Annotated in this window: 51 protein-coding genes, 1 tRNA gene and 1 pseudogene (2 of these 53 running past the window's edge); 15 read left to right on the top strand and 38 right to left on the bottom strand. The window is 65.8% G+C overall.

Annotated elements, in window-relative coordinates; genetic code table 11:
* Nucleotides 1-363: the 3' portion of a MarR family winged helix-turn-helix transcriptional regulator gene (locus tag ACYVF5_RS15390; RefSeq protein ID WP_460947985.1), read on the top strand. It extends 126 nt beyond the left edge of the window; the window shows 363 of its 489 coding nt (coding positions 127-489); the start codon falls outside the window, past its left edge; it ends in the stop codon at nucleotides 361-363.
* A 687-nt stretch (nucleotides 364-1,050) separates the two neighbouring features.
* Here the strand turns inward: ACYVF5_RS15390 and ACYVF5_RS15385 are convergent.
* Nucleotides 1,051-1,605, bottom strand: a complete 555-nt coding sequence (locus tag ACYVF5_RS15385) for a TetR/AcrR family transcriptional regulator (protein ID WP_460947983.1) — start codon at nucleotides 1,603-1,605, stop codon at nucleotides 1,051-1,053.
* A gap of 99 nt (nucleotides 1,606-1,704) precedes the next feature.
* Here ACYVF5_RS15385 and ACYVF5_RS15380 point away from each other — a divergent pair, with 99 nt between their 5' ends.
* Nucleotides 1,705-2,658 carry a quinone oxidoreductase family protein gene (locus tag ACYVF5_RS15380; protein WP_460947981.1) on the top strand — a complete coding sequence of 318 codons (954 nt, stop codon included), beginning with the start codon at nucleotides 1,705-1,707 and terminating at the stop codon, nucleotides 2,656-2,658.
* A gap of 283 nt (nucleotides 2,659-2,941) precedes the next feature.
* On the opposite strand, the gene ACYVF5_RS15375 is transcribed toward ACYVF5_RS15380, so the two are convergent.
* The 4 genes from ACYVF5_RS15375 to ACYVF5_RS15360 form a co-directional block, all read right to left on the bottom strand.
* Nucleotides 2,942-3,262: an MmyB family transcriptional regulator gene (locus tag ACYVF5_RS15375; RefSeq protein ID WP_460947979.1), complete on the bottom strand. Its 321-nt coding sequence runs from the start codon at nucleotides 3,260-3,262 to the stop codon at nucleotides 2,942-2,944.
* 105 nt (nucleotides 3,263-3,367) lie between these two features.
* Nucleotides 3,368-3,970 (bottom strand): TetR/AcrR family transcriptional regulator C-terminal domain-containing protein, encoded by a 603-nt coding sequence (locus ACYVF5_RS15370; protein WP_460947977.1) that lies wholly within the window; start codon nucleotides 3,968-3,970, stop codon nucleotides 3,368-3,370.
* A gap of 106 nt (nucleotides 3,971-4,076) precedes the next feature.
* Nucleotides 4,077-5,807: an ABC transporter ATP-binding protein gene (locus ACYVF5_RS15365; protein WP_460947975.1), complete on the bottom strand. Its 1,731-nt coding sequence runs from the start codon at nucleotides 5,805-5,807 to the stop codon at nucleotides 4,077-4,079.
* Nucleotides 5,804-7,627: an ABC transporter ATP-binding protein gene (locus ACYVF5_RS15360; protein ID WP_460947973.1), complete on the bottom strand. Its 1,824-nt coding sequence runs from the start codon at nucleotides 7,625-7,627 to the stop codon at nucleotides 5,804-5,806. The genes ACYVF5_RS15365 and ACYVF5_RS15360 overlap by 4 nt, the downstream gene beginning before the upstream one ends.
* 384 nt (nucleotides 7,628-8,011) lie before the next feature.
* On the opposite strand from ACYVF5_RS15360, the pseudogene ACYVF5_RS15355 reads away from it, so the two are divergent.
* A pseudogene (locus ACYVF5_RS15355) lies at nucleotides 8,012-8,110 on the top strand (TraM recognition domain-containing protein); the annotation flags it as partial.
* 206 nt (nucleotides 8,111-8,316) lie between these two features.
* Here ACYVF5_RS15355 and ACYVF5_RS15350 read toward each other — a convergent pair.
* From ACYVF5_RS15350 to ACYVF5_RS15330, 5 genes are all read right to left on the bottom strand, one after another.
* A tRNA-OTHER gene (locus ACYVF5_RS15350) sits at nucleotides 8,317-8,389 on the bottom strand.
* 329 nt (nucleotides 8,390-8,718) lie between these two features.
* Nucleotides 8,719-9,114, bottom strand: coding sequence for a hypothetical protein (locus tag ACYVF5_RS15345; protein ID WP_460947971.1), 396 nt, complete (start codon nucleotides 9,112-9,114; stop codon nucleotides 8,719-8,721).
* Between the two features lie 208 nt (nucleotides 9,115-9,322).
* Nucleotides 9,323-9,538 carry a hypothetical protein gene (locus ACYVF5_RS15340; RefSeq protein ID WP_460947969.1) on the bottom strand — a complete coding sequence of 72 codons (216 nt, stop codon included), beginning with the start codon at nucleotides 9,536-9,538 and terminating at the stop codon, nucleotides 9,323-9,325.
* 37 nt (nucleotides 9,539-9,575) lie between these two features.
* Complete coding sequence (locus tag ACYVF5_RS15335) at nucleotides 9,576-10,829, bottom strand: MFS transporter (protein WP_460947967.1); 1,254 nt, start codon at nucleotides 10,827-10,829, stop codon at nucleotides 9,576-9,578.
* A gap of 120 nt (nucleotides 10,830-10,949) precedes the next feature.
* Complete coding sequence (locus ACYVF5_RS15330) at nucleotides 10,950-11,777, bottom strand: siderophore-interacting protein (RefSeq protein ID WP_460947965.1); 828 nt, start codon at nucleotides 11,775-11,777, stop codon at nucleotides 10,950-10,952.
* A gap of 117 nt (nucleotides 11,778-11,894) precedes the next feature.
* Here ACYVF5_RS15330 and ACYVF5_RS15325 point away from each other — a divergent pair, with 117 nt between their 5' ends.
* Nucleotides 11,895-12,539 carry a TetR/AcrR family transcriptional regulator gene (locus ACYVF5_RS15325; protein ID WP_460947963.1) on the top strand — a complete coding sequence of 215 codons (645 nt, stop codon included), beginning with the start codon at nucleotides 11,895-11,897 and terminating at the stop codon, nucleotides 12,537-12,539.
* Between the two features lie 298 nt (nucleotides 12,540-12,837).
* Here the strand turns inward: ACYVF5_RS15325 and ACYVF5_RS15320 are convergent, their stop codons facing one another.
* A complete protein-coding gene (locus ACYVF5_RS15320; protein ID WP_460947961.1) occupies nucleotides 12,838-13,374 on the bottom strand; it encodes a helix-turn-helix domain-containing protein in 537 nt (178 codons plus the stop codon).
* A 39-nt stretch (nucleotides 13,375-13,413) separates the two neighbouring features.
* Between ACYVF5_RS15320 and ACYVF5_RS15315 the strand changes: the two genes are divergently transcribed.
* On the top strand, nucleotides 13,414-14,751 hold the full coding sequence (locus ACYVF5_RS15315; protein ID WP_460947959.1) for an alpha/beta hydrolase family protein: 1,338 nt from the start codon (nucleotides 13,414-13,416) through the stop codon (nucleotides 14,749-14,751).
* 147 nt (nucleotides 14,752-14,898) lie between these two features.
* Here the strand turns inward: ACYVF5_RS15315 and ACYVF5_RS15310 are convergent, their stop codons facing one another.
* A complete protein-coding gene (locus ACYVF5_RS15310) occupies nucleotides 14,899-18,456 on the bottom strand; it encodes a TM0106 family RecB-like putative nuclease (RefSeq protein WP_460947957.1) in 3,558 nt (1,185 codons plus the stop codon).
* Nucleotides 18,457-18,755: 299 nt separating this feature from the next.
* Nucleotides 18,756-19,223, bottom strand: coding sequence for a hypothetical protein (locus ACYVF5_RS15305; protein ID WP_460947955.1), 468 nt, complete (start codon nucleotides 19,221-19,223; stop codon nucleotides 18,756-18,758).
* A 117-nt stretch (nucleotides 19,224-19,340) separates the two neighbouring features.
* On the opposite strand from ACYVF5_RS15305, the gene ACYVF5_RS15300 reads away from it, so the two are divergent.
* On the top strand, nucleotides 19,341-20,027 hold the full coding sequence (locus ACYVF5_RS15300; protein WP_460947953.1) for a YrzE family protein: 687 nt from the start codon (nucleotides 19,341-19,343) through the stop codon (nucleotides 20,025-20,027).
* 67 nt (nucleotides 20,028-20,094) lie between these two features.
* Nucleotides 20,095-20,889, top strand: coding sequence for a PRC-barrel domain-containing protein (locus tag ACYVF5_RS15295; protein WP_460947951.1), 795 nt, complete (start codon nucleotides 20,095-20,097; stop codon nucleotides 20,887-20,889).
* A gap of 8 nt (nucleotides 20,890-20,897) precedes the next feature.
* Here ACYVF5_RS15295 and ACYVF5_RS15290 read toward each other — a convergent pair whose 3' ends face one another.
* The 3 genes from ACYVF5_RS15290 to ACYVF5_RS15280 form a co-directional block, all read right to left on the bottom strand.
* Nucleotides 20,898-21,596, bottom strand: coding sequence for a potassium channel family protein (locus tag ACYVF5_RS15290; RefSeq protein WP_460947949.1), 699 nt, complete (start codon nucleotides 21,594-21,596; stop codon nucleotides 20,898-20,900).
* Nucleotides 21,589-22,944, bottom strand: a complete 1,356-nt coding sequence (locus ACYVF5_RS15285) for a TrkH family potassium uptake protein (protein WP_460947947.1) — start codon at nucleotides 22,942-22,944, stop codon at nucleotides 21,589-21,591. The genes ACYVF5_RS15290 and ACYVF5_RS15285 overlap by 8 nt, the downstream gene beginning before the upstream one ends.
* Nucleotides 22,945-23,006: 62 nt before the next feature.
* Nucleotides 23,007-24,413, bottom strand: a complete 1,407-nt coding sequence (locus ACYVF5_RS15280; RefSeq protein WP_460947946.1) for a TrkH family potassium uptake protein — start codon at nucleotides 24,411-24,413, stop codon at nucleotides 23,007-23,009.
* Between the two features lie 188 nt (nucleotides 24,414-24,601).
* Here ACYVF5_RS15280 and ACYVF5_RS15275 point away from each other — a divergent pair, with 188 nt between their 5' ends.
* Entirely contained in the window at nucleotides 24,602-24,967 is a 366-nt protein-coding gene (locus ACYVF5_RS15275; protein WP_460947944.1) for a glyoxalase superfamily protein, read from the top strand.
* A gap of 115 nt (nucleotides 24,968-25,082) precedes the next feature.
* Here ACYVF5_RS15275 and ACYVF5_RS15270 read toward each other — a convergent pair whose 3' ends face one another.
* From ACYVF5_RS15270 to ACYVF5_RS15245, 6 genes are all read right to left on the bottom strand, one after another.
* Complete coding sequence (locus ACYVF5_RS15270) at nucleotides 25,083-26,111, bottom strand: zinc-dependent alcohol dehydrogenase (RefSeq protein WP_460947942.1); 1,029 nt, start codon at nucleotides 26,109-26,111, stop codon at nucleotides 25,083-25,085.
* Complete coding sequence (locus ACYVF5_RS15265; RefSeq protein WP_460947940.1) at nucleotides 26,111-26,869, bottom strand: SDR family NAD(P)-dependent oxidoreductase; 759 nt, start codon at nucleotides 26,867-26,869, stop codon at nucleotides 26,111-26,113. Before ACYVF5_RS15265 ends, ACYVF5_RS15270 begins: the two co-directional genes overlap by 1 nt.
* Nucleotides 26,870-26,946: 77 nt before the next feature.
* Nucleotides 26,947-27,987 (bottom strand): NAD(P)-dependent alcohol dehydrogenase, encoded by a 1,041-nt coding sequence (locus ACYVF5_RS15260; RefSeq protein ID WP_460947938.1) that lies wholly within the window; start codon nucleotides 27,985-27,987, stop codon nucleotides 26,947-26,949.
* Nucleotides 27,984-28,718, bottom strand: coding sequence for a beta/alpha barrel domain-containing protein (locus ACYVF5_RS15255; protein WP_460947936.1), 735 nt, complete (start codon nucleotides 28,716-28,718; stop codon nucleotides 27,984-27,986). Before ACYVF5_RS15255 ends, ACYVF5_RS15260 begins: the two co-directional genes overlap by 4 nt.
* Entirely contained in the window at nucleotides 28,715-30,199 is a 1,485-nt protein-coding gene (gene xylB / locus ACYVF5_RS15250; RefSeq protein ID WP_460947934.1) for a xylulokinase, read from the bottom strand. Before xylB ends, ACYVF5_RS15255 begins: the two co-directional genes overlap by 4 nt.
* Nucleotides 30,196-30,834: an SIS domain-containing protein gene (locus ACYVF5_RS15245; protein ID WP_460947932.1), complete on the bottom strand. Its 639-nt coding sequence runs from the start codon at nucleotides 30,832-30,834 to the stop codon at nucleotides 30,196-30,198. Before ACYVF5_RS15245 ends, xylB begins: the two co-directional genes overlap by 4 nt.
* Before the next feature lie 94 nt (nucleotides 30,835-30,928).
* Here ACYVF5_RS15245 and ACYVF5_RS15240 point away from each other — a divergent pair, with 94 nt between their 5' ends.
* The gene (locus tag ACYVF5_RS15240) at nucleotides 30,929-31,873 is read left to right on the top strand and encodes a sugar-binding transcriptional regulator (protein WP_460947930.1); all 945 of its coding nucleotides are present in this window, start codon (nucleotides 30,929-30,931) and stop codon (nucleotides 31,871-31,873) included.
* A 209-nt stretch (nucleotides 31,874-32,082) separates the two neighbouring features.
* Here the strand turns inward: ACYVF5_RS15240 and ACYVF5_RS15235 are convergent, their stop codons facing one another.
* The 3 genes from ACYVF5_RS15235 to ACYVF5_RS15225 form a co-directional block, all read right to left on the bottom strand.
* Entirely contained in the window at nucleotides 32,083-33,159 is a 1,077-nt protein-coding gene (locus tag ACYVF5_RS15235; protein WP_460947928.1) for a substrate-binding domain-containing protein, read from the bottom strand.
* Between the two features lie 87 nt (nucleotides 33,160-33,246).
* On the bottom strand, nucleotides 33,247-34,230 hold the full coding sequence (locus ACYVF5_RS15230; protein WP_460947926.1) for an ABC transporter permease: 984 nt from the start codon (nucleotides 34,228-34,230) through the stop codon (nucleotides 33,247-33,249).
* Nucleotides 34,227-35,867: a sugar ABC transporter ATP-binding protein gene (locus ACYVF5_RS15225; protein ID WP_460947924.1), complete on the bottom strand. Its 1,641-nt coding sequence runs from the start codon at nucleotides 35,865-35,867 to the stop codon at nucleotides 34,227-34,229. The genes ACYVF5_RS15230 and ACYVF5_RS15225 overlap by 4 nt, the downstream gene beginning before the upstream one ends.
* Nucleotides 35,868-36,062: 195 nt before the next feature.
* Here ACYVF5_RS15225 and ACYVF5_RS15220 point away from each other — a divergent pair, with 195 nt between their 5' ends.
* Together ACYVF5_RS15220 and ACYVF5_RS15215 are read left to right on the top strand one after the other, a co-directional pair.
* On the top strand, nucleotides 36,063-37,061 hold the full coding sequence (locus ACYVF5_RS15220) for a sugar-binding transcriptional regulator (protein WP_460947922.1): 999 nt from the start codon (nucleotides 36,063-36,065) through the stop codon (nucleotides 37,059-37,061).
* Nucleotides 37,062-37,063: 2 nt separating this feature from the next.
* Complete coding sequence (locus tag ACYVF5_RS15215; RefSeq protein WP_460947920.1) at nucleotides 37,064-37,831, top strand: SDR family oxidoreductase; 768 nt, start codon at nucleotides 37,064-37,066, stop codon at nucleotides 37,829-37,831.
* Nucleotides 37,832-37,933: 102 nt separating this feature from the next.
* Here ACYVF5_RS15215 and ACYVF5_RS15210 read toward each other — a convergent pair whose 3' ends face one another.
* The 9 genes from ACYVF5_RS15210 to ACYVF5_RS15170 form a co-directional block, all read right to left on the bottom strand.
* Complete coding sequence (locus ACYVF5_RS15210) at nucleotides 37,934-38,722, bottom strand: DsbA family protein (protein WP_460947918.1); 789 nt, start codon at nucleotides 38,720-38,722, stop codon at nucleotides 37,934-37,936.
* A 231-nt stretch (nucleotides 38,723-38,953) separates the two neighbouring features.
* Nucleotides 38,954-40,162 carry a DNA alkylation repair protein gene (locus tag ACYVF5_RS15205; RefSeq protein ID WP_460947916.1) on the bottom strand — a complete coding sequence of 403 codons (1,209 nt, stop codon included), beginning with the start codon at nucleotides 40,160-40,162 and terminating at the stop codon, nucleotides 38,954-38,956.
* Between the two features lie 235 nt (nucleotides 40,163-40,397).
* Entirely contained in the window at nucleotides 40,398-40,538 is a 141-nt protein-coding gene (locus ACYVF5_RS15200; protein WP_460947914.1) for a hypothetical protein, read from the bottom strand.
* A 407-nt stretch (nucleotides 40,539-40,945) separates the two neighbouring features.
* Nucleotides 40,946-41,569, bottom strand: coding sequence for a 3-hexulose-6-phosphate synthase (gene hxlA, locus ACYVF5_RS15195; protein ID WP_460947912.1), 624 nt, complete (start codon nucleotides 41,567-41,569; stop codon nucleotides 40,946-40,948).
* 23 nt (nucleotides 41,570-41,592) lie between these two features.
* Nucleotides 41,593-42,165 carry a 6-phospho-3-hexuloisomerase gene (gene hxlB / locus ACYVF5_RS15190; RefSeq protein ID WP_460947910.1) on the bottom strand — a complete coding sequence of 191 codons (573 nt, stop codon included), beginning with the start codon at nucleotides 42,163-42,165 and terminating at the stop codon, nucleotides 41,593-41,595.
* Nucleotides 42,166-42,331: 166 nt separating this feature from the next.
* On the bottom strand, nucleotides 42,332-43,057 hold the full coding sequence (locus ACYVF5_RS15185) for an alpha/beta fold hydrolase (RefSeq protein ID WP_460947908.1): 726 nt from the start codon (nucleotides 43,055-43,057) through the stop codon (nucleotides 42,332-42,334).
* 66 nt (nucleotides 43,058-43,123) lie between these two features.
* Entirely contained in the window at nucleotides 43,124-43,945 is an 822-nt protein-coding gene (locus ACYVF5_RS15180; RefSeq protein ID WP_460947906.1) for a fumarylacetoacetate hydrolase family protein, read from the bottom strand.
* Nucleotides 43,945-44,097 carry a hypothetical protein gene (locus tag ACYVF5_RS15175; protein WP_460947904.1) on the bottom strand — a complete coding sequence of 51 codons (153 nt, stop codon included), beginning with the start codon at nucleotides 44,095-44,097 and terminating at the stop codon, nucleotides 43,945-43,947. The genes ACYVF5_RS15180 and ACYVF5_RS15175 overlap by 1 nt, the downstream gene beginning before the upstream one ends.
* Before the next feature lie 199 nt (nucleotides 44,098-44,296).
* Complete coding sequence (locus tag ACYVF5_RS15170) at nucleotides 44,297-46,102, bottom strand: FAD-dependent monooxygenase (RefSeq protein WP_460947902.1); 1,806 nt, start codon at nucleotides 46,100-46,102, stop codon at nucleotides 44,297-44,299.
* A gap of 466 nt (nucleotides 46,103-46,568) precedes the next feature.
* Here ACYVF5_RS15170 and ACYVF5_RS15165 point away from each other — a divergent pair, with 466 nt between their 5' ends.
* Both ACYVF5_RS15165 and ACYVF5_RS15160 read left to right on the top strand, forming a co-directional pair.
* A complete protein-coding gene (locus tag ACYVF5_RS15165) occupies nucleotides 46,569-47,336 on the top strand; it encodes a 2-keto-4-pentenoate hydratase (protein WP_460947900.1) in 768 nt (255 codons plus the stop codon).
* Nucleotides 47,337-47,512: 176 nt separating this feature from the next.
* A complete protein-coding gene (locus ACYVF5_RS15160; RefSeq protein ID WP_460947899.1) occupies nucleotides 47,513-49,051 on the top strand; it encodes an aldehyde dehydrogenase (NADP(+)) in 1,539 nt (512 codons plus the stop codon).
* A 93-nt stretch (nucleotides 49,052-49,144) separates the two neighbouring features.
* Here the strand turns inward: ACYVF5_RS15160 and ACYVF5_RS15155 are convergent, their stop codons facing one another.
* The 4 genes from ACYVF5_RS15155 to ACYVF5_RS15140 form a co-directional block, all read right to left on the bottom strand.
* Nucleotides 49,145-50,050, bottom strand: coding sequence for an NAD(P)-dependent oxidoreductase (locus ACYVF5_RS15155; RefSeq protein ID WP_460947897.1), 906 nt, complete (start codon nucleotides 50,048-50,050; stop codon nucleotides 49,145-49,147).
* Nucleotides 50,051-50,095: 45 nt separating this feature from the next.
* Nucleotides 50,096-51,799, bottom strand: a complete 1,704-nt coding sequence (locus tag ACYVF5_RS15150) for a diflavin oxidoreductase (protein ID WP_460947895.1) — start codon at nucleotides 51,797-51,799, stop codon at nucleotides 50,096-50,098.
* A 1-nt stretch (nucleotide 51,800) separates the two neighbouring features.
* Entirely contained in the window at nucleotides 51,801-52,997 is a 1,197-nt protein-coding gene (locus ACYVF5_RS15145; protein ID WP_460947893.1) for a cytochrome P450, read from the bottom strand.
* Nucleotides 52,998-53,309: 312 nt separating this feature from the next.
* On the bottom strand, nucleotides 53,310-54,569 hold the full coding sequence (locus ACYVF5_RS15140) for an ABC transporter substrate-binding protein (protein ID WP_460947891.1): 1,260 nt from the start codon (nucleotides 54,567-54,569) through the stop codon (nucleotides 53,310-53,312).
* Nucleotides 54,570-54,952: 383 nt separating this feature from the next.
* Here ACYVF5_RS15140 and ACYVF5_RS15135 point away from each other — a divergent pair, with 383 nt between their 5' ends.
* Complete coding sequence (locus ACYVF5_RS15135; protein ID WP_460947889.1) at nucleotides 54,953-55,771, top strand: IclR family transcriptional regulator; 819 nt, start codon at nucleotides 54,953-54,955, stop codon at nucleotides 55,769-55,771.
* A 142-nt stretch (nucleotides 55,772-55,913) separates the two neighbouring features.
* Nucleotides 55,914-56,325: the 5' portion of an LLM class flavin-dependent oxidoreductase gene (locus tag ACYVF5_RS15130; RefSeq protein ID WP_460947887.1), read on the top strand. Its footprint extends 611 nt past the window's final position; 412 of the gene's 1,023 nt are visible here — the first part of the coding sequence; its start codon is at nucleotides 55,914-55,916; the stop codon falls past the right edge of the window.

The raw sequence follows: 56,325 nt of genomic DNA, 5'->3' as shown, positions 1-56,325 counted from the left end.
AGTCACTTTGAGTTCGGCGTGCTCTTCGCCCTGTCAGAGGCAGAAGGTCACCGACTCCGCATGAGCGTGCTCGCCGGGTACGCGAACGGGACGCTCTCTCGGCTCTCGCGAGCGGTTGCAAGGCTCGAGCGAAAGGGCTGGGTGCGCCGCACCCCAGACCCGGAGGACGGCCGAGCAACAGTCGCGGCGCTCACCCACCGTGGGCTCGATGCCGTGCGCGCGGCGCAGCCGGGTCACGTCGCCCTGGTGCGTCGTATCGTGTTCGAACAGCTCTCCGCCGCGGAAGCGAGACAGCTGAGTGCGACCAGCCGCCGGATCGTCTCGGCCATCCATCCCGACAATCAGTGGCATCCCTCACCCTGAGAGCAGTTCGCCGGGCCTGACTTTTCGGGTAGAGGAAACATCGCCGTCGAGTTCGATGTCCCTGAAAGCGTCAGCCCGGGCCAGACGCTCGATCTGCGCGGAGTGTTCTCCATCCAGCTGCCTGCGAGCGCGCAGGAGCTGGCTCGGCAGTATTTCAAGACGATGAACGCCGAGTCCGACAGCCTCACGTTCCCGTTGACCGTCAGTGGGCAGACCCAGCAGCTGACAGGTTCCACCTTCCAGACCGGGACCATGTCGACCACGATTGAACCTCAGGTGCTGAGTGGCGTCATCTCCGTGTAGGCCGTGACGGTTCCCGCCAACGCGACGGGGAGCGAGCACCGCGCCCACCACTGCTGCGGACAGGCTCCCCTTCTCAGACACGGCGTTTGAGGAAGCCGTCGGGCTACCGGAGGAAGTGATCGCTGCCGAAGCCACAGGAGACGGAGGACTCCAAGTCCCAGCCACCACGCCGTCCGGGGTCTATGTGCCTTCCTGGATCTTCTCAGTGATATCCGTGATCGCCGTCATGATGTCGTCCAGGAGCGCGGCAGCGATCCGTCCGACGAGATCGATCGTGGTCCCGGTGATGATCCCTTGTGGCCCGAGTGATCTGATCGCATTCCGTGCGGAGCGGTTGTGAATGAGAGCCGGCTGGGATCTGTTCCAGGGTGTCGAGAAGGCGTCCTATGAGGCGGAGAACGATCTCAGAAAGTGGCGGACGAGTCGGCGCGCTGAGGCCTCCGGGTCCGACGTCGCCAGGTTCGCGGCACCAGCATTGGCTTCGATGAGAAGGACGATGTCCATCCAACCGACATCGGCACGGACCTCACCGGCCCTCTTCGCCGCTGCCAGAATCTGCTCGACAGCAGACTCGAGAAGGCTCTTCTCGGCGTCGAACCTCGTGCCGTGAAAGAAGGCACGGACGACGAGGTCAGCACAGACCTGATCGCGTGCCTGTTCCACACAGGCCCGTTCGAGAAGCTCAGACAGCGCCGCCCACCCGTCGGGAGCCTTCTGAACCGCGTTGATGGCATCCATCCACCACGTGAGTTGACGTTCGAACACCGCGTCGATGAGTGAATCTCTCGTCGGGAAGCGGCGGGACAGTGTCGCAGCCCCTACGCCGGCGCGGCGGGCGATCTCAGACATCGGCGCACCGAGCCCCTCCTGCGCGAACAGCGCTTCGGCGGCATCCACGATTCGGTCGCGATTCTCTCGCGCGTCTGCTCGAAGCACCATGCCCCCATCGTAACAAGTGGAAGATGAATACCATTTAGTGCTACCGTCACTAAGTGGAAGCAGTCCTTCACTTATAGAGAATTCGGCCAGGGAACACCCATGAAGTCAGCGCAGTTCCGCCGTTTCGGCGATCCCAGCGTGATCGAGATCGCGGATGCTGACGTGCCCCGCCCAGACGCGGGCGAGATGTTGATCCGCGTTGCCGCAATGAGCGTCAATTCCGTCGACGCGGCGCACCGCAGCGGCAAGCTCGGCTTCATCGCGGGCACTCGCCTTCCCCAGGGACTCGGCATCGATGCCGTCGGCACGGTGGAGAAAGTCGGAGCTCAGGTGGACGGATTCGCCATCGGCGAACGTGTCTGGGCCATTCGAAGCGGATTGGCCGGCTTGAGGAGTCCGACTGGCCTCGCCTCGGAGTTCGCGGTCGTCGATGCCCGCCGAGTAGCTCACGCGCCCGAGTCGCTCGACGACATCGAAGCAGCAGCGTTTGTGGTCACCGGCTACACGGCCCTCCGCGCCCTCCGCGATTCGCTGCGGCTGCGACCCGGCGATCGTGTCGTCATCCGGGGCGCCTCCGGCGGCGTCGGAAGCGCGGCGGTTCAGATCGCCGCCGCGATGAAGGGGCGTGTCGCTGGGATCGCATCGGAACAGAAGTCCGACCTCGTCCTGTCACTGGGTGCGGTCGAGGTCTTCGATTACGCGTCCGCGACGCCGTCGTCGGTCGGCTCGGCAGACGCCGTGTTCGACACCGTCGGGACCCAGCTTGCGGAGTGGCGACGAATTGTGAGGCGAGACGGGCGGATGGTGACAGTCGCTGTCCAGTCCCCGGCCGCGTTAGCGACTATCGGCCTCACATCGGTCCATGGTTCGCGCCGGATTCGTGCCTTCGCCGGGGAGCCGCCCGCAGGTCAGCTCGCGGCACTCACGGAATTCGTCGAGGCGCACCAAGTCCGTCCCGTTGTTCACCAGACGTTTCGCCTCGATGACATCCAGAAAGCCCACGAGGTGTTCGCCAGCCGCGGCATCGCGGGCAAACTCGTCATCACGGTTTGAACGCCGCACCCCCAGGATCGACCGCGAGCTGACGGAATCCGAGCAGCGGTGAGATCTGCCGTCCGATCAGATGGAAGACCCGAAGAGAGGATGAGTGGGCTCGGACTCGTCGGCCCCCGGCAGCTCCTCCACGCCGGAGCGCATGTGACTCTCGCGGTACTTGAACTCGCCAAAAGTGAGTAGGTGCTGCCGCTGGTCGCGTCCGGGAGCACGGTTCCATACCGAGATCCGCGGGCACAAGGCGTCCCGTAGGCGGCATGAGGCTCGTCCGGAATCCGCATCCTCACCTTCCCACGACCCCTGGACGCCGACCACGCGGAGGAGGTCGAGTTTCTCCGCATCCTCGGAACCCGGAGGCGCCGTATAGACGACGAGTCGGAAATCGACGTCGTGGGTGGTCAGAATGTCGCAGTCGAGCGTTACGGAGATCGGCGATGAGCGACGCGAGGCCAGGATCGCGAGGGTAGGCGCTTGCGGCCGTGTGCAGGTCGGCCACCAGGTCTCGCTGGAACGCCGTCGCCTCGCCATCTGCCCAGATGACGGGGATGTCGTTCGAGGTGAAGACGCGCCATACGAGATTGGCTTCTCGTCCTGCCCGCTCCATTCTCTTGATCAGAACCTGGATGTCGCCGGCGACGTCGGCGACGGCGCGGACCTGGGCAGGGTCCGTGATGTCGAGCTGGATCAGCTCGACATCGGACCAAGCTTCCTAGACGCGTGAAGCCGTGAGGACTGCCTGGTTGATGAGCGCTTCGATGCCGAACTCGGCACGTTCGGCGTAGGAGTCCTCGTCGAACAGCTTGCCGATGTGGGCGAGCCCCGGGCGGTCGTCCAGGACAGCCGGGGCGCGACGTGGTTCGGGCCGGTCGACCTGCTCCTCCTCTACGAGGCCGATCACCAGACAGTGCAACGCGAAGCTCGCTCGCACGGCGAGGACATTGCTCACGCCGAGCTCCAGGAACGCGGAGATGGTCACCTCGGCGTAGCGGAGCGCGTTGACGCCTGCGGTGTCCGTGCCGCCGACGACCCTTCCGCCGTCGCGGTGAGAGAGCATCGCGAACCGCAGCCTCCGGGTAACCTCCGCGATCCGCTCCCGCGGGTTCTCGGGGAGATCGTCGAGGGAGAGTTCGGCGAAGATGACGTCGGCCATCAGCTCGAACAGGCGAGCCTTGCTCTTGACCTGGAACGAGATCGAGTTCAGGTGCAGTCCCATGCGCTTGGCGACGCCGCGGAGCGTGACCGCTTCGATGCCGGCCTCGTCCAGCAGCGCAAGGGCCTCACGCACGACGTCCTCTTGATTGTGTCGCTTCATACTCGTCGCACCTCCCTCGTCCAGAATCCTGCCTGTCAGTCTAGGGAACCGAGGCGGTTGCACCCGGGTCAACGCGCGCGCCGTGGCGACAGCAGGCGACGCGCACTCACGATGTTGCAGTGAGCCGCCAGCCGGTCGCCCGGTCTCGTTCGCGCCAGAAGTCGGCGTATCGGCCGGCGGCGGCGATCAGCTCGTCATGCGTGCCGTGCTCGGCAATCACGCCGTTCTCGAGGAAGACGATCTGATCGGCGGCGGCGATGGTCTGGAGGCGGTGGGCGACGACGATGAGGGTGCGGTTCGCGGTGAGCGCAGTCAGCGCGTCCTGGACCAGTGCTTCGTTCTCGGCGTCGAGGGCCGCGGTGGCCTCATCGAGCAGCACGATCGGCGCGTCCTTGAGGATCGCCCTGGCGATCGACACCCGCTGGCGTTCGCCGCCGGAGAGGGCGCTGCCGCCCTCTCCTACCGGGGTGTCGAGTCCCTGCGGGAGCCGGTCGGCGATCTCACCGACGCGAGCGAGACGAATCGCGTCGTCCAGTTGCTCCTCGGTCGCGTCCGGTCGGGCCATGACGATGTTCTCGCGGATGGTGCCCGCGAACAGATACACGTCCTGGAAGACGAACGATAGCTGGCTCATGAGCTGCCTGGTGGGCATGGCGCGCACGTCGACGCCGCCGACTCGGACGGCTCCCGCTTTGACGTCCCAGAACCGTGCGACGAGCCGGGTGATGGTCGTCTTCCCTGCCCCGGAGGGTCCGACCAGGGCGGTCAGTGTCCGCGGCTTCGCGACGAAGCTGACCCCCTGTAGGACCTCGCGGTCGTCGTAGCCGAAGCGCACCTCCTCGAACTCGATCGAGGGACCACCGAGAGCGACGTCGTCGGAGGGCTCGGGTAGCGCCCGCGTGTCGAAGACGGCGTCCATGCGGTTCAGGTTGTTGCGGATCGGGCGGAGCGACCCGCCGGCAGCGGCGCCATCCATGAGGGGCTGCGCGAAGCGGGTGGCGAGGATCAGCAGTGCGATCAACTCGACCGGGCCGATCGATTCCCCGAGAGTGAAGGCGATTCCGGTGAGGAGAATGGTTGTGAACGCGGCCTGCACGGCGATCGAGAACCCGAACTCCCCGAACATGCCCGCCCGGATGATCATGGTGTTATCTGCCTTGCGCTGAGCGACGAGCGCGTCGTCGAGCAGCCGGTACCCCTTATCGGTGCGCCCGAATGCACGCAGCACCGGCTGGGTCTGTGCGAACTCAATTAGCCGACTCGCGGTGCGCGCATAGGCCCCGTGGGTGCGTCGGTCGGTGGCGTCAACGATAGCGCCAGCCCCTCGATACACCAGCCACAGGACCGGGACGGTCGCGACCGCGACCAGCGCGAGCTGCCATTCGAAGACGAACATCAGCGCCACGACCACTGCCGGGGTGACGAATGCGTTGATCAGCGTGCCGAGCATTTGGACCGGGAAGCCGGTGACGCTGAACACCCCGGCGCTCGCGAGCCGGGACACCGACCCGACCTTCTCTGCGTCGAACCATCCCAGCGGCAGCTTGGCGATGTGGTCCCCCAGGCGCTGCCACAGGTTTCTGGACATGGTGGTGGACGAGGTCATGCCGAGCAGTTTGGTGCGGTAGTTCAGCACTCCGAAGACGACGAGGATCACCGCCTCGATCCCGACCCACAGCCACATCCGATCGAGGTCTCCGTCCAAGAGTGCCCTGATGAGCGGGACGAGTAAGGCGAATGCGATGCCTTGAAGGATTGCGCCGATGACGGTGAGCACGATCAGCAGGCGCAGGGTGGGGGCGTCGTCATCCATGATGCGCAGGAACCGGCGGATCATCGGAGGACCTCCTGCCCGGGACGCACCTCGGGATGCCACCGCGCCGCGCGCTCGTGATCCGCCCACAGCCGCGCATAGATTCCGTCGTGCTCCAGCAACTCGTGGTGCCGTCCTCTCTCGATGATCCTGCCCCGGTCCACGACCGCGATCTGATCGGCCTCCTGGACCGTCGACAGCCGGTGCGCGATGACCAGCAGGGTGCGGCCCGCGGCCAGGGTCGACAGTGCGTCTTGGATGAGCGCTTCGGACTCGGGGTCAGCGAACGCGGTCGCCTCATCCAGGACGAGCACCGGCGCATCCGCCAGCAGCGCGCGGGCGATCGAGATGCGCTGTGCCTCGCCGCCGGAGAACAACGCGTCCTCTCCGACGACGCTGTCGTACCCGCGCGGCAGGTCGAGGATGCGATCGTGGATCTGCGCTGCCTTGGCTGCGTGCTCCACCTCGGCGAGTGTCGCTTCTGGACGGGCGAGGCCGATGTTCTCCGCGACGGTGGTGTTCAGCAACTGAACGTCCTGGAACACGAATGTCACGCGCCGGTACAACTCGCCCGGCGCCAGGTCTCGAAGGTCGACCCCGCCGAGCGTGATCCGCCCGTTATCGGGGTCCCAGAATCGGGGGATCAGCTTCGCGATCGTGGTCTTGCCGGACCCGGACCTGCCCACCAGCGCCGTGGTCGTCCCCGGCTCGAGCCGCAGGTCGATGCCGTCCAGGGCGGCGTGCTCGCCGTCGTAGCTGAACCGCACGTTCTCCAGGGCCACCGTGGTGTCCTCTGGGATGGCTGGCGTGTCCGACTCGGGCAGCGTCTCCGTCGCCAGCAGCGCCAGGACCCGGTCGCTGGCCTCGGACGCCTCCGTCATCGGAGTCGCGGCGGAGAACAGCGCCAGCAGCGGTCCGGTCAGCCACAGACCGAGCAGGATGAACGGGATCACCTCGACGGGACTGACCCACCCCACACCAACGAAGACCGCACCGCCGGCGACGATCACGACCAGTGACGTCAACGGCGCCAGCACGGTCTCGGCCACCGAGCTCACTCGCAACGAACCGCCAAGGAGGTCGAACATCACCGTCACGAAACGGTCGGTAGCATCGAGGAACCGGCGGTAGGCGCGGCCGCTCTGCCCGAAGGTCTTGATCACGCTGATGCCCTGCACGAACTCGACCGCCGTGCCGCTGATGTCGCCCATCGCGGTGGAATACTCATCCATCCGCGGCCGGAGCTTCGCGAGCTGAGCCCCGAACAGTCCCAGGCCGATCAGCAGCGGCAGCATCACGACCAGCGCCATCGCCCAATTCACCGCGAACAGATAGACCAGCGTGACGATCGGCACCATCAGGCCGTCGATGACGTTCAGACCAGCATGTGCAACGAGGTGGTGCATGGCGAGCACGTCGTCTGAGACGCTCTTCTTCACTGCTCCGGAACCGCGCTGCGTGAACCACCCCAGCGGCACCTTGCCCAGCCGCTGCGCCATCCGTCGGCGCACGATCAGTTGGAACTTGGTGTCCGCGAGATGGGTGATCCCACCCGAGACGAACACGCAGGCCAGACGCACCACTACCGCACCCACGGCAACCCAGCCCCAGAGCCACACCGCATCGGTAGAACCCTCCCCCGGCACGAGCAGCACCTGCGCGACCTGCGCGACTGCGATGAACGGAACCACGGAGGCAGTCGCTCCAATCACTTGGATCACGTACGCAGCGAGAAGCCGCCCACGAATCGGCTGCAGCAGTCGCCACAGTCCGCCGAACCCAGGCATCGCAGCTCCACCGGCACCGCTCACCTTCTCATCGACCTGCGAGTTCGCAGAGCCCATGCATTCCACCTCCTGGATCGGACTCCGTATGGCGCGCTGCCACACCGCACCGATGGCCAAGGCCCGCAGCACGCGGTGAGATCAGTCGGCAGTAACGAGTCTGTACTTGGTCAGTGAGCAAGTCAAGTGATATCTTGTTCATTGACCAACATGGGAGATGATTCGACGGTTGAGGCGGGGAGCGCGTGCACGGTCAACGGGGATCGTGCGCCGTCCGACGTCAGCGCGTGTCACCCCATCCCGATGGGGACCTCTCGCCGCTGACGTCACATCATCGGAGCCATAGCAGGAGCATGACCGGCGTACAGGAACGCAACGAAGGGGATCCGCCCGACCTGGGGCAACAGGGAGATCAAAGAGGGTTTCAGCCCCTTCTCGCCCAACCTGTCGACGCTGCCGACACTCATGGCCGAAGGCGGCGGCTCAGGCATCACGACGATGCCGGTGCTTCAGTCGCTCGCGCAGGCTCGGGACAAGTGGAATGCGCTGCGGAGCCGGGACGAGCGGTCCCGCAGGATTCTGGTCCCCTTTTGGTCCCCTTATCCACGGGGAGCGGGTTCGAGGCCGTCCGCCCGTCCACAACCGACCTGTTGGCACCGCGCCAGGGGGACCAGAGGGGGACCAAAGAAAACGACCCTCGGACATGACGAAGCCCCGGTGAGAAACCTACTCTCACCAGGGCATTTCTGTCGGGCTGACAGGATTTGAACCTGCGACCCCCTGACCCCAGTCAGGTGCGCTACCAAGCTGCGCCACATCCCGTTGTTTACTTTTCAGGCCGAAACAGCCGCTAGCCCCCTTAACCCCCAGGTAACCCTGGTAGCCGGTTTTCTGGACTTTCGGGGCCGCAACGCTGCGCAGAGGGCTCCAATTCACGTCATGCATTGTATGGGTGTGGTCCCGCTCTGGTCCCGGCCCATGTCAGGCTCTCTCGGCTCGGTCCGCCGAGATGGATCGCGCCGCTTCCACTCCTACGTGCCGTAGTAGGTGGCGCCACCAGCAGTGTCGGGTTTGCTGCGATGCCGCCCACATTTCCTTTCCTGGCAGTGATCTACCGGGCACGAACGTATCGAGCGGGGCGTCGGCCTGCATCATGATGCGAGTTCCAGTGCGACCGACTCCATCGCTGCTCGCAGCATCTGCCCTGCTCGCGGATCCTCAGGAGCGACCCGAGCGACCACACGCTCGGCGAGCGAGAGGAGTTGACGCCCAACCGCCTCGGCGCTGCCGAGCGCCTCCATATCAGACAGCGGCACGACGAGGTTCGCCGAGAACCGGCCCGACGCAGCAAAGTACCGCGCGTTATGCACGCCCGCATGTTCCTCGGCCGGCTCGAGCGTCCCGCCTATGCGCAGCGTGATGTCAAGTTCGTAGACGCCGTCGATGGCCACGGGTGCAAGCGCGCGGCGGAGCGCCCGCCGGACCGCGACCGGATCCGGGCCGCTCGGCGTCGCGCCGCCCATGATCGAGCTGATCGTGACATTCACGCCACACTCCCCCTATTCCGGGCCACGTGCGCGCCATTCAAGACCCGACCAGCCCTCCGGCCCTGCCTGACCAGCCTATAAGTGCGTGGTGTGTAGCGCTGCAACGGCGACGCGGCCGAGTAGAACAGGCGCTCCCCACGCTCGGTCCCGCCCTCATTGGGTTTCGACCGGATCAGGCCCGGCGAGACCGCCTGATATGACGGCCGCCTTACTGCGGAAGCTCGGACGGCGCTGATGGGGCTGGTCCCAGCGTGAGCGAAACGAGCCTGGGCAACTCTTGCGCAACCTCCGAGAATGTGACGTCGAGGTTCTCGAGCCGTGTGCGGATGCGGATGCGATCGGGTATCGCACGGCGCGTGACGTCGCCTGATTCGGCAACGCTGCTCGCTGCCGCCGCGCTGGTGGGGCTCAGCCTCGCCGCCATCGCCGCTCCACGCACGACGGCGATGGCGGGTTGCGGACTACCGCTCGGTGTCTTCGATGGTTCGATTGCGACCGGAGAGGTATCCGAGCGCGACGAGGATGACGCTGATGATGACGAGCCCGATGAGTGTTGGGACCCAACTGATCACCGCGTCGTGAAGCGCGCCGAAGGCGATCGGGCCGGCGGCAGCGATGAGGTAGCCGATCGATTGCGCCATCCCGGACAGACTGGCGGCTTGGGCGTGGTGGGTCGTGCGCAGTCCGAAGAAGGAGAGCGCGAGGACGATGTTCACGCCGCCAGCGAACCCGATGATGCTCATCCAGAGCAGTGCGACGTGGGGAAAGAGGAGAAGACCGAGGAGCCCAACGATGAGGAGCAGCGGCCCCGCCATCGCGAGGAGGCGTTGGTCGCGCATTCGGGGAATGAGCGCAGAGCACATGAGGCTCGCGAGGATACCGAGCGCGTTCAGGAGGAACTGGTGCACGCTGATGTCCGCGGCGCTGATGCCGGCGTCCGCTTCGATCGAGGGCGTCCACGTGATGACGGTGTAGAACACTACGGACTGAAGGCCCATGAATGCCGTGACCTGCCAGCCAAGCAGACTCCTCCACGGCGAGCGCCATCCTGTGCTGCGGAGCTCACTGTCTCCGAAAACGATGTCCTCCTCGGAGCTGGTAAGTATCGTTCGGCGTCGTAGCTGCGGGGCGAAGAATGCGAGTGCGATGAGCGCGAGACCCGCCCACATCCCGAGAGGCAGTCTCCAGCCGAGCGCCGTCAGCCCGGCGAGAGGCGCAGCGATCCCGGCGGCTATGGCTGCGAACGTCGACTGTACGGCGGAGTACCCGCCGGTGACCTGTCCGATCCGCGTCGGGAGATCGCGTTTGATCAGTGCCGGGAGAACGACGTTGAGTATCGCGATCGACACGCCGATCGATGCAGTGCCGATCCAGAGCATCGCGATGGACGGCGCCGACCGTAGAACGAGACCAGCGGCAAGCATCAGGAGGCTGACGCCGATGGTCCGTTCGAGCCCGATGTGATGAGCAAGGCGAGGTGCGAGCGGGGAGGTGATTGCGAACGCGAGAAGCGGCAGACTCACCAACAGCGATGCCAGCAGAGAAGAAATCCCGATGGACTGCTGGATGTCGGGGAGCACAGGGCCAACGGTTGTGATCGCTGTTCGGAGGTTCCCGGCGACCAGAAGGATTCCGACCAGTCCGAGTAGAGGTGATGTGGCCCGCGTCACACTCTTCGGGCGCGTCGGGGCTGTGGGGGTGATCTTCGTCGTCATTCGCGTCCTTGTCGTCGCTTCTTGTCGTCGTTGAGCGCCGCGTACGCCGCCCTTCTTGTCGTTCGAGAGACGCACGAACGCCAATCATGCATCTGCACGTGGCAGATCGCAGATGGCTCATTACTTCTTCCAGTAGCTCGCGGCCTGGATGACGCGGCGCGGAACGCCTGCCCTCTGGAGCCCCCTGCTGAGCGCATGGGCCAGGGCACGCTCGCCCGCGATGCCGACCTTGTCGGGGATCATCGGGAGAGGGCGTTCGAGTACGGCCCGACACAGCACATCGGAGGCGACGCGTCGATCGGCTGGCGTGGGCACACGAATCACGGTGACATGACTGCCGGGGGACTCCACCTGCGGCATCGAAGCCGCGCCGCGCGCGAGGTAAACAGTGGTCGGAACGGTGTCGGGGGTTTCGTTAGCGATTGCCAGGGCGGCGGGTGTGCCGCTCTCGTCGGCGATGAGGAGCTGCCAGCGGGCATAATCACCGACGCGGTACTTCCGCCCCTCGTTGACCATCTCGACCCGGGAACCGATTTCGGCGTGCCGCGCCCAGGTGGTGAGGGGGCTGTCGCCGTGGAGCACGATGTCGAAGTCGATCTCACATTGCGCCGGACGGAACCCGCTCACCGTCAGTCGCCGTCGGAGGGGGCGCGCGAGTGCTGCGACAACGCTGTACTGAGAGGCGGCCGTCCAGGGGTCGGCGATGGCGGGAAGCATGTACCGCCACGCCTCCTCATCAGCCCATGGGATCAGCAGAGTGCATCGTTGGTCGCCGCCCTGATACGGGAACGACGCGAGATCGAACCCGCTCAAGGTGACCCGCATCACCCCGTCGGCCATCGAATGTCGATTCGCAACGGAGAGCTCCAGCTTGCGCCGGAAAAGCCGCGCAGAGATTCGCGCGGGAAGCCCCTCCTCGAACAGCGGGCTGTTGCGTGGTGTGAACATGTCGGTCCAGCTTTCTAGCGCGGCGGATCGAGTCATTACTTGATTAGGACGCCCTAACTTCAAGGATCAGAGTACCCTATCTGGAGCAACGCGGGAAGCGGAGAGTCCAGGAGGAGCATGCCGGCACGGAAGCACAGCCGACAGAACGTGATCGATGCTGCCTTGCAGCTTCTGAATGACGACGGACTCGACGCGGTGTCCATCCGCGAGGTGGCCCGACGGATGCGCGTGAACGTGAATACCGTCTCCTTCCACGTGGGCACGAAGGCGCGCATGCTCGGACTGATGTCCGATGCAGTGCTCTCGCAGATGTCGCTGGAGGATCTGCCCGCGGATGGGTTCGACCGAGTCGAGGAGATCCTCCGCCGGTACCGTGACACGTTGCTGGCGTACCGAGATGGTGCACGCCTGACCGCAGGGAACGTGCCGCTCGAGGAACACGCGCTTCGTTTCGTCGAAGCACTCACATCCGCGCTCGCACGAGCCGGCGTCCCCGATGGTGAGAACGTACTCGGAACCTGGGCGCTGTTCTACTTCCTCCTCGGCGTCACCCAGGAGCAGCAAGCAGCACAGGGAGCCTCACCGGATACGGAGGTGGCGCTCTCCTCAGACGACTATCCGGCCTTGCACCGACTCGGTCCCGGCTTCACTTCCGTCAGCTTCGACGAACGCTTCGAATTCGGTCTCCAGGCGATACTCGGGTCACTGCGGACCGCAATCCATGGTGAACCGGCGCACACACACGACACGACCGCGGGGTGACGATTCATGCGGCCGAGCGGGCACCCGAGGGCGAGACTCCGGACTATCGCTCAGTGAGGCCGGGCAAGACTCCCGCCTGAAGCGCGAGGATCACGCATGGATCGAGGACCCGGGAGACGACGGTCGAGCTTCTCGAGCTCGAGCAGTTCGCGTCGTCCAGACAGCTCCACCACCTGCGTCAGCTCGTCAGCGCCGGATGGGAGCGCGGTTCATCGGGTACACGATGGGCCCGTCGGGAATGGTGGTCGTCGCGGCGAGGGCAGCCGTTCCGGCGGTCGGAGGATGCAGCGGCAGCGGGTCATCCGGCAGGGCTCTCGCCCGTCAGGACCGTGGCGAGTGTCCACCGGGTCCGCGGTTCAGTCGGTGTCACCGCAGCCAACTGAGCGATGCGCGCCTGCATGTGCGCCAGCATCTCGCGCAGCTCAGCTTCTGTCGCATCGAACCCGGACAGGGTGAAGCTCACCGCGGAACCCTCACGGTCAGCCAGGGCCGTCTCGGCTTCCGCCCATATCCGCGTGATGAACGCTGCGAGTTCGGCGCTGCGCCGCTCGTCGGGGAGATCTCGGAACTCGTCGGCGCTGACGAGAGCCTCACCGGGCGTGAGCGCGTAAGTGCGCTCGACCCCGCCGCGTATCGGCTTCTCCGACACGACCGTGAGGAGCCCTGCTTCGTGAAGGATCCGGATGTGCCGGTACACGCTCGCCTGCGCGACATCCGGGAGGCGCTCTCTGATCTGGTTCGTGGTCAGGTGACGCCCACCGACGTGCAGGCCGAGAATCCTTGCCCGCACGGGATGCAACACCTGCGATGCCTTCGAGGTCGGTGGCTCTTTCACATTGGTTATCATAGTTGAGAATCAATGTGAGGGAGTTCAATGCGAACGTGGGAGATCGTCCTGGTCGCCGTGGTGACGGTCACCGCGGTGGCGCTGTGCTGGAGCCGGGTGCGCCGAGGCATCGTCGGGATCGCGTTATGCCTGGTTCTGGCCGTGGCGATGGGGGCTCACCTGTTGCTCGAAGGGGATCGATGGCAGCTGGCTCCGGCGTATCTAGCGGCGTGCCTTGCTGCCCTCGCCGTTGTGTTCGCCGTTGTGCGCCGAGGCCGGCGGGGCGGGCGATCGGATGCCGCGCCGACGTCGTCGCGGCGATTGTCCGCGGTCCTGCGGGCGCTCTCCGTCACGGGGATCGGGCTCGGGCTGCTCACCGCGTGGGCGATTCCGGCCGTGAGCCCCGTGTTCGTCGCGACCCCGACGACCGGGGACTGGAAGGTCGGGACGGTGTCGTTCGAGGTCGGAGGCGACTCCCCTGTCTCCGCACAGGCGTGGTATCCGTCCGACGCCGAGGGTCCGCAGGCCCCGTACTCCGAGCACGGCGATGCACTTGCAAGCGGGCTCGCACGGGCACTCGGCATGCCCGCGATGCTGTTCAACACCGTCGGCATCAGCGAGAGCACCGCCGCGTGGGACGTACCTCCTGCACACGGTCGGCATCCCGTCGTGCTGTTCTCGCACGGGATGGGCGGATTCCGCGGGCAGAGCTCCTTCCTCGTCGAGGAGCTGGCGAGTCACGGATACGTGGTCGTCGCGGCGGACTATCCCGAAGGCGCTGCGGCATCGGTCACATCGCACGGTACGCAGCTGCTGGAGCTGCCCTTGCCGAGCGGATTCGCGCAGCTCGACGCGCTGATGGCGTCGTGGGTGGACCGTGCCGGTCAGGTACTCGACGCGCTAGAGGGGTTGGATGCCGGTGAGGGACTCCTGGCCGGAACTCTCGATCTGAATCGCATCGCGGCCGTCGGCCATTCCTACGGCGGAGCCGTCAGCTACCAGCTGCTCGCCGCCGATCCGCGTATCGCTGCCGCCGTCGACCTGGACGGCGTCCCGTATGGGCCTGTGCATCCGCCGCTGTCGAAGCCGTTCCTCCTCGTCCACGCGTCCAAAAGCGTCGACAGGGCCCAGTACGACGCAAAGCTGGATGCCGCCGGGATCACCGACCACGAACCCTATGACGAGATATGGCGGACGCAGCAGGAGCGGTATGCCTCGGCGACAGCCGGCAGCGGGAGCACGGCGATCATCGACGGCGCCGACCACATGACCTTCACCGACTTCCCGAACTTCTCCCCATTGCTGGCTGGCGACGAGCCCCACGCGAAACAGGCGAAGATCCGGTTGGCAGTGTTGGCTTTTCTCGGCCAAGCTCTCTCACCTTGAGCCTGCGCCACATCCCGTTGTCCACTTTTCAGGCCGTTGTTCATTTTTCAGGCTGAAACAGACGCTAACCCCCTTGACCCCGCCCCACCATCGCGAGTCGAGTACGTCGACCGCCTCACAAGGGAGCACCGTCATAAGGGAGCACCCTCACCGCGAAGCGCGCCCGCCGACAAGGGTGATGAACACGCTGAGGTCCGCGAGCGCTTGCGGCGTGCGCGGCAGGGTGTCGACCAGCGCCGGTGAGTGCACAAGATATGCCGCCCACTGCGCCCGCGAGATCGCCACGTTCAAGCGATTGGGCATCAGAAGGAACTCGAGTCCGCGCGGCGCGTCATCAGCACTCGAGGCGGCAAGCGACACAATGGCCACGGCTGCCTCCTGCCCCTGGAACCTGTCGACGGTGCCCACCAGCACAGAGCCGAAGCCTGCGTTCCGCAGACGATCGTGAACCAGTTCGACCTGGGCGTTGTACGGTGCGACGACGATCACGTCTGACTGCGCGAGAGGCACTGTCGCAGGCTCCCTGGCACGACCGGATGCCCACGGCCGGCCGAGCAGGCCGCGCACGATTGCCGTGACGGCATCCGCTTCTTCGCTCGACGACGTGGAGTTGCCGTCGTGGGCGACGGGAACCGGGTGCAGCCCCGGGGCGACTCCGTCGATGCGGCGGGCAGAAGCACGCGAGTGCAGCTTGCCCTCGTACGAGAGGGCGGACACCGGCGCGCAGACGGCTTCGTGCATACGCCAGCTCGTCGCGAGAAAGTACCCGAACTCGGCCGGGAGCACATCGTGTCCGTCGTTCAGCCAGCCGAGGGCAGACTGGTCGACGGGCTCGGGATGCGTGCCCTGACTGACCTGGGGAAGCTGTTGCGGGTCGCCCAGCAGCAGCATCCGCTGCGCGGCGACCGAGCATGCGATCGTGTTCGCGAGGGAGTACTGCCCGGCCTCGTCGATGACGAGCAGGTCCAGTGATCCGGGTTCGACACGGTCTGCCTTGCAGAAGTCCCACGACGTGCCGCCGAGCACAAAACCGCCGGGCTGCGCGGCGAATGCGGCGACGGTCTTGCTGCCGAGCGCTGTCCACTCGACCGGAACAGCTTCGTCGCCGCTTCGCGGCTTCTTGCCGACCCGTGCCGGATCGACCCCGGCGGCGAGCACCGCCTTGAGCATGTTCTCGACGGCCGCATGAGATTGTGCGACAACACCGATCTTCCAGTCATGGTCGCGCACGAGGTCGGCGATGACGCGTGAACCGGTGTAGGTCTTTCCCGTGCCCGGCGGGCCCTGCACCGCGAGGTATGACCTGTCGATTCCGAGCAGGCTCTCGCGGATCGCGCCGATGTAGTCCGGCTCGGGCTCAGAACGATCGACAGAAGCCGGCGCGCCGACAGGCGCCGAGCCGCCCGCCGGTGCCGAGACCTCGGCCGGCGCAGAACCACCCGTCGGCGCAGAACCACCCGTCAGCACGGAACCACCCGCAGGCACAGAACCACCCGCAGGCACGGAAACCCCGACGAGCGGCGCACCTCTCGGTGGCACCCGGCGCAGGATGTCGAGTGCGGCATCCGGAATCATCGCCGGCAGCCCGGCCAGAACGCGGCCACCCCAGTGTGAGATGGCGGATTCCTGGTCGCGGGTGAACGGCGGCTTCGGCGGCGTGAGGGCGATCGGCAGCTCGGAGTAAGCGGGCGCGTCCCGTTCAAGCATCTCTTCGATCACGAACTCGGTCTCGTCGATGACCTCGAGAACGCTCACACGATTGTGTGTTGTGCGCGCCCCCGGCTCTGTGCTGCGCGTGATCGGCGGGTATGGCTCGGCATACATCAGAAATGGGCTCGTGCCGACCTTGATCGAGCTGCCCGGAGCGAGGGCGCCGCTCACCCGCAGCACACGGCGCGAGGTGCGCTGACTGCCCTCGTGGTACCAGTCACGCTCGACGACGGCCCGCTCGATCACGAGCACGTTGCGCGTCTCCGCCCACTCGTCCACCGGTGCGGTGAGCCGGGCGAAGTGCTCCCACCAGAACGACTTCTGTTCGCGCCGGTGATAGTCGATCGCCGCGGATGCCAGCGCGAGCGCCGTCTGGTCGGCATCGCGTTCCGCGGTCGGCACGGCGCGCACGACCTGCTCGAGAGCGAGAAAGACGGGGTCGGGGTCGCGCTCGGGCACCTCGAGTTCGATGCGCGTGGCGGGAACCACTCCGGACTCAGCCGCCCGTGCCCTCAACCAGTCCCTCAGCTTCAGCGTCGAGACGCAGTCGTACTCGTTGTAATCGGCGATCTCCTCCAATATTCTCTCTGCGGCATCTGTTTCACCGGCCGACCGCAGCCGCATCGCCTCAACGTATGCCGTGATCGAGTCACCGGCGGTGGTGACGTCGCTGGCGCGCAACCGGTCACCCATATAAAGGGGTTCGAGCTTCTTGAGCGAGTAGCTCCGGCTGCCCACCCTGATCGCCTGACGCACGATGGGATAGAGGTCGACGAGAACGTTGTTGCGCAGCAGGTCGTCGACGGCTTCTTCACCGACACCGTGCCGCGCCGCGAGGGTCAGCAGATGCGTCTTCTCATATGGCGCGTAGTGATAGACGTGCATATCGGGATACGCCTCACGACGCTGACGGAGATACGCGAGAAAGTCGATCAGGGCCTGCTTCTCCTCCGCCAGGGAGTGCGCCCAGAACGAGACGAACCGCTCGTCGGGTTCGACGAGCCCGAACAGGTAGTCGAGGCCCCACACCGACCCCTCCTGATAGAGCGGGTCACCCTCGAAATCGAAGAAGATATCGCCGGCGCTCGGCTCGGGAATCGCCTGAAGCACCCGTGGATTCGCCGTGATCCAGGGCAGAGGCTCCCCCTCGCGAGGTGGAGTGATCTGCAGCTGGGCCTGTTGCCTGAGGCCCATAAAGATCTGGTCCGTCATGCCGGGAACAGGGCCGGCGGCAGCGGCCAGCTCCTCGATCGAGGTGATGCCCGCCGCTCGCAGCTTGGCGCGCTGGGTGAGCCGCAGACCCGCGACGAGAAGGACGTCTCTGTGTGCATGGACCTGCTCGTCGCAGACGTCGCATCGCCCGCACGCGCTGTAGCGTTCGTCGCCCCACACGGAGGGTTCCGTTTCGGCGACGCGTTCGTCGATCATGCGTTCCAGGCGGGCACGTCGTTCCAGGTAGACGGGCATGATGTCGCGGATGCGATGGCTGCTCGTGCTGTTGTCGCCGAGCAGCAGATGCACGTATTCCCCGATCGGAATGCCCTGAAGCTGCAACTGCTCGGCATAGGCCGCGAGCTGAAGCAGGGCTGTGATCTTCGCTTTGCGCGCGAGTTTGGTGTCGTACACCTCATAGACACCACCGGAGCCGACGCCCTCCGCACCGACGCCCTCCGCGCCGCCGCCGTCCGCACCGGCGCCCTCGTCGGTTCGCTGGATGAAGTCCGCGTACCCGAGGAACCGTCCGTCGAAGAAGGCCGCTTGAAACACGACCTCCGCACCCGCGGCGAACGCAGCGGATGTCTGCCGAACGGCCTCGAGGATCGCGCCCCGATCGGGGGGAGGCCTGCCGATCTCGACGACGTGACGCTCGGCACGGAGTCGCTCGAGCATCCGCTCTTCGTGCCTGTCGCCGAGCCTGGCCGCACGCTCGAGCATGTCGTCGACGGTCTCTGGCGGCACGGGGATTCGGCCCAGCTTGTAGTCGAGCTTTCGCATCAGCGCCCACTCGCAGTTCGCAGCCGCTGTGAGGTCGCTCGCCGAGTAGACGACGGTGTCATCGAGGATGAACAGAGTAGGCCTCCCAGCGAGTGTGTTTTCGCGAGCCCAGCGTATCCGTTGCCGCCGACATCGACCGCGGGGTGACTGCACGAAGAGGGCTTCGGCGCATCTTGTGTCTCGGTGAGGGTGCACAACTTCGGAGATGCGGTCCTCGACCGGGCAGTCACACCCTCGTCACCGCACGTTCTGAAGGCCGTAACGAGATTCTCCGAAGTTGTGCACGCCCCGGCCCGCGCTCATCCTTCGGGGAACACCCGCTTGTAGCTGCGCCCGTCTGGCAGCTCGACGGTCTCGGCCCTCATCTGCCCGCGCGAGACCCGAAGGTAGATCGCCTGGGCGCTGACGCCGAGCTCCTTGGCCGCCTCTGACACCGAGAGCCCCGGCAGGTCGGTGGGAACACTGCTCGGTCGGGCAGACCGCTTGCGCCCGGCCGCGTGACGCGCCGCGATCTCGTCGTCCGTCCCCTGCCAGCGCCACTTCGCCGCCGCGGGCTTCAACCCGGCGGCAGAGGCGATCTCGGGCCATTCCGCACCCGCATCCAGCGCCTCGCGAACACCCGCGAGAACCGCGGCATCGGCCTCGAGCTCTGCGATCAGCGAGCGGATGCTCCGCACCCGGTCGAGCGGGTGCGGCACCGGGTCGCGCCGCTCGGCTTCGACGAGGCGGTTGAGGGCGTCACGAGCGGAAACTGAGAGGAACGGCATACCCACAGCCTAGATCTGTGCGGTTTTTACGCTCACGCGCCGAAATTGCAACCCCCTTGCTGCGGCATCCGTCACGACGTTCACTGGAAGCCTGATGAGCGATGGGGAGGAACGATCATGAGTGCGAGAAACTACCCGGACGACGGACGAAACGTTGACGACATGCCCTATGACGCGAACGACCGGCGCGATGTCGCGCACGACGGCGACACGAGGGCGCGCGCCGCGGCGGTTCCCGCCGACGATCAGCCGTCGCTGCGCGAAGACGTCGTCGAACGCGAGCAGAGCCGCTTCGGGGGCGTGAAGGTCGGCTCGGCGTTCTTCGGCTGGCTCGCCGCGACGGGCACGGCTGTTCTGCTCGCCGGCCTCATCGCCGCCATCGGCGTGACAGCGCTGGGCGGGGACCTCGAAGAAGCGTCGGACCAGGCGATGTCGGATGTTATGGGCAGCGTGCTCGTCGGATCGATAGTGGTCATCGTGGTTCTGTTCGTCGCCTATTTCTGCGGAGGATACGTGGCCGGCCGCATGGCACGGTTCAACGGGGCGATCCAGGGTCTTGCCGTCTGGCTGTGGGCGCTGGTCATCGGCATCGTGCTCGCGATCGTCGGTGCGATCGTCGGAGACCAGTTCAACGTTCTGGCGAACGTGAACGCGTTCCCGTCGATCCAGTTCGATGACTTCTCGACAGCGGGTGTCGTGACAGCTGTGCTCGCCCTGATCGCGAGCCTCGGCGGCGCCGTGCTCGGCGGTATGGCCGGCATGCGGTTCCACCGTCGCGTCGACCGAGCCGGCCTCGGACGATAGCCTGCCGGGACGATAGCGTGCCGACAGAGATCACAATCCGACCCCGGTCAGCGAAGGAGAACCCGTGATGATCGAGTCACACGACATCGGTGGCCTGCAGGGCGCACCCGTGTTGGGCCCGGACGATGAGAGGGTGGGCAGTGTCGGGCAGGTCTATGTCGACCCGGCCACAGACAGGCCCACCTGGGTGAGTGTGCGAACGGGCCTGTTCGGACGGCACGAGAGCGTTGTTCCGCTCGACGGAGCCGAGTGGGACAACGAGCGGCTGAGGATTCCCTACGACAAGGAAACCCTCAAGGCGGCGCCGCGGTACGACGCGCATGCACCCCTCACCGCCGAGCAGGAGGACGAGCTCACTCGGTTCTACCGGCTCTCGGACCCGACCCTCGATCCGGATGAAGCCGTACGGTTGCGCGGGGATGCCGTCCACGAGCGGGCGAGCAGGCGCACGTCTGCGGCCGCCGGGCACAACGGGGCGGCCGGGCATGAATCGGACCCCGGCGAGCCGGACCAGAATCAGCCCGACCAGAACCGCACGGGATACAGCGAGTCGGAACGGGACGACATCGGGGCGGATTCCGGCACGGAGACCGGCAGGGCGGATGCCGGCACGGAGACCGGCAGGGCGGATGCCGACACGGAGACCGGCCCGAAGCATGCGGCCACAGCGGGCGGTGAGAGCGAGACGAGCGCGGCGGGGGCGTCCGTTCACCGGCGAACCGTCGAACAACAGGCCGCGGCCAGACGGGCGGGCGATGTGAGTCCGGAACCTACGGAGGAGGAGCGCCTCGCGGCCGAGCGCGCGCGATCGCACGGCCCAGGCACTACCGACGGCGGGCATCCGTCGCCGCGCGACATGTGACGATGTGATCAGCGCAACTGGCTGAACGCTTCGGCCTTCTTCGCCTGACCGGCGATGAGCATGACGTCACCGTGCTGGATGACCGTGTCGGGGGTCGCATACGTCCAGGCGCTCCCCGGTCGTTTGTATGCGGTGACGGTCACACCATACTTCGCCCTGACCTTCGCCTCGCCGAGCGTGATGCCCTCGACCGCCGAGTTCGGCTTGGCCTTGACGAGGGCGAAGTCGTCGCCGATGTCGATGTAGTCCTGCATCACACCGCGCACGAGGTGTGCCACCCGTCTGCCCATGTCTTTCTCGGGCGAGACCACGTGTTCCACGCCCAGTTGCTCGAGGATGAGCCCGTGGGCGTCACTCACCGCTTTGGCCCAGATGTGCTCGACCTCGAAGCGCAACAGCAGCGAGGTGGTGAGGATGCTCGCCTCGATATCACTGCCGATGGCGACCACAACGCGGTCGAACTCCGGCACAGACAACTGCTTGAGCGTCTCTTCGTTGGTCGCGTCGGCCATAACGACGTGGGTGAGCTGCCCGTTCAGGCTCTGAACGACGTCTTCGCGCGCGTCTATGCCGAGCACGTCGGTTCCGCTGTGCATGAGTTCGAGGGCGAGAGAACGCCCGAAGCGGCCCAGCCCAATCACGGCAACGGAGTCTGCCTCGGCGAATCGGACGGCATCCGCACCGCCCGGCCAGTGGAATTTAGCCAATGATCGGCCTTTCTTTAGGGAGTTCATACAGCAGTTTGCGTTCGCGAAGAGCGAGGGCAGACGCGAACGTGATGGGGCCGAGCCGGCCGATGAACATCAGCAGCACGAGGATGAGGTGACCGGCGGCCGGAAGCTCGGTGGTGATGCCCGTCGAGAGCCCGACGGTGCCGAAGGCAGACACGGCCTCGAAGAGCACGCGGTCGAGGTCGAGGCCCGTCATCAGCATCAGAGCGATCGTCGCGCTCATGACCACACCGACGGCGAGAAGCACAACGGCGATCGCCTGCCGGTGCACCGCTCGTGAGAGGCGCTTTCCGAAGACGTTGACCGCGGCCTCCCCCCTGATCTCGGCGAGGATGATGAAGAAGAGCACGGCGAAGGTTGTGACCTTGATGCCGCCGGCCGTGCCAGCCGGACCACCGCCGATCAGCATCAGCACGTCCATGCCCAGAAGCGTGGCGCCGTGCATCGCACCGACGTCTACGGTGTTGAAACCTGCCGTGCGGGTCTGAACCGAATGGAAGAACCCCACGAGAATCTTCGACGGGGTGTCGAGAGGGCCGAGCGTCGCCGGGTTGTCCCATTCGAGCGCGGTGATGTACAGCGACCCGAGAATCAGCAGGGCGACGGTCGCCGCGAGCACGATGCGGGTGTTCATCGTCCACGTGAGCGGGTTCCGCAAGTGTTTGCGCAGTTGCATGATCACCGGGAATCCCAGACCGCCGAGAATGATCGAGGCACAGATCGGCAGGCAGATGAACGGATCGGCCGCATAGGCGGACAGGCTGTCGCTGAAGAGCGCGAACCCGGCATTGTTGAACGACGAGACAGCGTGGAACAGCCCCCACCACACCGCCTCTCCGATCGGCCTGCCGTATCCGATCGCGAACTGCGCCGCGAGCAGGACCGCAACCGCGCCTTCGACGATGAGCGAGATGCGCACGATTCCGACAACGAGCTGACGGATATCGTCGAGCCCGATGCTCTTCGCCTCGGTCGCGGCGTTGATCCGCGCGCGCAGTGACAGCTTTCGAACCACTGTGAGACCGACGACGGACGCGAAGGTCATCACCCCGAAACCACCGATCTGGATCAGCAGCATGATCACGACCTGCCCGAAACCGCTCCAGTACAGCTCGGTGTCGACAACCGTGAGCCCGGTGACGCAGACCGCAGACACCGCTGTGAAGAGCGCCTCGATCCAGGATGCTCCCCCCGGCCCGCTCTTCGATATCGGCAGCATCAAAAAGGCGGCCCCGACGAGAACGGCTGTGGCGAATCCGTAGAGGAGGGTTTGTGCCGGATGAGGACGAAGGAGTCGTCGCCAGAACGGGGCGCGCAGGATCACGCGAACACATTACGCCTGTCTGGCACGCCGCGTGCACATCATCTGGCCTCGATGTCCGAGGTCTACCCGATGATGGGGCGTTCGTCCGGAAAACGGAAGAGCTGATTGCGCTGTCGTGCCGCGAGCGCCGACGCCAGGGTGATGGGCCCGACTCGTCCGGCGAACATCAGCGCGGCGAGCACATACTTGCCCGTCGGCCCGAGTTCCTCGCTCAGGCCGACGCTGAGGCCGCACGTCGCGAAGGCCGAGATCACCTCGAAGAGAATCCGGTCGAGGGGTTCCGAGCTCACGGCCATGATCAGGCCCGTCGACACGAGAACGAGTGTGGCCCCGAGGAACACGACGCTGATCGCGACTCGCAGCACTCCCTCTGGAATCGTCCTGCGGAAGGCCGCCACGTCTTTGTCGCCTCTGGCCTCGGCCACGATCGCCAGGAACAGCACGGCGACGGTTGTCACCTTGATGCCACCGGCCGTCGAAGCCGAGCCGCCGCCGGCGAACATCAACGCGTCGGTGGCGAGAAGCGTCACCGGGCTCGAGGAGCTCGTGTCCACGATGCTGAACCCGCCCGAGCGCATCATCGTCGACGCGAAGAACGCGTTGAAGATCTTCTCACCCACACCCATCTCACCGATGGTCGAGGTATTCGACCATTCGAACGCCGCCCAGATCGCCGCCCCCGCGAAGAGCAGGATCGTGGTCACGGCCAGGGTGAGCTTGGCGTGCAGGCTCCATCTCTGAAGGTCCCACTTGGCCATCATCAGCACCATGAACACCGGAAACCCGAAACTGCCCACGAAGACGCCGACCATGATCGGAACGAGGATCCACAGGTCGCCCGCGAACGACATCAGGCCGTCTGGGTGCGAGACGAACCCGGCGTTGTTGAACGACGAGACGGCGTAGAAGACGCCATGCCACAGTCCCTCTGCCCATGAGTCCTCGACCATGATGAAACGGGGAACCAGAAAGAGCGCCAGCACGAGCTCCATCAAAAGAGACGTCACGATGACTGTCCTGAGGAGCGCGCCCACTTCTCCGAGCTTTCCCGTGCTGATCCCCTGCTGCGCCAGGAGCCTGCTGCGCACGCCGAGGTGCCGTGTCACCGCACGGGCGAGCAACAGAGCGAGCGTGACGATCCCGAGCCCGCCGATCTGGATTCCCAGAAGAATGACGATCTGGCCGAACAGGGACCAGTGCAGGGCGGTGTTGACCGTGACGAGGCCCGTCACCGTGACGGCGGAGACCGCGACGAACACCGAGTCGTGAAGGGACGTCGCGTTTCCGTCCGCCGCCGAGATCGGCAGGGTCAGGAGCGCCGAGAACGCCAGGACGACAAGCGCGAAGATGATGAGCGCGAGCCGTGCAGGAGAACTCCTGGCCACCTGGCTCGCGAACTCGCGCACGTTCCCGAACCAGGACCGGTCGCCGCGGATGTCCGTCGTCCGCCGTGATTCACCGAGCGGCATCGGGTCCCTTCCTGCTGCTCATGCGTTCTCCGTCAAGCTGCCAGTCCGTGTTCGATCTTAGAGTCATCGAGAACGTTCCGGCATCTGTACGCGCCACGCCAGAATGGCGCCATGACAAAAGAGGACAGGAATTGACCTCTTGACGTCCTATGTTGAAGAGCGTCTGCACACGAGAGAAAGGCAAGACCATGGATTTCAGGCTCGAGCTGATCGCCGTGCCGGTCAGCGACATCGATCAGGCCAAGGCGTTCTATGTCGAGAAGATCGGTTTCAACGCCGATCACGACCACACCGTCAACGAGAATCTGCGCTTTGTGCAATTGACCCCACCCGGTTCAGCGTGCTCCATCGTGCTCGACCTCAACCTGACCGAGATGGTGCCCGGTTCAGCCAAAGGGCTGCAGTGCGTGGTCGACGACGCGGATGCCGCGTATCGCGAGCTGCGCGACCGCGGCGTCGACGTGAGCGAGGTGGACGACCAGCCGTGGGGCCGCTTCGTCTACTTCTCTGACCCCGACGGCAACGGGTGGGCTCTGCAGCAGCTGCCGTCATAGCGCACTGCCCAGCACCTGCCCGCGCACGTTTCATCCTCTCTGGACGTTCTCGCCCGCCATGCGGGATGAAAACGTCCAGAGAGGATGAAAAGCCGTGCGCGGTCACGCCGCCCGGTCAGCCGACGGTGACGAGCACCTTGACCTGCTCGGCGTCGTCGGACGCCCGGAACGCCTCGGCGGCATCAGCGAGGTCGAACGTGCCCGTCACGATCTCGTCGAGCGGAACCTCGCGCGTGCGCAGCAGTTCGATCGCCGCGAGCACGTCTTCGCGCACGAACATGAGGTTGCCCATGATCGTGAGCTCCCGGTCCTGCACGAGGTCGAGGTCGACCTTCGTCGGGCCGGCGGGAACACCGACGGTCATCAGCGTCGCGCCCTTCGCCAGGATCTCGATCGCGAGGTGCACGGTCGACTCGCGCGACACGCAGTCGAAGACCACGTGGGCGGCGCCGCCGAGGGCAGCGCGTGCCTGGTCGGCGGCATCCGCAGCACTCGAATCGAAACTGCCGGCAGCCCCGAGCCGTTCGGCACGAGCCCGCTTGGACTCGAGCAGATCGGCCACGACAACCGTCGATGCTCCGGCCGCGAGAGCGGCGATCGTCACGAACAGACCGATCGGACCCGCCCCGAGCACAACGACGCGCTTGCCGGTGAGATCACCGGCACGACGGACGGCGTGCACGGGAGTGGAGAACGGCTCGATGAGCGCGGCCTTCAGGTCTGGCAGGTCGTCCGGAAGCTGCACAACGCGGTCGGCGGCGATCGTGAAGCGGTCGGCCATGCCCCCGGGGGTCTGGCATCCGAACACGTCGAGCGTGTCGCAGATGTTGTACCGGCCGGCGACGCAGGGCTCGCAGGTGCCGCAGTAGAGGTTGGGTTCGATCACAACGCGCCTGCCGACGAGCGAGGCGTCGACATCCGCGCCGACGCCCTCGACCATGCCGACGACCTCGTGCCCAGGCCGGAACGGCAGCGACATAAAGGGGTGGGTGCCGTGCGCGGCATGCATGTCTGAGCCGCAGATGCCCACAACCGTCGAGCGCACGAGCACCTCGTTCGCGGCCGGCTCAGGCACCGGAATGGTCTCGAGCACAACATCGGTGGCCGAGTTGACGACGACCCGCCTGTTCTCACTGCGCACCATCAGTACACCGTGTATCCGCCGTCGGCGACAAGCACCGAGCCCGTGATGAACGATGCGGCGTCGCTCGCGAGAAACACGACGCTCGGCGCGATCTCCTCCGGCAGGGCGAAACGCTGCTGCGGGGCGTCCTCGATCCAGTAGCGCTGGAACTCCGGGCGATCGACGGGTGCCATCTCGGTCTTGACGTAACCGGGCGCGACGGCGTTGACACGGATGCCGAGTGGCGCCCATTCCGCGGCGAGGGACTTCGTGAGGTGGTGCACCGCGGCCTTCGACGCGTTGTAGGCGGGCTGCATCTGCGGGCGGTTCACGATGATGCCCGACATCGAGCCGATGTTGACGATCGACCCCTTGCCCGCCTCGCGCATGTGCGCGCCGACAGACAGGCTGGCCTTCCACAGCGCGCGGACGTTGAGGTCCCACACGGCTGCCCACTCGTCGTCCGTGACGTCCCACGATGGAGCGTGATAGCAGGTGCCTGCATTGTTGACGAGGATGTCGATGCTCCCGAGGCCTGCGATCGCCTCTTCGGTCATGCGTGCGACCTGGTCGTCCTGGGTGATGTCCGCGGTGATCGCGACGAACTCGTGGCCTGCCGCTCCGGCCTCTGCGACGACCCTGGCGTTGCGCTCGGCGCTGCGGCCGGCGATGGCGACCTTCGCGCCCTCACTCGCGAGCGCGAAGGCGAACGCCTTGCCGAGGCCCTGGTTTCCGCCGGTGACGAGGGCTGTTCTGCCCTCGAGACTGAACATGTTCATGTGGTTTCCGTTCTGCGTGACTGCATCTGGGGTGACTGCATCTGGGGAGGAGCCGATGGCGCGCACGGCGCCTGCTCTCAGCGGTTGGGGTAGACGATCGATTTGAGGCTCGCGGGGTTCTGATCGCTCTCAAGCGCTGCCTCGACCTCGTCGAGGGTGAACTTTCCGGTGACGAGCGAGTCCGCGTCGATGTGCCCGTTCGCAACCAGGCTGATCGCCGTCGGCCAGGTGTCCGTGTAGCGGAAGATTCCGGTGACCACGATCTCGCGGTCCTGGATGTGCGAGACCGGCAGCGTGAGATCCGGGTTGCCGAGTCCGACGAGCACCGCAACGCCTGCCGGCCGGACGGCCTTGATGCCGCTGTAGACCGCGCGGCCGGAGCCGCTGGCGTCGATGAATGCGTTCACGTCGAGATCAAGGTCAGCGGGGTCGGTGGCGACGGGATCGATCACGCGGGTCGCTCCATACTTCAGCGCTCGCTCACGCTTCTCTGGCACGAGGTCGGAGACGATGATGTCGGTCGCGCCGAAGGCCTTCGCGGTCTGCGCGGTGATGATGCCGATCGGGCCGGCCCCGGCGATGAGGATGCTCGACCCCGGCACGATCCCGGCCTTGCGGATGGCGTTGATCGCGACGGAGACCGGCTCGAGCAGGGCTGCCGCCTCGTCTGAGACGGAGTCTGGAACGGAGTGGGCGAAGTCGGACTGGATCGTGACGTAGCCGGTGAAGGCGCCGTCGATCGGCGGAGTGGCGTAGAACTCCATGTTCGGGCACAGGTTGTAGCGACCGGCGCGGCACTCACGACAGTGACCGCACGGACGCTGCGGCTCGATCGCGACGCGCTGCCCGACGCGATCCGCCGTGACGTCCGCACCGGTGGCGACGATCGTGCCGCTGACCTCGTGACCGAGAACCAGCGGGGCTTCGACGACGAAGTCGCCGATGCGTCCTTCACGGTAGTAGTGAACGTCTGAGCCGCACACGCCGACAGCAGCGACCTTGACGAGAACCTCGTCCGCCGCGACAGCGGGCAGCGGGCGGTCTTCGACGCGCAGAGAGTGCTTCTCGGCCAGAACGCTTGTGCGCATCGTCTGGGGCAGCGATGGTGAATCGGTCATGACTGTTCTTCTTTCGTTGGGGTGCCGGCTGACGGCGACAGGTCGGTTGCGCGGGGAATGGCGAGGAGCGCACGCCCTGAGACGATGTATGACGCCCCCGCCTCTGCCGCGCGTGCGGCGATGGCGGGAGTGACCCCGCCATCGACCCCTGTCGAAAGGTGCGGTGAGAGCTGTGCGACCTTCTGCAGCAGACCGGGATGGGCCTGCTCAGTCGTGCCAGGGGGGATGAGCATCACGAGCGCGCCGTCGATGTCGTCGCGCCTGTCGACGGCCGTCAGCGCCGATTGCGCAGGGGTGAGCTCGAGCCAGAGGGCGACGCCCTCCGACCGCAGGGTGCGCAGTCGGTCGCCGAAGGCATCCAGGATCTGCTCGCTCACAGCGATGCTCTGAGGCCGCACCTCTGCCAGGTCGCCGAGCGCCGTCTCACAGGCATGCAGCAGCTCGTCTGGCAGTGGCAGGGCCGGGCAGACGACGATGAGGTGCACGTCGAGGTGGGCCTCGGGCACACGCGCACGCACCTCGCGCAGGTGCTCGGGCGAGACACCGCTGTGGCTCCAGCCGCCCTGCTCGGCGGGCGAGATGATCAGGTCTGCGTGCATACGGCATCCGGCGCGGTGGATGGCCTCGGCTGCGGCCGGCCTGGCATCGGCCGGCACGGCATAGAGGCTTGCCGAGACAAGACCCTTGTGTGAGTTGTGCCAGGGCTCGACAGCGATGGGAGCCGTGGTCATCCGGCAACCGCCGAGCGGTCGAGAGCGTCGACGGATGCCGTGCGCAGGTACGCACGCCATCTGGGGTCATCTGCGGACGCACCCGGTTCGGCGACACGGGGTTCGGCGACGACGGTGCTCGCCGGGCGCCAGGCGGCGCGCACGCCGGCCACGGTTCTGCCGCTGGCGACGGCTGCGGCCTGCACGGCGGCGCCCCTGGCCGTTGCCTCTGGCGCGTCTGCCACTCTGACCGGGCTGCCGAGCGCGTCGGCGAGCAGTTGTGTGTATGCCCCTGAACGTGCACCGCCGCCGACGGCGAAGACCGCACCGCCGGTCTGCACCCCGCACCGTTCGAGCTGCCGCTGGCCGTTGACCAGACCGAACACCACACCCTCGTACGCGGCCCGTGCGACCTGCTCCCTGGTCGTCGACGACGTGATTCCGGCGAGCAGCCCGGTGGCACCGGGCCGGTCGGGGGTGCGTTCGCCATCGAGGAATGCGGCGAGCGACGGGCCGTCAGGGGGCGCGGCGAGCGCGAGGGCGGACAGCTCGGCGTGATCGACGCCGAGAATCCGGGCGAAGGTGTCTGTGACCTTCGCCGCGTTGAGGGTGCAGACGAGCGGCAGAAAGCCGTTGTTCATGTCGGCGACCCCGTTGACGTGACCCTGCGGGTCATACACCGGCAGCTCGTTGACGGCGAAGACGACGCCAGACGTACCGAACGAATAGACGACGTCACCCGATTCGATGCCGAGGCCGAGAGCTGCAGCGTGCTGGTCTCCCCCGCCCGCCCCGACGATCGTGTCAGGCGAGATGCCGAGCTCTGCTGCGACCTCGGGCAGCACGGTGCCCGCGATGCCCTCGGGCGGCAGCACCTCTGGCAGCATGTCGCCCCACGGTTTGTCCGCGTCGATCAGCTGCAGGTGCTCCGGCAGGTACCGGTTCGCTGCCGCGTCGAAATAGCCGGTTCCCGATGCCTCTGAGCGGTCGGTCACCATCCGCCCGGTCAGGCGGAACGTCAGGTAGTCGTGCGGAAGCAGGATGTGCCTGAGCGCGGCGAAGTTCTCGGGCTCATGGGCGGCGAGCCACGCGACCTTGCCGATCGTGAACGCGGCGGTCGGCAGCGAGCCGATCGCCCGGATGAGCGCGTCGTCGCCGATGCGCCCGCGCAGCTCGCGCAGCTCGGGTGCCGAGGTGGTGTCGTTCCAGAGCTTGGCGTCGCGGATGACACGGTGCTCCTCGTCGAGGGCGACGAGACCGTGGCATTGGGCGGCCACCGAGACAGCGACGACCGACGCGCCCGACGGCATCCGCTCTGCGGCGACGCCGAATGCCGCACGAAACGCCGTCCACCACGCCTCTGGCCGCTGCTCGCTGCGGGGCGGCGCGGCGGGCGGGTGCGGCGCAGAGCCCGATGCGACGAGAGCGCCGCTCTCGAGATCGCGCAGCTCGACCTTGCACGACTGGGTCGACGAATCGACGCCGGCGACGAGCGATGTCATGATTCCGTTCCCGCCATGCCCATCTGCGGGGGCAGCTCGGTCTGCCGGCCGACGATCCCGGCCGGGTGCGTGTGGATGACCTCGCGCCAGTCATAGTTGGTCGCGGTCATGAGTGTCATGGCGAGGGCGTCGCCCCATGCGCCGGCGACGAGAGTGCTGCCCATCGCGATGAGTCCGCCCGGGTCCGCGTCCACCGGCTCCGTGGCTATCGGCACAACGGTCCCGGCGGCGAGCGCGAACGGCGAGTCCTGACGCTCGGTGACCGCGATGACGTGCACGTCACGCTGGCCGAGCCTCGTGACCAGCTCGGTGAGCTCTTCCGACTGGCCGCCCTTCGAGAACGCGATCACGAGATCGTCTGGGGTGATCGCTCCCATACCGCCGTGCAGGGCATCCTGGCTCGACAAGTAGAACGACGGAGTGCCTGAGACGGCCAGAAGATGAGCAAGGCGCTCCGCCATGATGCCGGAGGTTCCCGCGCCGGTCGTGATGACCTTTCCGGTTGTCAGGAGCACGCGGTCGACGGTATCGACGAAGCTGCCATCGAGCAGGTCGGCCAGATGGCCGACGGCCAGAGCCTCACGTCTGATGAACGCCTGTGCGGACGCGAGCGCTTCAGCACCCTTGCTGCTCATGTGAACTCCATTAGCACTCATGTGATGTGTCTCAATCATTCTTCCACGTGTACTCAAATGTCAAATCACTCCGCTCATATGAGAGAGTTAGAACATGACCAACGGCGCGCGCACAGAAGTCGGTCCGAACGAACTCGTGCAAATGGCATTCGTCGCCAGAGCGCACTACGTCGACGGCAAGACTCTTGTCGAGATCGGCGCAGACCTGGGCATGTCACGCTTCAAGGTAGCCCGTTTGCTCGCCAGGGCCCGCGAGACCGGTCTCGTCACCATCACCGTGAACGCCCCGCGCTCGCTGAGCTCAGACCTCTCGTCCGGTCTTCAGTCCCGATACGGTCTGCGCCGCGCTCTGGTTGCTGCCACAGCCGATGAGAGCGTCTCGTCTGTGCGCACCGCACTCGGCCGCGTCGCGGCCCCGCTGCTCGCCGAGATCGTCACCGCGAAAGACGTGCTCGGCTTCTCGAGCGGACGTACCCTGAACGCCATCGTCGACCACATCGACGAGCTCGCACCGTGTGATGTCGTGCAGCTGACAGGCATGGCCGGCGACCCCGGAGAGACCTCGAGCGACCTGGTGAGACGGGTGTGCGAGATCTCGGGCGGCCGTCCGTTCCCGATCTATGCCCCGCTCATCGTGTCTGAGCCAGAGGCCGCAGCTCTCTTCAAGAGACAGCCGACGGTGCAGGCGGCCTTCGCGCGCATGGCCGATGTCACGATAGCCGTGCTCGCGGTCGGCAGCTGGGCGCCGCCCGAGTCGCAGCTCGCAGACGCTCTCAGTCGCGAAGAACGACGCGGGTTCCTCGAGCAGGGAGTACGCGCTGAGATCAGCGCGAGCCTGCTCGACGCAGACGGCGAGCACGTGCCAGGCCTCGAAGATCGCGCTCTCGCGATCAGCATCGACGAGATCCGCGAGATCCCAGAGGTCATCGTCGTCGCGGGGGGTCACCACAAAACGGATGCCCTCAGAGCGGTTCTTCGCACGGGCGTCGTCAGCTCCCTCGTCACAGACGCGCGGATGGCCGCCAGGCTGCTCGCCTAGCCCAGGAAACGGGAGCCACGCCCTCTTCGCCGTCCCCTCGCCTCCCCTCTCTCTCCTCTCTCTCAGTGACCTTTCCGGACGTACGTGACCGTTCCGCCGGTCACGTGCGTCCGGAAAGGTCACTGAGAGGGACAGCAGAGGGCCGCGGTGACGTGCACCGCGGCCCTCGTGTGTGAAACCGGATCGCTCTGCGTCCAGGTTCGCCGGCCTTACTCCTGGCCGGGCAGCCCCTCGTAGGCGATGTCGCCGGTCTCGAGGTTCTTCTCGATCAGGTCGCTCAAACCATCGAGGAACGCCTCACGGTCGGTGACGACATGCTCGATCGCGTCGTCGACGTTCTCTTGGGTGATCGCAGGCATGGTGTAGACGAGGTTCTTCTCAACGTCTTCGCCGCGGGCGATCTTGGCGGCGACGGCGACACCCGTCGCGAGCTGCACCGTTCCGTTCTGCAGCGAGGTGCCGATGAAGTCGCCCGACTTGACGGCGTTGAGCCCGTCTTCGATGCCGTCGATGCCGACGACAGGGATGTCTTCCATACCCGCTTCGCGCAGCGCCTGCTTCGCGCCGAGGCCCATGTCGTCGTTCTGGGAGATGACGCCGTTGATCTCGCCGCCGAAGGCCGAGATCCAGTTCTTCATCTTGTTGACCGCCTCTGAGCGGCTCCAGTTGGCGGTGTCCTTGGCGAGGACTGTGACGTCCGGGTTCTCGGCGAGCACGTTGTCGATGCCCTGGCCGCGGTTGATCTCACCCGAGCCGCCGAGCGGTCCCTGCAGGATCACGACGTTGCCCGCGCCGCCGAGCTCGTCCATCATCATCTGGGCTTCCTGCTCGCCCGCTGCCACGTCGTCAGGCTGCACGCTGCCGGCGACGTCCGGGTTGTTGAGCGTTGCGTTGACGTCGAGCAGCGGGATGTCTGCGGCCTTCGCCGCGGCGACCTGTGGCTCGAGGGTCTCGGCCTGCACGGGAACGACCATGATGGCGTCCACGCCCGCGCTGATGTACTGGTCGACCTGGTCGGCCTGCGTGGTGACGTCCATGCCCGCCGAGTTCCAGAGGATCTCGATGTTGTTGTCTTCTGCGTAGCGGTCGATGCCCTCTTTGCCTGCCGTGATGAACGACGACATGTCATAGACGCTCACACCGATGGTCACGCGCTCGCCGCCCTCTTCAGAGCCGGAGCCCGAGTTGGCCGACGGGTCGCCTGCGCCACAGGCAGCCAGCGATGCGATGGCCGCACCGGCCACCACGACGCCGCTCAAACGCTTGATGCTGCGTGTGATCTTCATTGATTCCTCCTTGTTGGATGTTTCCCGGTGCCGGGAAAACGCGCGGAGAGCCTGCTGCGACCGCGCGGGTCTTGAGAATGGCCGGGGTCAGGTTCGACGTTTCGTGGCCCACACGTCGACGGCGACGGCCGCGACGATGAGGATGCCCTTGATGACGTCCTGCCAATAGGCCGGAACGGTCAGGATGTCGAGTCCGTTGTTGAGCGTCTGGATCAGCAGCAGGCCGAGAGCGGTTCCCCAGATCGTGCCACGACCGCCGAGCAGGCTCGCGCCGCCGATGACGACAGCGGCGATGGCATCCAGCTCGTAGCCCTGTCCGAGGTTCGGGGATCCGCTGATGACGCGCGACGACAGCATCACACCTGACAATCCGGCGAGGGCGCCGCTGATGGCGTAGACGCTGTAGAGCACCCGGCCGGTCTTCACACCGGCGATCTCTGCGGCCTGGATGTTGCCGCCCACAGCGTAGACACGCATCCCGTATGCCGTGCGCTTCATCATGAGCCCGAAGCCGACGATCGCGACGATCATCAGGATGACCGGAATCGTCAGACCGAGGATCTCGGTGTTCGCGATGCTGCCGTAGCCGGAGGGAAGCCCGTTGATCGGTGCCCCGTCGCCGACGACGAAGGCGAGACCGGATGCCAGGGTGAGCATTCCGAGCGTCGCGATGAATGGGGGGACGTTGATCAGCGAGACGATCAGCCCGTTCACTGATCCCGCCAGGAACCCGACGCCGACGGCGACGACGACGGCGAGCCAGATCTGGTCGGGGAACGCCTTCGCCGTGAAGGCACCGGTCATCGCGCTCAGGGCGATGACGCTGCCCACGGAGAGGTCGATGCCGCCGGTCAGGATGACGAGCGTCTGCCCGAGCGCGATGAGCGCGAACGGGGCGGCCGCGACCAGGATCGTGACGACGTTGTCGACGGTGCCGAACCTGGCGCTGCGGTAGAGGAAGAACGAGATGATCAGCAACATGACGATCACCATCGCGTAGCGGATGGCCATGTCTTGGAACCACTTTCCGCTGAAGCGGCGGGTTCCGTCCTGGATCGGTGTCATCGTCATGATCTGGTGTCCTTCTGGTCGGTCGACCGGCCGGTGTGCATGGATTCCGTGCCCGCATCCGCGGTCTCAAGACCGCTCGCGAGCCGGAAGATCGTGTCTTGGACCGCGGGATCGGCGAGTTCGGCGGCCGAGAGCTCGCCCGCGATCTCGCCCTCGCGCAGCACGAGTGCTCGGTGCGAGAGGCTCAGTACCTCCGGCATGTCGCTCGAGGCCATCAGGACGGCCATCCCCTGCGCGGCCAGGTCGACGATGATGCGATAGATCTCGCTTCTCGCGCCGACGTCGACACCGCGGGTGGGCTCATCGAGCAGCAGCACGTCGACAGGCGAAGTGAGCCACCGTGCGAGCACGACCTTCTGCTGGTTGCCGCCTGACAGGGTCTCCATGGTCTGGTCGAGCCCGCGGCTGCGCAGCTTGACGGACTCCATCGCGGCGCGCACCTCTGAGCGGCGCGCCTTCTGCCGCAGCAGTCCGCCGGTCGAGAACTTCGAGAGCCTGGGGAGGGTTCCGTTGTCGAGAACGTTCATCGGGAGCACCGCACCCGCGCCCTTGCGGTCCTCGGGGACGAAGGCGATACGAGCGTCGATCGCCGACGACGGGCTGCCGGGCCTGACGGTTGTGCCGTTGACGGCCACCGTGCCGGAGGAGCTCGTTCTCACGCCGAAGACGGTTTCGAGAAGCTCTGTCCTGCCCGCGCCCACCAGGCCGGCGAGACCGACGATCTCACCCTTCTTCACGGTGACGCTGATCGGCTTCGGCGCGCCGGCAACGTGCAGGTTGTCGATGGTGAGCACGGTTTCAGTGCCCGCGGGCGGGACGTCTGGGAAGAGGTCTTCGAGCTCGCGGCCGATCATGGCGGTGACGATGTCGTCGTCGGTGAGGGAGCGAAGCGGCTCGTCGAGCACAAGCCCGCCGTCACGGAGCACGACCACGCGATCGGCGAGCGCCCTGATCTCTTCCATCTTGTGGGTGGTGAACAGCAGCGCGACCCCGCGGTCACGCAGCTGGCGCATCACCGAGATGAGCCGTTCGACCTCACGCTCGGCGATGGCGCTCGACGGCTCGTCGAGCAGGATCACCTTGGCACCCGTGTTCGTGGCCTTGATGATCTCGACGATCTGCCGAAGGCCGACGGGAAGGCTCCCCATGCGGGCGGAGGGGTTGATGGCGACGCCGAAGGCCTCGAGCGCCTGCCTGGCCTCCTCGATCATCGCCTTGCGCTTCAGCCCGAGCGGGCCACGGATCTCCCGGCCGATGAAGATGTTCTCGTAGACCTTCATCTCGAGCACAGAGGCGAGCTCCTGCGGAACGATCGCGACGCCGAGGCGGTGAGCGGCCTGGGCGTTGCCGCTCGGCAGGTTCTCGCCGCGCACGAGCACGGTACCGGCATCCGGTCTGTACTGCCCAGAGGCGATCTTCATCAGGGTCGACTTGCCCGCGCCGTTCTCTCCGGCGAGTGCGGTGATCGTGCCCGCCTCGAGCGAGAGTGAAACGCCCTTCAGAACGGGCACACCGCCGAACGCCTTCTCGAGATCGCGGCACTCGAGCGTGGCGACCGATGCATCGGATGCCCGGGGCGCCGGGTGGGCGCCCTCCGGGGTCTTCGTGTTGCCTGGGCCAGCTGTCTGCCCTGTCATAAGCCTCGCCTTTCACGCAACGGGGCTGGACGGGTGGAGCCACATCGCATTACGCCTGGGTGTCGGACCGAGTGAAACTATAACCACAAACATCACGAATGTGAAATAGGCCTGCACATATGAGCGAAGTGATAAGCTCGGCAACGGCAACGTCAAGAGAGAAGAGTCGCTGTGAAGCCCGACGATGAAGCACGCATGGCCCATGCCGCCACGCGCTACTACATCGACAATCGTTCTCGAATCGAGATCGCCGAAGAGCTGGGCATCTCACGCTTCAAAGTGGCCAGGCTGCTCGAGCTCGCTCTGGAGAACGGCATCGTCACGATCGACATCGGTATGCCGGGCCTCGTCGACGTCGACCTCTCGATCGCCCTGCAGCAGCGGTTCGCGCTCACCAGGGCTATCGCGGTGATGAGCCCGAGCCTCAAACCAGAGGTCGTGCAGGAGTCACTCGGCCGTGTCGGCGCTCAACTGCTCAGCGAGATCGTTGTCGACGGCGACGTTCTCGGTGTGACCGCCGGCCGCACCCTCAGTTTCATGGCGAAGCACACGTCGAGCCTTGCGCGGTGCGAGGTCGTGCAGCTCGCGGGGGTCGCCGGTCCGGTGCGTGAGAACGGCACAGAGATCGTGCGCAGGATCTCGCGGGTGTCCGGCGGCAACGCCTATTCGATTTTCGCTCCGCTGCTGGTGCGCGACGCGGAGACAGCTGGTGCGCTACGCAACGACCCCGGGATCAGGGAGTCATTCCGGCGCTTCGACGGCGTCACCAAGGCCGTCGTCGCGATCGGGAGCTGGAACCCGCCAGACTCACAGCTGTATGACAACGCGCGAAGCGTTGGGCTGCTCGACGAGCTGCTCGCCAGCGGAGTGCAGGGTGAGGTCGCCGCAACGCTGTTCGACCGCGAGGGCAACGAGATCGACACCGTCGCCGACAGGTCGATCGCCATCTCGACCGAGCAGCTCAGAGCGATACCGGAGGTCGTGGGCCTCGCCGGCGGCACGCTGAAGGTCGCCGCGGTGCGAAGCGCCATCGAGAGCGGCGTCGTCACGTCGCTCGTGACCGACGTCGGGTTGGCCAGACGCCTGCTCGAGTCGGCTCCAGGCCCAGAGGCCACACCGCACACCGAGCGCATCGGGAACGCCGGCGCCGGCCTGTTCAACCCACAGGCCTATTCAACCCACAGTGAGGAATGACGATGTTCGAAGACCTGTCAGGCAAAGTCGCCGTTGTGACCGGCGGAGCCCGTGGGCTCGGGTATTCGCTCGCGAGCGCCCTCGCCGCTCAGGGCGTGTCGATCGGCATCATCGACCTGCTCGAGGAGTCGCAGCAGTCCGCGGACGCACTGACGCGTGAACACGGTGTGCGCTCCACGGCCGTGCGGGCAGATGTCACCGATGCGGATGCCGTCGAGTCCGCCTTCGCGACGATCGAAGCGACGCTCGGAACTCCCCGGCTGCTCGTCACCGCAGCGGGCATCACCATCTGGGGCGAGAGCACCGAGGTCGAACCGGCCACGTGGAACAAGGTCATCCAGGTGAACCTGAACGGCACGTTCTTCGCCGCCCAGGCGTTCGGTCGACGGCTGCTTGCCCAGAACCTGACGGGCTCGGCGATCTTCATCTCGTCGATGTCCGGGTTCATCGTCAACGTGCCGCAGGCACAGTCCTCATACAGCGCATCGAAGGCGGCGGTCAGCCAGCTCGCGAAGTCGCTCGCCGTCGAGTGGGCGACCAGGGGCATCCGCGTTAATGCGATAGCGCCCGGGTACTTCCTGTCTGACATGACGCGACAGTTCATCGAGAAGAACCCCGACCTCGCCGCGCAGTGGTCGGCGAGCATTCCCGTCGGGCGCATGGGTGAGCCCGAAGACCTGCACGGTCTCACCGTGTTCCTCGCCTCAGACGCCTCGTCGTATCTCACGGCGCAGACGATCATGATCGACGGCGGCTACACGGCGCTCTGACAGCTGCACCGCTCGCCCGCACCGCACCGTTCACCCGGCGCGCTGCTCACGGGCTGGGCGGTGCACACAACGCGGCGATCGCGACACGGCCGGCCGGCCGGATCAGCCGGCTGCGAGCTCTTCGACGGCCTGCTTCAGCTGCTCGGCGCCGAGGGGGTCGGTCTTCTCGCCGTTCAGGAGCAGTGTCGGTGTGCCGGTGAAGTCCTCGTTCGCCTGAGCCGTCTCGGTGTTCTGCCTGATCCAGTTCTCATAGGTGCCGGAATCGACGCAGTCGAGGGTCTCTTCGTCTGTCACACCCAGCTCTGCGAGCAACGAGGTGAACTCGCCGGCTCGCCAGCTCTCGCTCTCTTCTCCGTGCGCCTCGAACAGTGCCGCGTGGGTGGCCAGCCAGTTCTCCGGGTCGTTCACCGCGACGCAGGTGGCGACGCTGCCCGCACGGATGCCGTACGAGGCGACGACCTGAACCGGGTGGTACGCGACCACGGCGGTGCCGTCGGCGATCAGCTGTTGAAGGGTGTCACCGACAGCTGCCTCATACTCCTGGCAGTGCGGGCACGAGAAGTCCTCGTACAGGTCGATCGTCACCGGAGCATCCTCAGACCCGACACGCACCGACGTGCCGCCGTTGTCACCTGTGCCGACCTCGAAGGGCACGTCGGTCTGCCCCTGCACGGTCACCGACGTGGATGCCTGTGGCTGGGTCACGCTCGTGGCCGCCTGGTTCATGGCGATCACCGCCCAGGTGATGCCTCCGACGACGAGCACAACGGCGACGATGATGCTCGTCTGGATGAGTACCCGCTGCCGCTTGCGCCGCGTCTCTTCTATGCGCCGCTGCTCGTTGGCCTTGCGGCGTATCTCAGCGACCCTGTCGGAATTCTTGCGCGCCATCTGTCTCAGCCACTCTTTCTTGCCGTTTTGCCGTCACACGTGCCGTTTGTCATCACAGAGCGGCACCAGCTTACGCACGACATTCTTTCGAGAAGCTGAGAGCCCGCGTTCAGCGCCACGTCACCCGCATCCTCCGCCACGCGCTACACGATTTGTGGCGCGCTATCCGAAATAGGCCGGCGCGCCACAAACGATGTAGCGTGTGTTCCTCAGGGCGGCGAGTGACGTCGGTCACAGCTCGACGGTGAACTCCGCACGCGCGTGTCGCTGGCCGTTGACCTGCAGTTCGACCGCGTGCACGCCCGGGTAGTGCACCCGTGTCGTCATCTGCCTGAGGCCGTGACGTTTGCGCAGCCGCACGGTCTCACCGCGATCGAGGGTTCTCACCGCGAGTTTGAACACCTTCTCGTTCGACGAGCCGCTGGCCTTGACGTAGTGCACCACATAGTCGATCACCAGGCGGGCGGCGACCTCGGACTCGTTGGTCACGTCGACGACGAAGTCCAGTGTGCCGGGCAGTGTGATGTTCGGGGTCTCGAGCCGCAATTCGGAGACGCTCACGGGCGTTGCACCGAAGCCCATCAGGGCGAGCGCACCCGGATGCCCCTTCTTGATCAGCGTGCGGATGCCGTGGCGCACCACCCAGCGTGTGTTGTCGGCTGCGTGTGGGGTCTCTTCTGATCGTGCGTTCTCGTCTGCGTCGCGCATCCACTCGGTTGCCGTCGACACGAGCAGGTCTGCGTGCTGCCGGTTCAAGTCGTTGAGGTGATTCGCGACGGAGCGACGCACAGAGGCGCTTTCATCCGAGCGCAGCGCAGCGAGAATCGGGATGCTGTTCTGCGGCGCGGTGAGAATGCCCGGAACACGCGTCGCCCACGGCAGGAACGGGCGGGTGCCCTCGCTCGCGAGACGACGCACATGCTCGTTCGGACTCCGGGTCCAGGTGCTGATCACCGCGAGCGCGCGGTCGAGGTCGGCGTCGAGAAAACGACGGATCGCGAATTCAGCGGTGAGCCTCGGTGTGAGCTCGGCGAGCAGCGAGAGCCCGTCGTCGAAAGCGCGGGCATCCGGCGACGCGAGTGCGAGTGTGGCGACCGCCTCTGTGACCGGCCAGAGCATCCAGCCGGTGAAGGCGGCATCCGCGAGAGCGCCCCTGAAGACCGCAGCACCCCGTTCATGCGCCTGCCGCTCGACGGCGCCGGGCTCAACCGCGCCGCGCTCAACCTCACCGGGCTCAACCGCGCCGCGAAGATCGGCGACGATGGCGTGCGCGACAACGTCGCTCCTGGCGCGCAGGTTCAGCCCGTCGACCGCGTCTGCCGATGCGCTGACGGCATCGAACCGGATGCCGTCGCCCGCCACGGCCGGCACACCCGACGATGCGTCGGCGAGGATGCGAGCGAGTTCGCGCACGACCCCGGAATCGATCAGTTCGTTCATCGCGCCCACGTGCAGACCCCGCTTTCAGCTCTTCAGGAAGAGTAGCGGCGGCGTCCGACACACGGCGGGCGCGCCGATCACACCACGGCAGCGCGTCCAGCCTGAGTCTCGCCCCGTCTGCGCCGGCGGTGGGCGGCGGTGGGCGGCGTGTGACGAGCCGGCCGGGCCGGCGCGTCACGGCCGGGGCAGCCGGTGTGCTTCCCGGTCGCGCGAACCCGCGCTCAGGCGCGCGCGGTCAGCGCCTTTTACTGACGGTGTCCGTGATGTCGTTTCCGCCGCGGTTCTGCTCTTTGGTCTTCTTGTCAGCGCGCTTCTCTTTGAGCGTGCGCGTCGCGGCGGTCTTCGACGACGATTTCTTGGGTGATTTGTCTGACATCGTCAGCTCCCTCTATAGGGAGCCTGAATGGCCCCGTCTCGCAACCATACGCGACAAAATCCCCTCCGCCCACCAATCTCTGAACTCGGGCACATCGTGTGAGCCCGGCACACGCGAACCGCCCTGGGTTGAGGTCCGGGGTTCGAGGGCGGCTGCTCTCGCCCGGGTTTCATAATGGGCCGCGTCGATCTCCACCGGGACCGGTGGGCTCTCGTGCAGTCGTTCGGTGTTCCGCCAGTGGACCCAGCGCATCGTCTCGATCGCGGCGAGTGTTTCGAGGGAACCACCTGCGCAGCGACGGCGTGATCAGACCGAACGCGCCAAACACAAAGGGGAACGGGGAAGTGACAGTGCTCGCCGGGCGGGTGAGGCGCGCACGCGTCCCCCGCCCGACGAAGACCGTTCGGTCACACGATTTCTGCGCGGAGCAGCGCTGCAGCCTCTCCGACGTTGTCTGCGCTGTAGATGGCGCTACCAGCGACAGCGATCTGCGCACCCGAGCGCTGTACAGAGCCGATGCTCGACGCCCTCACACCGCCGGCGACGGAGAACGGCACTCCCGAGGCCTCACCGTCGCGGAGCAAGGTGTCGAACGTGAACCCTTTCTCAGCCTGCTCGTCCAGGCCCGCGTGCATCTCCACGAATTCCGCGCCGAGCGCGACGACTTCCCGTGCCCGCGCAGCCTTGTCCTTGACCCCGATGAGGTCGACGACGACGCCCTTTCCGTGCTTTCCCGCTGCCTTCACCGCACCGGCGATGGTGCTGTCGCCGGCGGCGCCGAGCACGGTGACCAGGTCGGCTCCCGCGGCGAAAGCGATATCGGCCTCGAGCTCACCGGCATCCATGGTCTTCAGATCAGCGAACACGATCTTGTCCGGATGAGCGTTCTTGATCGCGGTGATCGCGGAGAGCCCCTCGCTCTTGATGAGCGGGGTACCGAGTTCCAGGATGTCGACGTACGGTGCGGCTTGGGCTGCGAGGGCGAGCGCGTTCTCTGTCGTGAGGGTATCGATGGCAAATTGCAGCTTCATGGGTTTCCTTTCGTTGGCTGCGGTCATTCGAGGTTGGCGTGGCGGGGCCACAGATCATCGGCGGTGGCCCCGGAGCGAGCCCAGTGAGCGTGGAAGATGGCGTCGCCGACGACAACTACCGCTTGCTCGAAGAGAGTCCCGGCGTATTGCTGCGATCTGTCGGTGTCGCGGTTGAGCTTGCCTGCTGCGGGGACGACGACGGTGACGGCGGCGGCTGCGGCAAGAGGTGACTGGGCATTCGTGGTGATCGCGACCACGGTGGCGCCCGCGTCGATGGCGCTCTCGGCACCGCGGACGATGCCGCCGGTGGTTCCCGATCCGCTCGCGACCAGGAGGACGTCTCCTGGTCCGATCGCGGGCGTCGTCGTCTCCCCGACGATGTGCACGGTCAGCCCCAGATGCATGAGCCGCATCCCCGTCATCCGCAATGCCAGCCCGGAGCGGCCGGCACCCAGCACGAACACTCGCTGCGCGTCGGTGAGAGCAGCGGTGATCTGCGCGATCGTGTGGGCTTGCCCGGTGGCGAGCGCCTCGGTGACGGCACTGAGTTCAGCGTTGATCAACCGCAGCGCCGCCGCGCTCTGGTTCGGGCTCATATCAGGTCTCCTCGTCGGGATTGATGTGGATGCCGCCGTACGCGACGAGTCGTTCGTCGTCATCGCGCAGCAAACAGTGGTGGCGTGAGGGTGGCGTGAGGGGTGGCGAAGCTGCGGTGCTGGTTCCGCCAGATCGTGTGGTGCTTCTTGCTCGAGACTCCTCGCGTCAGGACGCCCGGAATGCACCTGCGGCGGCGGCGATGTGATCGGCAACGAGATCGGGAACCGACGCCATCGGGAAATGGCCTGACTCGATAGGCACGATCGTGGCACCTGCTCGCGTGGCCATCTGCGACTGAAGAGTAGGAGGGATCACCTGGTCGTTCAGCGTCTGCACGTAACTTATCGGCGTTGAACCCCAACCAGCCGTGGTCGACGGCTGCCCGAAGACGCGCACCGAATGCGGCACCATGCGGTCCACATGCGCCTGCGACGCCTCAGGGTTCGGCGCGTCGGCAGCCATGATCTGCAGTGCAGCCTCGCGTTCGACGGAGCAGAACGACCCACTTTCGTCGAAAACGATCCACGGCGGGAGTTCGCCGAGCAGTTGACCGAGTACCGCACCGGCCTCCGGCAGGAAGGCGGCAACATAGACCACGTGGGCGACAGCGGGATGTCCTGCTATTTCCGATGCCACCATACCGCCGTAGGAGTGCGCGACAAGAACGACAGGGCCCGCCAGCTCGTCGAGAATTCGAGTGAGCAATTCGGCATCTGTCGGGATCCCCGCGTCTGCCTCGCCGGCTGTCGTGGGAAGCTGGTCGACCACGGTCACATCGAATCCTCGGCCAATCAGAATCGTCGGCACTTCCCCCCAGCTCCAGCCCCCGTGCCAGCCGCCGTGCACGAACACGATTCTCTGCTTCGAGCCAGACTGACCTTCTTGCGTCATTGCGGCATCTCCCTCATCGTTGATGTTCGGTACCCGACTGACGGTAGTCCACCAAGCACAGCTTGGTCAACTATTTGTCCCCCTAGTCAAAATATTGACCGAGTGTCCGATGTTATTCGGCGCTTCTCGCCTCACCGGATTGTTCAGCTCGCCAATGGCGTCAATCGTGACGCGAACGTGATCACCGTCACCGATTCGCCGCCGCCCAGATGGACTGCCGGTGAGGATGACATCGCCGATCTCCAACCGGAACATGCCGGAAAGATGCGCGATCAACTCGGCGGGCGGCAGGCGCATCTCCGCGGTGGACCCAGACTGCACCCGGTCATCGCCCACATCTGTGATGATCGTGAGTCGCGACGGGTCGAGGTCCGTTTCGATCCATGGGCCGAGCGGGCAGAAGGTGTCGAATCCCTTCGCCCGGGCCCATTGTCCGTCTGCAACCATCAAGTCCCGTGCGGAGACGTCGTTCGCGACGGTGTACCCATAGACATGGTCCAGCGCGCGAGACTGCTCGATGCTCTTTCCAGCGCGCCCGATGATGATCGCCAGTTCGCCTTCCGGTTCGCACTCTCTCGCGATCACCGGCAGCTGGATCGCCTCGTCCGGGCCGATGATCGCCGACGGCGGCTTGAGGAAGACCACAACAGGTTCAGAATCCTCCCACCCCATCTCACGAACGTGACCGATGTAGTTCTTCCCGACAGCGATGATCTTCGACGGGGAGGAGACCGGAGCGCGAAGCACGACATCATCCACCCGATGCCATTCCCCGGTCTGGCGAACCGGCACACGCAAAGGATCACCGGACAGCACCCACACGAGGCCCTCTTCCACAGCGCCCCACTGCTCGCCACCACTCGCCGTGCCAATCCGCGCAATGCGCATCAGAGCGTGCTCGTTTCGAAGACCGTCGGCGTCTGTCCGGAGAGGTCAAGAAACCCCGGCGAAATCCGCGTCAGCAGCGGGGCAACATCGAGGTGCCCGTGCGTCACGATGGCACTCCGTTCGTCGTGGGTGAAGGCCTTCTTGCCTGGCACTGGACCACATACTGACCATTGTTCGTCGCGATAATGCGATGCCTTCTGCGAGTCGGGCGAACAGGCTGACCCGGGGGCGCATCTCGCGTCAAGGCGCGTGACAGTTCTCTGTCGCTTTTTCATTGACATACGTGCTCCTTGCGGACGATGGATGTGGCCACCATGTGTGTATGGCGGGCCTGCAACTGTGCCGAGCCGATCAGTGCGACGGAGGTGCGGTGCCCTCGCGAACGTCAGGCCAAGCGGTCTCCGCGTCCAGCTCCCTCCCGAGAAGCTCTCCGAGCGCGCTCGCCAGTTGAGAAACGGCCGCGGTGTCGTCCCACGTCGCAGCCGTCTGTCGCCACGCGACGTACCCGTCGGGACGCACCAAGACGGCGCCTGCTTCGTCGACCTCACGGACACGGCGCCAGTACCCATAGGGATCTTTCACATCCGCTTCGCCGATAACAACGACTCGCAGGTACGGCAACCCCAACTGTTTCGCTGCGCGAGCCCAGGCTTGGCCGCTCAGGCCTGTGAGCAGTGTGAACATGCCTCTACCGATCACATCCAGCGTTGAGCGGCGCGATCCACCGCCGTCGACAAGCCAGGCGTGCGGGAGTTTAGCCCCGGGGCGGGTGGTCGCCTGAAGATGCAGTTCACGGTCCCGCGGCCATTCCTCGGCAGGACTCGATGGATCGGGCAGCACTGCGGAGGACACGTAGCGTTGGTTGAGCTCAACGCCTTGCGCATTGAACTCCGAGTGTTTGAGGGCCAAGCCCTCGTACAGAGCTTCGCGGAGCGCCGCGCCTTCGGCCGTTGGCTGCTGCAACAGATCGAATCCGACATCGACGGGATTGTCGGCGTTCCTGGCAATCCAGCCCCGAACAGCCGCATAGTCTTTGCGCGACTGATTGGCACGCGCAACAATCTGTTCTCCCACCGGCACGCGTTCGGGTGAGTACGAATCCAGGAGCGTGGGTGCCGCATGCCCGTGAACGACGAAGGCCACCTTCCAGGCGAGGTTGAATGCGTCCTGAATCGACGTGTTGGAGCCAAGCCCGCTCGTTGGCGGATGGCGATGCACGGCATCGCCGCCGCAGAACACCCGCCCCACCTGATAGTTGGTCGCGTGCTGTTGATTGACATACCAGACATATTTACGCACCAGCTCGACATCGAGTTCGTCGTCCCCCACGAGCTTCCGAATGAGTCCGATCGCATCTTCGTCGGAAAGCTGCGGCTCGCCGTTCGCAAGGTCGAAACCGAATCCCAGGATCCATTCGGTCCACGGCTCGATGGCTCGGAACAGACCCATGCCGATCTCGCCGAAGCTTGTTTGCGAGTTGAACGCGAAGTGGATGATGCTCGGCCGATGTTCAACGAGGCGCTGCAAATCTGCTTTGAACCAGAGATATACGGTGCCCGCACGAGCAGCGACACCTTCGAAGGGCAAGTCGAGTTGCTCGGCGACGAGCGATCGTGCGCCGTCGAATGCGAGCAGGTACCTGGCTCGTTGGGTGAAGAGCGAACCGGTGCGAGTGTCGCGAAAGGTCACCGTGACACCGGTGTCATCCTGCTGGTGAGAGAGATACTCCGTGTTGAAGCTGACGACGGCGCCGTGTTTTGCCGCCTGGTCGATGAGGAGCGGCTCGAGTTTCGGCTGCGGGAGGTCGGTCATTCCACACGGGCTGCCCTCCACGTAGTCGCCATGGTGGAGCGGGCCGGTGCCCCACGAATGCAGACGGGCGATCTCTTCTCCGCCAAGGCTGGAATGCGCGAACACGGTGTCGCCCATCTGGTCCCATGGGGTCGCCAGCTTGAGTGCCGACTCTTCCACATCGAGATCGCGCAGCACTTCCATGGTTCGTTGATTGGTGATGTGCGCGCGCGGCGTGTTCGCCACCCAGGGATACATGCTCACCGCATGAACGCGCACGCCATAACGGGCCAATGCGGCAGCCGCGGTCCCACCGGCGGGGCCGAGTCCGACGACCACGACGTCGGTGTCGAATCCGTCGATCACACGAAATGGGTGAGTGGACTTCGCCGTCCCAATGCTTTCCATTTGTTCTCCAATGAGATGTCACTCGCCGAGCCGAGGGGCCATGTTCAGCAGGTTGTCCACCTAGGCGATATGTTGACCGCTTCCAGCTTAGGGTATTGCGTGGTTCAATCGCACCCCTTCGGGATGCACACAACGCAAGCGATCGGGGGTACGGGTAGCACTCATCGAGGATGCCTCCTCGGCGGATGCGACCGAAGCCCATCACGCCAGCATCGAATCTCTGAGCATGATCGGCGACGTCATCTCGGTCGACGACGTGGGTCTCAGCCTTCTCCGCGACAAAGCCATCTGCCTGAAGCGAGCGGATGACACGACAAGACAGACGCGCTATCCTGATCATGGTCAACATACAACTCATGCGGTCAGCATTTAGACCGCGCTGAATCGGGTGCACCCAGGCACACCATCGATGGAGGTCTCCCCTGTGATCGAATCCGCCGCGCGCCGGCTGCGTGAAGCGTCACGGACCGGTGTGCCGTGCGCGCCGGTCCGCGACCTCATCGGCGACGACGAAGCGCAGGCCTATCGGGTTCAACAGGTCAACGTCCAGCGGGACATCGCGCGCGGTGCGGTGCGTGCGGGGCGCAAGATCGGGTTGACCTCCGAGGTAGCGCAGGCACAGCTCGGTGTCGATCATCCCGACTACGGGGTGCTCTTCGCCCATATGGATCGTTCCGAATCCGCCGTTGTGTCCCTCGGCGAGCTGATCCAGCCCCGACTTGAAGGAGAGATCGCGTTCCGGCTCGCGAAGGACATCGACCGCCAGGTTCGGCCGGACGAGGTCGCCGCCTACCTGGACTCCTGCTGTGCAGCCTTCGAGATCGTCGACAGCCGGATCGCCGGCTGGGAGATCACTCTGGCCGACACCGTGGCCGACAACGGCTCGGCTGCCCTGTACCTGCTCGGCCAGCGACGACTATCCGACATCGCAGTCCTCGACGGATTGAGGATGACGATCGAAGCAGACGGCATCGACACCGTGCACGGACAGGCCGAGGCGAGCCTCGGCGATCCGAGAAACGCGGTCGCGTGGCTCGCCAACAAGGCGGTCGCGCACGGCGATCCCCTGCGGGCCGGTGAGGTGGTGCTGTCCGGGTCGCTCGGGGCGCTGATCACCGTCGACGCCCCAGGCCGCTACAGGGCGAGCTTCGACGCTCTCGGCACCATCGACGTCGAGTTCGTCTCCCCGTAGAGTAGTCAGTATTTTGACCTTAGTTGTAATATGTTGTTCCAGTTGTTTCCAACCTGCTGCAGAGAGCCGGATCGGAGTAATCGATGGTGCAGACCAGGTCGGGGCTGAGCTTCGTGAGTTTGCGGGCCGCTTCGCGTTCCGAGTGGGCGGAGAGCCGGCGCTATGAAAGGAATATCATGACCGAAGTATGGAGTGTCGACCCGAGGACTGGGCAGAGAGTCGCGCGGGTGGCCGCCTACTCGAGCATGTCCGATGCCGAGCAAGCCGCTCGCGTCGCGGTCAATGCCCTCCCTGTGCTGGAGGGAATCGGGCGCGGCGGACGCGCACAACTGCTGGATCTCGTAGCTGAGGAGCTGGACACCGACCGGGAAGGCCTCATCGGCATCGCCGACCAGGAGACCGCGCTCGGGCCAGAGCGCCTCGACACCGAGCTGACGAGAACAACCAACCAGCTTCGGATGTTCGCGGGAGTGCTCCGCGACGGTGAGTACCTCGAGGCGGTCATCGAGCATCCGGTCCACCGCGCGGGTGCCACGCAGCCCGACCTGCGCCGGATGCTCATCCCGATCGGCCCGATCATCGTCTTCGGGGCGAGCAACTTCCCGTTTGCGTTCTCCGTGCTCGGCGGCGACACCGCTGCGGCCCTCGCGGCGGGCTGCCCGGCGATCGTGAAGGTGCATTCCGGTCACCCCGCTACCTCGGTGCGCACCCATGCTGCCTGGCAGCGGGCTGCGCAGCGGGCAGGCATCAGCGATGATGCTCTGCAGTTGGTGTTCGGCGTTCCGGCCGCCCGGATGCTGGTGGAGCATCCCACGATCAAAGCGGTCAGCTTCACCGGCTCCGTCACCGTGGGCCGTTCGCTGTTCGACCTCGCCTCCGCACGGCCCGACCCGATCCCGTTCTTCGGCGAACTGGCCGGCGTGAATCCCTTCGTCGTCACCCCGGCAGCAGCAGCGGCGCGCGCAGAACAGATCGCCGTCGGCCTTGCAGCCTCCGTGACGCTCGGCGCCGGTCAGTTCTGCACCAAGCCCGGTCTGGTGTTTGTCCCCGAGGGGGACGATGGCGACCGGGTCGTGGCATCCCTGTCGGCGGCATTCGACGAGGCGCCGGGGTTCACCATGCTCACCTCCACGACACGCGACAGCTACCGCGGATCACTGGATGCCGCAGCAGAGCATTCCGAGGTGTCCACCCTGTTCCGCGGACCCTCCCCCGAGGGCACCGGGTTCGACAGCGAGGCTGCCCTGCTCGCCGTCGACATCGACCGGATCGACGGTTCGAGCGTCCGTGAGTACTTCGGACCAGCCACCACCACCGTGCGCTACTCCTCCCGCGAACAGCTGATCGAAGCGCTACAGGGCCTGGAAGGCGCCCTCACCGCGACCATCCATGGGGAGGACTCCGAGGATGAGCTCATCGAGGCCGTCCTCGGGGTCGCCATGCAGAAGGCTGGGCGGGTGATCTTCAACGGCTACCCGACCGGGGTTGCTGTCACTGCGGCCATGACCCACGGCGGCCCGTGGCCGTCGACCACCAACGCGCAGCACAGTTCGGTGGGCACCACGGCGATCCGGCGATTCCTCCGGCCCGTGACGTTGCAGAACGCCCCGGCGACGGTGCTGCCGGCCGAGCTGCAGGACGGGCAGGCGTCTGTGCCGCGGCGCGTGGACGGCGTTCACGAGGCAGTGGGGGTGTCCACCCTGTCGTCGATGTGACGATCCGCACACGCGCTGTCACTTCGGCGCCAGCGGCGAAGGGGAGTCGCCCTGGGGCCGCAGGGGCGCAGCATGCCCGGCTCAGCCCAGCGGCTACTCTCCCGAGGATCGATGCGAAGGTTCCGTGGCCGTCTGGGACCGGCGGGTGACTTCGGCGATCGCCGACCAGTCCAGATCGGATAGGTCGGGCGAGGCGAGAGCCTGCTCCAGCACCGATCGCAGGATCGGCGACGACGGAAGCATCAGCTGGAGGTCGGCTGCCGCCTGCTCGGCGAGGGAGAGGTCTTTCAACCCGAGCCCGATGCTGAACCCCACGGGTTCGTATTTGCGATGGGCAATGAGCCTTCCGTACGTCGTGTCCACGGTCCCCGTGTAGGCGCTGTCCAGAAGGATGTCGGTGAACACCCGCGCATCCACCCCGCCGCGTTCGACCAACGCGATCGATTCCGCAAGGGACTGCAGGGTGTGGACCAGTTTGTAGTTGACGCCGATCTTGATCAGGTTTGCGGTGCTGGGGGTCGCACCCACGACCCATGTGCGTCTGGCGAGGATGTCGAGGATGGGTCGCACCCTGGCGATGCTCGCCTCGTTCCCGGCAACGACGATGCTGAGGTTGCCCGCCGCCGCGACCTGAGGGCGACCGAACACCGGCGCCGCGATGTACGACACCCCGGCCTGCTCGTGCGCACTCGTCAGAGCCTCGGCTGCGGCGACGCTGAGGGTCGCGAGATTGACGTGAATGGAACCGGGAGGGACGGCGGACAGGGCTGCACCGTCGAACACCGTCAGCGAGGCGTTGTCGTCGGACAGCATGGACAGGACGATGCCTGTGTCCAGGGTGTCCGCCACGTCATGGGCCGCTGTCGCACCGGCCTGCACCAGGTGCTCGGTGGCGGATGTCGACCTGTTCCACACCTTCACGCGATGGTCGGCGGCGAGGAGCCGAAGTGCCATCTGGGTGCCCATGGCGCCCAGGCCGATAAACGCGAGGTCAGTCATGGCGGATCCTTCCGAGCGTTGCGCGGGATCTCCGACGGCCCATGCTCAGTACACATCGCGCAGGTAGCAGCCTCTCGTCTTCATGGTCGCAAGGTAGGTCTTAGCGTCCTCGGCGCCGAGACCGCCGTGGCGTTGGATGATCTCCATCAACGCGGAATCGACGTCCACAGCCATCCGATCGGCATCCCCGCAGACGTAGAGCCTGGCGCCCTGCTCGAGCCAGTCGAACACCTCTCTCCCCGCCTCCAGCATCCGGTGCTGTACATAGCAAGCGCCATCGGGGTCGCGGGAGAATGCCAGATCCAGCCGGCTGAGCGTGCCATCGGCGAGGTGCCGATCGAACTCCTCCTGATAGAGGAAGTCGTGCTGCCGGTTGCGGTCGCCGAAGAACAGCCAGCTTCCGCCGGTCGCTCCCTGCGCCTGACGTTCCTGCAGGAACGCACGGAACGGGGCGACCCCGGTCCCCGGGCCGACCATGATGATGGGAACATCCTGCGCCGGGAGGAGAAAATCCGTGGTGGGGGTCAAGAAGACATCCACTCCCTGTGCAAGGTCGCCACAGTCTTTCAGGTGATGCGACGCCACGCCCCGGTACTGCCGGCCGCGAGCGTCGTACGCGACCTTGGCGACTGTCAAGTGCACCGAGTCCGGATGAACGGTCTGACTTGACGAGATCGAATAGGTGCGATGCTGGATCGGCCGCAGCAGCGGAAGCAACGTTTCTGTCGTGTAGCTGCCCTGTGGAGCGAGGTTCAGAATGTCCAGGACATCGCGCCCATACATCCAGGCGTCGAGAGCGCGACGGTCTCCGCCGGCGCACAGCGCCAGCAGTTCGGGATCCTGGGTGCGGCTCGCCACATCGTGGACCAGGTCGCGACAGGGCAGGCGCAACTCCAGGCGTTCGGTCAGCAGCGCGCCGAGCGGCACCGACTCGCCATCCACGCCGCCGTCGTGCGACGCCCCGATCACGCGCAGCACGTCGTCGACGAGACGAGGATCGTTGGTCGGGACAACGCTGAGCGAATCACCGGGTCGATAGTCCAGGTCGCTACCGAGCAGGTCGAGCTCATAATGGTGAACGCTCTTGCTGGAGCCCGGGCCAGACAGGACCCGGTGTGAGCGGACGGTGGCCCGGAACGGGTTCCGGCGTGTCCACTGGCCCGACGCAGGGTCATCGGTCGTGATCGGTTTCGAATGATCCGCCATCGCGATGGGCATCTCAGCCGCCGGGAGTTCGTCGCCTCGAGCGGTCGCCGTGAACGCGGCGAGAGCACACTCGATCCAGGCCTCCGCATCTGCCTCGAAGTCGAGGTCGCAGTCGGCCCGGCTGACCACCGGCGTCGCCCCCAGTTCTGCTAGTCGCGCGTCGAAACGGCGGCCCGCCCCACAGAAGTCGTCGTAGTTCGAATCGCCCAAGGCGAGCACACCGTAGTGCACACGGGCGAGCGACACTTCCGAAACCTCGAGATCGTCCCAGAGGTCCATCGCGTTATAGGGGAAGTCTCCGTCGTCGTATGTCGAGCTGATGAGGATCAGCCAGTCGATCCCGGCCAGGCTGGCCGGGTCGACTTCCTCGCAGCTCTTGACCTCGACCGTATGACCTTGTGCCCGGGCCATCACGGCGGCCTTGTGGGCCATGCCCTCCGAATTGCCAGTCTGACTGCCGTAGACGATCACGATGTCCAGCAGCGCCTGTGCCGAAGGCGCCGCGACCGGAGCTTGCGGCGCCTCGATTGTCGCCGGTCCCATCTCAGTCGACGTCGTCCGCGCCGGCGGGCTTCCGGTAGCCGACCAGGCGGACGGGGATGTTGCGGGGCTCCACCAGAGAAGTCCAGGTGATCTCGCCGTCCAGCACGATGTCGTCGGTGACGGCGAACAGCTCTTCGATGGCAGAACGGATCTCCAACTGCGCCAGCGGCATGCCCACGCAGCGGTGCATGCCCCAACCGAAGGCGAGGTGATCACCGTTCTTGCGGCCCTCGTGATGGAGCTGCGTCGGCTCATCGAACTGCTTTGGGTCGAGGTTTCCGCCGGCATACAGCAGGTATACGCGCTCGCCGGCCTTGATCGTCTCGGTTCCCACCACGACATCCTCGGTGGCGGTGCGCGCAAACCAGCGCAATGGCGTGTTCTTGCGAAGCGATTCCTCGGCGATGGCGGGGATCTGCTCCGGGTGCGCGCGCAGCGTTGCTTGCAGTTCCGGATCTTGGACCAGTTCGGCTACCAGGCACGCGATCGCACGAGCAGTGGAGTGGTGTCCGCCGATCAGCAGCGCCAGGATTGCACCGCGGATCTCGTCATCGCTGAGCTCGATGCCGCTCACTCCGCGGTGGGCGACCGTCTCGGAGAGCCAGTCGTCGCCTGGCTCGGCGAGTTTCTCCGCGATGAGGTTGTCGAACATCTCTTGGAAGCCGACGGCGGGGTCTGACCCGTCCTTCATCGGGGTGCGGTAGAGGATCAAGGACTCGGTCAGTTCGTTCGAGCGTTCTTTGATGTGGTCGGGTGCGCCGACGATGGAGAAGATCACATCGAGCGGCATCGGGAACGCGAACTCTTCGCCCAGATCCACCACGTCGTCAGTGCCGAGAGCGCCGATGAGGCGGCGTGCGTGCCCGCGCACCATCGGCTCGAGCCTGCGCACGGCCCGGGGGCCGACGGCGTCCGTCAGGAGCTTGCGGTGCTCGCCGTGGCGAGGACGGTCGAATTCGAGAGCGAGGATGTCAGGCGCACCGGTGCGGGGGAAACGAACCCCCTTGCTGGAGATGAACCGCTCATCGTTGCCGATCTGCTTGATCAACGCGAAGTCGGCCACGACCCACATGCCGCCGTCGTTCTCCGTCCAGCAGATCCCGCCGGCCGCGCGGACCTCTTCGAAAATATCGATGTCATGGAACCGCAGATTGGGGTCGGTCGTGACGAAGTCGACGACGGGAACAGGGTTCGTCATGGGATCCTCCGGTACATCATTGGACGTCGGGTATTGCTCCTCTATTCTGCCAGCCTTTAGCGAACGAGTCAACAATATATTGCTCTTGCGGTCAGCATATTGGTCACCGCTCTTCAGTGTCCCTCGCTCAAGTTTGGTGGAAATTGCTGGTTCTGCCCGATCGCGCGGGGAGCGAGGTCTCCCCGCCCCGTTGCTTCCGAGCAGCGCGACGATCGAGCCGGTTTCGACTGTGAGGTCGACGCCGTTGAGCTCTGGACGACTCGCCCGTGATTGAGGTTGAGTGACGCGACCGAGAGCATGTTCGCCCCCCTTCTACTGGGCCTCAAGGAGAGCGATGGTCGCCTCGCTCGCGAAGGGCCCGTCGACCGTCTCAAGACCTCCGGGCACCTCCGCGTTCACGCGGGAGATGTAGCTCTCCGGCGTTGATGCCTTGGACGGGTCTGACAGGTCGAGTACCGGTGTCACGTCACCGTTGTCGACCGCAGTCACCTGAGAGCGGGCCGCCAGCACACCGGCGCGGGTGAGGTCGCCGTCCGCGCAAGCCTGTTCCAGGACGGCGTGGAGTGTGAGTGCCTCGGAGTACTGCAATATGATCTGCAGGCTCGGGTCTTCGCCCGGGTACTTCGCGATGTAGTCGTCTCGGAATGCTGCAGCCGCTTCATTGTCGAAGGTCGCGGTCGGTGACATCACGTACAGGTGCTCGGTGAGAGCGTCGGAGGCCGGTGTCGTCAACAGGCCGGAAGTCCACACCGGAGAGGTGCCGAGGATCGGCACGTCCAGACCGGCTGCTTCCGCCGCCGTCGCAAGGGATGCCAACTGCAAGGGGGTGCCGGAGAAGACGATTGCCGAGACGTTCTTGCTTTCCAGGTCGACGACGACCGATGTCAGGTCGGTTGTATGTACCGTCACCTCGGTCGCTTCGATGGTGAGATCGTGGCCGGCTGCGTAGTCCTCCACCCCGACGCTGACGTTCTCACCGAAGGATCCTTGCAGGTAGATGTCGCCAATGCTGTCACCGTCCTGGATCAGGCCTTGGTCCTGCAAATGGGAGAGACCGTTGACGATCTCCAGGTCGAAGGTCGCGGTGGTCATGAGCAGGTTCGCGCTTCCGAGGGCATCCTGACCTTGGCCGTGGAGGATCGCCAGCATGTCGCTGTCGACGAGTTCCGGCAGCACGGCCAACGACGGCGCGGTGCCGAGGATGTTCTGGAACGCGAGCACACTGCTCTTCATCTCGCTGAACAGCGAGACGGTGTTCTGGACGTTGTAGGCGTTGTCCTTCACATTCACTTCGACGGGATAGACGCCACAGACGCCGCCTTCGGCGTTCTGCTGCTCCCAGTACAGCTGCGCGGACTGGGACATCTCCTTGCCGATGGCGGCGAAGTTCCCACTCAGGTCGACGAGCATGCCGAGACTGATCGTGCCGTTGGAGATCCCTGGGCCGGTCGCGACGCCACCGTTGGCGTCGGTGGACGTGGACGTGGACTTTGTGCTGCATGCCGTCAGTGCGAGCGTTGCCGCCGCGGTGAGCGCCAGCGCGGTGAGAAGGGGACGGGCTGTGGTCTTCATGTGTGTTCGACCTCTCTGTCGGGGTGGTGATCTGCGGGTGGGTGTTTGTGGGTCATGCGACCGACCGGACGGCACCCACGATGAGAACACCGACGAGCGGCCCCCTCGCCACTCCGCCCTCCGCGCCAGCGCGTCGCAGCACCTCGCGACCGAGGGGCGATCGGACGTGCGACCATCGTGGTCTCCCGTTCATGAGCGTGCACCGTTGGACAGCTGATTCGCATCGAAAGCTAGCACGCCGTATAGGCCAGGTCAACAAAATACTGTTACCTCGGTCAATATATTGGCCAGCGAGTGCGTGTTGATCCTGTTTACGCTAGAAAGGAAGACGCACTGATCGGGGGGAACCGCTCGCGACCGTGTCGAATCACAAGGAGAGCTACATGTCATCGACGACCGAGCCCTCAGCACCCGTGCAGAACAAGGTCCGCCGGTCCCCCTCCCCCGCGATTACCCGAGCAGCCGAGATCCTCTCTCTGCTGGCCGAGCAACCCAAGCGCGCCTACGGGGCGAGCGAGCTTGCACGGGTCACCGGGGTGCCGAAATCCACCGTCCTCAATCTCTGCACCGCGATGGTCGAGGCCGGCTACCTGCGCCGGAGCCCGGGCGGATTCCAGCTCGACCACCGTCTGGCGGAGCTGGGCACGGCGTACCTCAAGAGCGTGGCCGAGGTGGAGGAGTTCTACGAACTGTGCCGCGCCGAGGCCAGCACCGCGCACACCATCCAACTGGGCGTGCTCGGCGACGGCCTGAACGTGGTCTACCTCGCCAGACACGACGGCAGCAACCCGTTGAACCTGGGACTGGCCTCCGAGATCGGCCGGTCCGTTCCGGCGAACTGCACCGCGGCTGGACGCGCCCTGCTAGCCGCAGCCGGAAACCAGGAACTCGAATCCCGGCTACCCGAACGAACGCCGCTGCCCATGCTCACCAGCTTCTCGATCGGCGACGTCGACACCCTCAGGACGGAGATCGAAGCAACCCGCGGTCGCCGCTACTCCATGGAACGAGGCGAGACCGTCGTCGGACTGACCTGCTTCGGAGCCGCGATCAGAACCCCGCATCGTGCAGACGGGTTGATCGCCGTGAGCTTTAGCTACCCGGAACAGGCGCTGCCCGCCGACGCCGAACAGGCAGGAGAGGCGTTGCGCACCTTCGCCGCGGCATTCGCGGCACGCATCGGTGGCGAACTCGCCTTCTGACCGACGAGCGTGCAGCCCTCCTGCTCCGAGCTCTGCATATGAGCCGGAGCTCGGAGCAGAAGAGTGCCAGGGAGTGGGCCTCAGCCGACGCAAAGATGCGAATGCATGGAATACCGCAGGCCTGCCCGGTGCTGCACCACACATGAAACGCATCGGGTTCCTCTCATTCGGCCACTGGCATCCTGCACCGGGCTCACGCACCCGCACCGGGTCTGACGCGCTGCTTCAGTCGATCGAGCTGGCCGTCGCCGCTGAGGAGCTCGGTGTGGACGGAGCATTCTTTCGTGTGCATCACTTCGCCAGGCAGCTGGCGTCGCCTTTTCCGCTGCTCGCCGCCATCGGAGCGCGCACCAGCCGCATCGAGATCGGCACCGGCGTGATCGACATGCGCTACGAGAACCCCCTCTACATGGCAGAGGATGCCGCGGCGGCGGACCTGATCGCCGGCGGCCGGCTGCAGCTCGGCGTGAGCAGGGGCTCACCCGAGACCGCCATCAACGGCTATGAGTCGTTCGGCTATCTGCCGGGTGACGGCGAGAGCGATACCGACATCG

It is taken from the genome of Okibacterium endophyticum, assembly GCF_054780075.1.
The sequence above is the reverse complement of the archived record's forward strand: the minus strand, read 5'-3'. Positions and strand labels throughout refer to the sequence as shown.

Excerpts from the sequence above, each read along its gene's own strand:
- ACYVF5_RS15385 (WP_460947983.1), bottom strand. The coding sequence starts at position 1,605 with ATGGTGCTTCGAGCAGACGCGCGAGAGAATCGCGACCGAATCGTGGAT.
- ACYVF5_RS15380 (WP_460947981.1), top strand. The coding sequence starts at position 1,705 with ATGAAGTCAGCGCAGTTCCGCCGTTTCGGCGATCCCAGCGTGATCGAG.
- ACYVF5_RS15375 (WP_460947979.1), bottom strand. The coding sequence starts at position 3,262 with ATGGAGCGGGCAGGACGAGAAGCCAATCTCGTATGGCGCGTCTTCACC.
- ACYVF5_RS15370 (WP_460947977.1), bottom strand. The coding sequence starts at position 3,970 with ATGAAGCGACACAATCAAGAGGACGTCGTGCGTGAGGCCCTTGCGCTG.
- ACYVF5_RS15365 (WP_460947975.1), bottom strand. The coding sequence starts at position 5,807 with ATGATCCGCCGGTTCCTGCGCATCATGGATGACGACGCCCCCACCCTG.
- ACYVF5_RS15360 (WP_460947973.1), bottom strand. The coding sequence starts at position 7,627 with ATGGGCTCTGCGAACTCGCAGGTCGATGAGAAGGTGAGCGGTGCCGGT.
- ACYVF5_RS15340 (WP_460947969.1), bottom strand. The coding sequence starts at position 9,538 with ATGGCGGCGAGGCTGAGCCCCACCAGCGCGGCGGCAGCGAGCAGCGTT.
- ACYVF5_RS15335 (WP_460947967.1), bottom strand. The coding sequence starts at position 10,829 with ATGACGACGAAGATCACCCCCACAGCCCCGACGCGCCCGAAGAGTGTG.
- ACYVF5_RS15330 (WP_460947965.1), bottom strand. The coding sequence starts at position 11,777 with ATGTTCACACCACGCAACAGCCCGCTGTTCGAGGAGGGGCTTCCCGCG.
- ACYVF5_RS15325 (WP_460947963.1), top strand. The coding sequence starts at position 11,895 with ATGCCGGCACGGAAGCACAGCCGACAGAACGTGATCGATGCTGCCTTG.
- ACYVF5_RS15315 (WP_460947959.1), top strand. The coding sequence starts at position 13,414 with ATGCGAACGTGGGAGATCGTCCTGGTCGCCGTGGTGACGGTCACCGCG.
- ACYVF5_RS15310 (WP_460947957.1), bottom strand. The coding sequence starts at position 18,456 with ATGCGAAAGCTCGACTACAAGCTGGGCCGAATCCCCGTGCCGCCAGAG.
- ACYVF5_RS15305 (WP_460947955.1), bottom strand. The coding sequence starts at position 19,223 with ATGCCGTTCCTCTCAGTTTCCGCTCGTGACGCCCTCAACCGCCTCGTC.
- ACYVF5_RS15300 (WP_460947953.1), top strand. The coding sequence starts at position 19,341 with ATGAGTGCGAGAAACTACCCGGACGACGGACGAAACGTTGACGACATG.
- ACYVF5_RS15295 (WP_460947951.1), top strand. The coding sequence starts at position 20,095 with ATGATCGAGTCACACGACATCGGTGGCCTGCAGGGCGCACCCGTGTTG.
- ACYVF5_RS15280 (WP_460947946.1), bottom strand. The coding sequence starts at position 24,413 with ATGCCGCTCGGTGAATCACGGCGGACGACGGACATCCGCGGCGACCGG.
- ACYVF5_RS15275 (WP_460947944.1), top strand. The coding sequence starts at position 24,602 with ATGGATTTCAGGCTCGAGCTGATCGCCGTGCCGGTCAGCGACATCGAT.
- ACYVF5_RS15270 (WP_460947942.1), bottom strand. The coding sequence starts at position 26,111 with ATGGTGCGCAGTGAGAACAGGCGGGTCGTCGTCAACTCGGCCACCGAT.
- ACYVF5_RS15265 (WP_460947940.1), bottom strand. The coding sequence starts at position 26,869 with ATGAACATGTTCAGTCTCGAGGGCAGAACAGCCCTCGTCACCGGCGGA.
- ACYVF5_RS15260 (WP_460947938.1), bottom strand. The coding sequence starts at position 27,987 with ATGACCGATTCACCATCGCTGCCCCAGACGATGCGCACAAGCGTTCTG.
- ACYVF5_RS15255 (WP_460947936.1), bottom strand. The coding sequence starts at position 28,718 with ATGACCACGGCTCCCATCGCTGTCGAGCCCTGGCACAACTCACACAAG.
- xylB (WP_460947934.1), bottom strand. The coding sequence starts at position 30,199 with ATGACATCGCTCGTCGCCGGCGTCGATTCGTCGACCCAGTCGTGCAAG.
- ACYVF5_RS15245 (WP_460947932.1), bottom strand. The coding sequence starts at position 30,834 with ATGAGCAGCAAGGGTGCTGAAGCGCTCGCGTCCGCACAGGCGTTCATC.
- ACYVF5_RS15240 (WP_460947930.1), top strand. The coding sequence starts at position 30,929 with ATGACCAACGGCGCGCGCACAGAAGTCGGTCCGAACGAACTCGTGCAA.
- ACYVF5_RS15235 (WP_460947928.1), bottom strand. The coding sequence starts at position 33,159 with ATGAAGATCACACGCAGCATCAAGCGTTTGAGCGGCGTCGTGGTGGCC.
- ACYVF5_RS15230 (WP_460947926.1), bottom strand. The coding sequence starts at position 34,230 with ATGACGATGACACCGATCCAGGACGGAACCCGCCGCTTCAGCGGAAAG.
- ACYVF5_RS15225 (WP_460947924.1), bottom strand. The coding sequence starts at position 35,867 with ATGACAGGGCAGACAGCTGGCCCAGGCAACACGAAGACCCCGGAGGGC.
- ACYVF5_RS15220 (WP_460947922.1), top strand. The coding sequence starts at position 36,063 with ATGGCCCATGCCGCCACGCGCTACTACATCGACAATCGTTCTCGAATC.
- ACYVF5_RS15215 (WP_460947920.1), top strand. The coding sequence starts at position 37,064 with ATGTTCGAAGACCTGTCAGGCAAAGTCGCCGTTGTGACCGGCGGAGCC.
- ACYVF5_RS15210 (WP_460947918.1), bottom strand. The coding sequence starts at position 38,722 with ATGGCGCGCAAGAATTCCGACAGGGTCGCTGAGATACGCCGCAAGGCC.
- ACYVF5_RS15205 (WP_460947916.1), bottom strand. The coding sequence starts at position 40,162 with ATGAACGAACTGATCGATTCCGGGGTCGTGCGCGAACTCGCTCGCATC.
- ACYVF5_RS15200 (WP_460947914.1), bottom strand. The coding sequence starts at position 40,538 with ATGTCAGACAAATCACCCAAGAAATCGTCGTCGAAGACCGCCGCGACG.
- hxlA (WP_460947912.1), bottom strand. The coding sequence starts at position 41,569 with ATGAAGCTGCAATTTGCCATCGATACCCTCACGACAGAGAACGCGCTC.
- hxlB (WP_460947910.1), bottom strand. The coding sequence starts at position 42,165 with ATGAGCCCGAACCAGAGCGCGGCGGCGCTGCGGTTGATCAACGCTGAA.
- ACYVF5_RS15185 (WP_460947908.1), bottom strand. The coding sequence starts at position 43,057 with ATGACGCAAGAAGGTCAGTCTGGCTCGAAGCAGAGAATCGTGTTCGTG.
- ACYVF5_RS15180 (WP_460947906.1), bottom strand. The coding sequence starts at position 43,945 with ATGCGCATTGCGCGGATTGGCACGGCGAGTGGTGGCGAGCAGTGGGGC.
- ACYVF5_RS15160 (WP_460947899.1), top strand. The coding sequence starts at position 47,513 with ATGACCGAAGTATGGAGTGTCGACCCGAGGACTGGGCAGAGAGTCGCG.
- ACYVF5_RS15155 (WP_460947897.1), bottom strand. The coding sequence starts at position 50,050 with ATGACTGACCTCGCGTTTATCGGCCTGGGCGCCATGGGCACCCAGATG.
- ACYVF5_RS15150 (WP_460947895.1), bottom strand. The coding sequence starts at position 51,799 with ATGGGACCGGCGACAATCGAGGCGCCGCAAGCTCCGGTCGCGGCGCCT.
- ACYVF5_RS15145 (WP_460947893.1), bottom strand. The coding sequence starts at position 52,997 with ATGACGAACCCTGTTCCCGTCGTCGACTTCGTCACGACCGACCCCAAT.
- ACYVF5_RS15140 (WP_460947891.1), bottom strand. The coding sequence starts at position 54,569 with ATGAAGACCACAGCCCGTCCCCTTCTCACCGCGCTGGCGCTCACCGCG.
- ACYVF5_RS15135 (WP_460947889.1), top strand. The coding sequence starts at position 54,953 with ATGTCATCGACGACCGAGCCCTCAGCACCCGTGCAGAACAAGGTCCGC.